General features: G+C 63.8%; 51 protein-coding genes (2 of these 51 running past the window's edge). 20 read left to right on the forward strand and 31 right to left on the reverse strand.

Going from position 1 to position 55,946, the window contains the following annotated elements; all coding sequences use genetic code 11:
* On the reverse strand, nt 1–829 hold the 5' portion of the coding sequence (locus tag F0P96_RS16775; protein ID WP_151080078.1) for a PcfJ domain-containing protein. Its footprint begins 470 nt before the window's first position; the window shows 829 of its 1,299 coding nt (coding positions 1–829); it begins with the start codon at nt 827–829; its stop codon lies off the left edge, out of view.
* Nucleotides 830–1,349: 520 nt separating this feature from the next.
* Nucleotides 1,350–1,511, reverse strand: coding sequence for a hypothetical protein (locus F0P96_RS21060; protein ID WP_160619891.1), 162 nt, complete (start codon nt 1,509–1,511; stop codon nt 1,350–1,352).
* A gap of 211 nt (nt 1,512–1,722) precedes the next feature.
* Between F0P96_RS21060 and F0P96_RS16780 the strand changes: the two genes are divergently transcribed.
* Complete coding sequence (locus F0P96_RS16780; protein ID WP_338074401.1) at nt 1,723–2,718, forward strand: histone deacetylase family protein; 996 nt, start codon at nt 1,723–1,725, stop codon at nt 2,716–2,718.
* Entirely contained in the window at nt 2,699–3,712 is a 1,014-nt protein-coding gene (locus tag F0P96_RS16785; RefSeq protein WP_151080079.1) for a J domain-containing protein, read from the forward strand. The genes F0P96_RS16780 and F0P96_RS16785 overlap by 20 nt, the downstream gene beginning before the upstream one ends.
* A 41-nt stretch (nt 3,713–3,753) precedes the next feature.
* On the opposite strand, the gene F0P96_RS16790 is transcribed toward F0P96_RS16785, so the two are convergent.
* Nucleotides 3,754–4,689, reverse strand: a complete 936-nt coding sequence (locus F0P96_RS16790) for an alpha/beta fold hydrolase (protein WP_151080080.1) — start codon at nt 4,687–4,689, stop codon at nt 3,754–3,756.
* A 69-nt stretch (nt 4,690–4,758) separates the two neighbouring features.
* Nucleotides 4,759–5,352: a TetR/AcrR family transcriptional regulator gene (locus tag F0P96_RS16795; protein WP_151080081.1), complete on the reverse strand. Its 594-nt coding sequence runs from the start codon at nt 5,350–5,352 to the stop codon at nt 4,759–4,761.
* Between the two features lie 104 nt (nt 5,353–5,456).
* Here F0P96_RS16795 and F0P96_RS16800 point away from each other — a divergent pair, with 104 nt between their 5' ends.
* Nucleotides 5,457–5,876: a DUF3592 domain-containing protein gene (locus F0P96_RS16800; protein ID WP_151080082.1), complete on the forward strand. Its 420-nt coding sequence runs from the start codon at nt 5,457–5,459 to the stop codon at nt 5,874–5,876.
* Nucleotides 5,877–6,105: 229 nt separating this feature from the next.
* Here the strand turns inward: F0P96_RS16800 and F0P96_RS16805 are convergent, their stop codons facing one another.
* Nucleotides 6,106–6,573 (reverse strand): MaoC family dehydratase, encoded by a 468-nt coding sequence (locus F0P96_RS16805; RefSeq protein ID WP_151080083.1) that lies wholly within the window; start codon nt 6,571–6,573, stop codon nt 6,106–6,108.
* Between the two features lie 316 nt (nt 6,574–6,889).
* Here F0P96_RS16805 and F0P96_RS16810 point away from each other — a divergent pair, with 316 nt between their 5' ends.
* Both F0P96_RS16810 and F0P96_RS16815 read left to right on the forward strand, forming a co-directional pair.
* A complete protein-coding gene (locus tag F0P96_RS16810; RefSeq protein ID WP_160619889.1) occupies nt 6,890–8,302 on the forward strand; it encodes an MATE family efflux transporter in 1,413 nt (470 codons plus the stop codon).
* 216 nt (nt 8,303–8,518) lie between these two features.
* Nucleotides 8,519–10,291, forward strand: a complete 1,773-nt coding sequence (locus F0P96_RS16815; RefSeq protein ID WP_151080085.1) for an FG-GAP-like repeat-containing protein — start codon at nt 8,519–8,521, stop codon at nt 10,289–10,291.
* Between the two features lie 130 nt (nt 10,292–10,421).
* Here the strand turns inward: F0P96_RS16815 and F0P96_RS16820 are convergent, their stop codons facing one another.
* The 3 genes from F0P96_RS16820 to phbB all read right to left on the reverse strand — a co-directional run bounded on the left by F0P96_RS16820 (nt 10,422) and on the right by phbB (nt 14,606).
* Nucleotides 10,422–11,453, reverse strand: a complete 1,032-nt coding sequence (locus F0P96_RS16820; RefSeq protein ID WP_151080086.1) for an SDR family oxidoreductase — start codon at nt 11,451–11,453, stop codon at nt 10,422–10,424.
* Nucleotides 11,454–11,756: 303 nt separating this feature from the next.
* Nucleotides 11,757–13,403 (reverse strand): flavin monoamine oxidase family protein, encoded by a 1,647-nt coding sequence (locus tag F0P96_RS16825; RefSeq protein WP_235917504.1) that lies wholly within the window; start codon nt 13,401–13,403, stop codon nt 11,757–11,759.
* A 456-nt stretch (nt 13,404–13,859) separates the two neighbouring features.
* The gene (phbB, locus tag F0P96_RS16830) at nt 13,860–14,606 is read right to left on the reverse strand and encodes an acetoacetyl-CoA reductase (RefSeq protein ID WP_151080088.1); all 747 of its coding nucleotides are present in this window, start codon (nt 14,604–14,606) and stop codon (nt 13,860–13,862) included.
* A 427-nt stretch (nt 14,607–15,033) separates the two neighbouring features.
* Here phbB and F0P96_RS16835 point away from each other — a divergent pair, with 427 nt between their 5' ends.
* Nucleotides 15,034–15,426: a SpoIIAA family protein gene (locus F0P96_RS16835; protein ID WP_151080089.1), complete on the forward strand. Its 393-nt coding sequence runs from the start codon at nt 15,034–15,036 to the stop codon at nt 15,424–15,426.
* 43 nt (nt 15,427–15,469) lie between these two features.
* Here the strand turns inward: F0P96_RS16835 and F0P96_RS16840 are convergent, their stop codons facing one another.
* From F0P96_RS16840 to F0P96_RS16865, 6 genes are all read right to left on the reverse strand, one after another.
* On the reverse strand, nt 15,470–16,060 hold the full coding sequence (locus F0P96_RS16840) for a class I SAM-dependent methyltransferase (RefSeq protein WP_151080090.1): 591 nt from the start codon (nt 16,058–16,060) through the stop codon (nt 15,470–15,472).
* A 104-nt stretch (nt 16,061–16,164) separates the two neighbouring features.
* Nucleotides 16,165–17,349 carry a PAS domain-containing sensor histidine kinase gene (locus tag F0P96_RS16845; RefSeq protein WP_151080091.1) on the reverse strand — a complete coding sequence of 395 codons (1,185 nt, stop codon included), beginning with the start codon at nt 17,347–17,349 and terminating at the stop codon, nt 16,165–16,167.
* Entirely contained in the window at nt 17,346–18,167 is an 822-nt protein-coding gene (locus F0P96_RS16850) for an alpha/beta fold hydrolase (protein WP_151080092.1), read from the reverse strand. Before F0P96_RS16850 ends, F0P96_RS16845 begins: the two co-directional genes overlap by 4 nt.
* A 262-nt stretch (nt 18,168–18,429) precedes the next feature.
* On the reverse strand, nt 18,430–18,705 hold the full coding sequence (locus F0P96_RS16855; protein ID WP_151080093.1) for a hypothetical protein: 276 nt from the start codon (nt 18,703–18,705) through the stop codon (nt 18,430–18,432).
* Between the two features lie 36 nt (nt 18,706–18,741).
* Complete coding sequence (locus F0P96_RS16860) at nt 18,742–19,083, reverse strand: hypothetical protein (protein WP_151080094.1); 342 nt, start codon at nt 19,081–19,083, stop codon at nt 18,742–18,744.
* Nucleotides 19,080–19,373, reverse strand: a complete 294-nt coding sequence (locus F0P96_RS16865; protein ID WP_151080095.1) for a hypothetical protein — start codon at nt 19,371–19,373, stop codon at nt 19,080–19,082. The genes F0P96_RS16860 and F0P96_RS16865 overlap by 4 nt, the downstream gene beginning before the upstream one ends.
* Before the next feature lie 355 nt (nt 19,374–19,728).
* Here F0P96_RS16865 and F0P96_RS16870 point away from each other — a divergent pair, with 355 nt between their 5' ends.
* The 3 genes from F0P96_RS16870 to F0P96_RS16880 all read left to right on the forward strand — a co-directional run bounded on the left by F0P96_RS16870 (nt 19,729) and on the right by F0P96_RS16880 (nt 21,650).
* Nucleotides 19,729–20,583 (forward strand): universal stress protein, encoded by an 855-nt coding sequence (locus F0P96_RS16870; RefSeq protein WP_151080096.1) that lies wholly within the window; start codon nt 19,729–19,731, stop codon nt 20,581–20,583.
* 428 nt (nt 20,584–21,011) lie between these two features.
* Nucleotides 21,012–21,323, forward strand: coding sequence for a hypothetical protein (locus F0P96_RS16875; RefSeq protein WP_151080097.1), 312 nt, complete (start codon nt 21,012–21,014; stop codon nt 21,321–21,323).
* Nucleotides 21,324–21,356: 33 nt separating this feature from the next.
* A complete protein-coding gene (locus F0P96_RS16880) occupies nt 21,357–21,650 on the forward strand; it encodes a hypothetical protein (protein WP_151080098.1) in 294 nt (97 codons plus the stop codon).
* A 356-nt stretch (nt 21,651–22,006) separates the two neighbouring features.
* On the opposite strand, the gene uvrA is transcribed toward F0P96_RS16880, so the two are convergent.
* The 3 genes from uvrA to F0P96_RS16895 all read right to left on the reverse strand — a co-directional run bounded on the left by uvrA (nt 22,007) and on the right by F0P96_RS16895 (nt 26,529).
* Nucleotides 22,007–24,544: an excinuclease ABC subunit UvrA gene (gene uvrA, locus F0P96_RS16885; protein ID WP_151080099.1), complete on the reverse strand. Its 2,538-nt coding sequence runs from the start codon at nt 24,542–24,544 to the stop codon at nt 22,007–22,009.
* 97 nt (nt 24,545–24,641) lie between these two features.
* Nucleotides 24,642–25,169, reverse strand: a complete 528-nt coding sequence (locus F0P96_RS16890) for a GNAT family N-acetyltransferase (protein ID WP_151080100.1) — start codon at nt 25,167–25,169, stop codon at nt 24,642–24,644.
* A 25-nt stretch (nt 25,170–25,194) separates the two neighbouring features.
* Complete coding sequence (locus tag F0P96_RS16895; protein ID WP_151080101.1) at nt 25,195–26,529, reverse strand: leucine-rich repeat-containing protein kinase family protein; 1,335 nt, start codon at nt 26,527–26,529, stop codon at nt 25,195–25,197.
* Between the two features lie 163 nt (nt 26,530–26,692).
* Between F0P96_RS16895 and F0P96_RS16900 the strand changes: the two genes are divergently transcribed.
* On the forward strand, nt 26,693–28,921 hold the full coding sequence (locus F0P96_RS16900) for a M3 family metallopeptidase (protein WP_151080102.1): 2,229 nt from the start codon (nt 26,693–26,695) through the stop codon (nt 28,919–28,921).
* Between the two features lie 95 nt (nt 28,922–29,016).
* Here the strand turns inward: F0P96_RS16900 and F0P96_RS16905 are convergent, their stop codons facing one another.
* The 3 genes from F0P96_RS16905 to F0P96_RS16915 all read right to left on the reverse strand — a co-directional run bounded on the left by F0P96_RS16905 (nt 29,017) and on the right by F0P96_RS16915 (nt 32,717).
* Nucleotides 29,017–30,516: an NCS1 family nucleobase:cation symporter-1 gene (locus tag F0P96_RS16905; protein ID WP_151080103.1), complete on the reverse strand. Its 1,500-nt coding sequence runs from the start codon at nt 30,514–30,516 to the stop codon at nt 29,017–29,019.
* A gap of 111 nt (nt 30,517–30,627) precedes the next feature.
* Entirely contained in the window at nt 30,628–30,894 is a 267-nt protein-coding gene (locus tag F0P96_RS16910) for a Sec-independent protein translocase subunit TatA/TatB (RefSeq protein ID WP_151080104.1), read from the reverse strand.
* 227 nt (nt 30,895–31,121) lie between these two features.
* Nucleotides 31,122–32,717 carry a protein adenylyltransferase SelO gene (locus F0P96_RS16915; RefSeq protein WP_151080105.1) on the reverse strand — a complete coding sequence of 532 codons (1,596 nt, stop codon included), beginning with the start codon at nt 32,715–32,717 and terminating at the stop codon, nt 31,122–31,124.
* 379 nt (nt 32,718–33,096) lie between these two features.
* On the opposite strand from F0P96_RS16915, the gene F0P96_RS16920 reads away from it, so the two are divergent.
* The 4 genes from F0P96_RS16920 (at nt 33,097) to F0P96_RS16935 (ending at nt 38,760) form a co-directional block, all read left to right on the forward strand.
* Complete coding sequence (locus F0P96_RS16920) at nt 33,097–33,339, forward strand: T9SS type A sorting domain-containing protein (RefSeq protein WP_151080106.1); 243 nt, start codon at nt 33,097–33,099, stop codon at nt 33,337–33,339.
* Between the two features lie 10 nt (nt 33,340–33,349).
* Nucleotides 33,350–34,783 (forward strand): hypothetical protein, encoded by a 1,434-nt coding sequence (locus tag F0P96_RS16925; RefSeq protein ID WP_151080107.1) that lies wholly within the window; start codon nt 33,350–33,352, stop codon nt 34,781–34,783.
* Between the two features lie 215 nt (nt 34,784–34,998).
* On the forward strand, nt 34,999–35,886 hold the full coding sequence (locus tag F0P96_RS16930) for a hypothetical protein (protein ID WP_151080108.1): 888 nt from the start codon (nt 34,999–35,001) through the stop codon (nt 35,884–35,886).
* Between the two features lie 216 nt (nt 35,887–36,102).
* The gene (locus tag F0P96_RS16935) at nt 36,103–38,760 is read left to right on the forward strand and encodes a PAS domain-containing sensor histidine kinase (protein ID WP_151080109.1); all 2,658 of its coding nucleotides are present in this window, start codon (nt 36,103–36,105) and stop codon (nt 38,758–38,760) included.
* A gap of 16 nt (nt 38,761–38,776) precedes the next feature.
* Here the strand turns inward: F0P96_RS16935 and F0P96_RS16940 are convergent, their stop codons facing one another.
* The 3 genes from F0P96_RS16940 to F0P96_RS16950 form a co-directional block, all read right to left on the reverse strand.
* Nucleotides 38,777–39,325, reverse strand: coding sequence for a DinB family protein (locus F0P96_RS16940; RefSeq protein ID WP_151080110.1), 549 nt, complete (start codon nt 39,323–39,325; stop codon nt 38,777–38,779).
* A 53-nt stretch (nt 39,326–39,378) separates the two neighbouring features.
* Complete coding sequence (dinB, locus tag F0P96_RS16945; protein ID WP_151080111.1) at nt 39,379–40,458, reverse strand: DNA polymerase IV; 1,080 nt, start codon at nt 40,456–40,458, stop codon at nt 39,379–39,381.
* A gap of 130 nt (nt 40,459–40,588) precedes the next feature.
* On the reverse strand, nt 40,589–40,996 hold the full coding sequence (locus F0P96_RS16950; RefSeq protein WP_151080112.1) for a cupin domain-containing protein: 408 nt from the start codon (nt 40,994–40,996) through the stop codon (nt 40,589–40,591).
* Between the two features lie 103 nt (nt 40,997–41,099).
* Here F0P96_RS16950 and F0P96_RS16955 point away from each other — a divergent pair, with 103 nt between their 5' ends.
* The gene (locus F0P96_RS16955; RefSeq protein ID WP_262714372.1) at nt 41,100–42,476 is read left to right on the forward strand and encodes a flavin monoamine oxidase family protein; all 1,377 of its coding nucleotides are present in this window, start codon (nt 41,100–41,102) and stop codon (nt 42,474–42,476) included.
* A gap of 161 nt (nt 42,477–42,637) precedes the next feature.
* Nucleotides 42,638–43,663: a zinc dependent phospholipase C family protein gene (locus F0P96_RS16960; RefSeq protein WP_151080114.1), complete on the forward strand. Its 1,026-nt coding sequence runs from the start codon at nt 42,638–42,640 to the stop codon at nt 43,661–43,663.
* 74 nt (nt 43,664–43,737) lie between these two features.
* Here F0P96_RS16960 and F0P96_RS16965 read toward each other — a convergent pair whose 3' ends face one another.
* The gene (locus F0P96_RS16965) at nt 43,738–44,385 is read right to left on the reverse strand and encodes a HEAT repeat domain-containing protein (protein WP_151080115.1); all 648 of its coding nucleotides are present in this window, start codon (nt 44,383–44,385) and stop codon (nt 43,738–43,740) included.
* Between the two features lie 97 nt (nt 44,386–44,482).
* Complete coding sequence (gene asnA / locus F0P96_RS16970; RefSeq protein ID WP_151080116.1) at nt 44,483–45,520, reverse strand: aspartate--ammonia ligase; 1,038 nt, start codon at nt 45,518–45,520, stop codon at nt 44,483–44,485.
* Between the two features lie 6 nt (nt 45,521–45,526).
* Here asnA and F0P96_RS16975 point away from each other — a divergent pair, with 6 nt between their 5' ends.
* Nucleotides 45,527–45,889, forward strand: a complete 363-nt coding sequence (locus F0P96_RS16975; RefSeq protein ID WP_151080117.1) for a hypothetical protein — start codon at nt 45,527–45,529, stop codon at nt 45,887–45,889.
* Between the two features lie 40 nt (nt 45,890–45,929).
* On the opposite strand, the gene F0P96_RS16980 is transcribed toward F0P96_RS16975, so the two are convergent.
* Nucleotides 45,930–46,670, reverse strand: coding sequence for a PD-(D/E)XK nuclease-like domain-containing protein (locus F0P96_RS16980; protein WP_160619885.1), 741 nt, complete (start codon nt 46,668–46,670; stop codon nt 45,930–45,932).
* Between the two features lie 112 nt (nt 46,671–46,782).
* Here F0P96_RS16980 and F0P96_RS16985 point away from each other — a divergent pair, with 112 nt between their 5' ends.
* Complete coding sequence (locus F0P96_RS16985; RefSeq protein ID WP_151080119.1) at nt 46,783–47,337, forward strand: nucleoside/nucleotide kinase family protein; 555 nt, start codon at nt 46,783–46,785, stop codon at nt 47,335–47,337.
* Between the two features lie 119 nt (nt 47,338–47,456).
* Here the strand turns inward: F0P96_RS16985 and F0P96_RS16990 are convergent, their stop codons facing one another.
* Together F0P96_RS16990 and F0P96_RS16995 are read right to left on the reverse strand one after the other, a co-directional pair.
* On the reverse strand, nt 47,457–50,318 hold the full coding sequence (locus F0P96_RS16990) for an outer membrane beta-barrel protein (RefSeq protein WP_151080120.1): 2,862 nt from the start codon (nt 50,316–50,318) through the stop codon (nt 47,457–47,459).
* Nucleotides 50,319–50,450: 132 nt separating this feature from the next.
* Complete coding sequence (locus F0P96_RS16995; protein WP_151080121.1) at nt 50,451–51,248, reverse strand: GLPGLI family protein; 798 nt, start codon at nt 51,246–51,248, stop codon at nt 50,451–50,453.
* 150 nt (nt 51,249–51,398) lie between these two features.
* Between F0P96_RS16995 and F0P96_RS17000 the strand changes: the two genes are divergently transcribed.
* Both F0P96_RS17000 and F0P96_RS17005 read left to right on the forward strand, forming a co-directional pair.
* The gene (locus F0P96_RS17000) at nt 51,399–52,841 is read left to right on the forward strand and encodes a sensor histidine kinase (RefSeq protein ID WP_151080122.1); all 1,443 of its coding nucleotides are present in this window, start codon (nt 51,399–51,401) and stop codon (nt 52,839–52,841) included.
* Between the two features lie 123 nt (nt 52,842–52,964).
* Complete coding sequence (locus F0P96_RS17005) at nt 52,965–53,645, forward strand: response regulator transcription factor (RefSeq protein WP_151080123.1); 681 nt, start codon at nt 52,965–52,967, stop codon at nt 53,643–53,645.
* Between the two features lie 75 nt (nt 53,646–53,720).
* Here the strand turns inward: F0P96_RS17005 and F0P96_RS17010 are convergent, their stop codons facing one another.
* From F0P96_RS17010 to F0P96_RS17020, 3 genes are all read right to left on the reverse strand, one after another.
* On the reverse strand, nt 53,721–54,554 hold the full coding sequence (locus F0P96_RS17010) for a PA2169 family four-helix-bundle protein (protein WP_151080124.1): 834 nt from the start codon (nt 54,552–54,554) through the stop codon (nt 53,721–53,723).
* Nucleotides 54,555–54,668: 114 nt separating this feature from the next.
* Nucleotides 54,669–55,046, reverse strand: coding sequence for a cupredoxin domain-containing protein (locus F0P96_RS17015; RefSeq protein ID WP_151080125.1), 378 nt, complete (start codon nt 55,044–55,046; stop codon nt 54,669–54,671).
* Nucleotides 55,047–55,058: 12 nt separating this feature from the next.
* Nucleotides 55,059–55,946 carry the final stretch of a heavy metal translocating P-type ATPase gene (locus tag F0P96_RS17020; RefSeq protein WP_151080126.1) on the reverse strand. It continues 1,380 nt past the right edge of the window, so only the last 888 of its 2,268 coding nucleotides appear in the window; its start codon lies off the right edge, out of view — the gene reads right to left on this strand; its stop codon occupies nt 55,059–55,061.

Here is a 55,946-nt window from a genome sequence, read left to right on the forward strand (position 1 = left end):
CGATTCCCACGCTGCGCTTCTGGTGAATCCAGTCGCACACCGGGCCAAAGTGCCGGGCATCGACCATGGCCGTAGCGGCAAAAAAGTCCACCACCGTCAGCCAGAAGGCATCGTCGCGGTCGATGCCGCGCCCCAGGCGCGAGTCGAGCACCGGCCGCAGCCAGTCGAGCTGGTTGCGGCTGGCCAACTGGGCGTAGCGCAGGGCTTCGAGGAAGGTGCAGGCCGCCGGCGCCAGGCGCAGGTGGTGCTCCAGTTTCTTGGTGAGCGGGACCGGGAGCTTGGGACAAGTGCGCAGGGCCTGCCCACGCCCCAGGTGCAGAGTCAGCTCGGCAATGTTGAGGCCGTCCTGCAGCTGGTTGGCCGTCCAGGAGTTGAGCACCCAGCCCGGCACGTCGCCGTACTGGTCGAACAGGTGCCGCACCAGGCTTTCCAGCTGCCGAAACGGGTTGCGGCTGCGGGGCTTCCAGTCGGCTAGCTCGCGCAGCCGGCGGTGGTAATGCTCGGCTACGGCCGCCACTGCCGCACTCAGCTCCGGGCGCCAGAGCAGCTCGGGGCACTTGGCTGCCAACGCCAGCATGGCTTTCCGGCGGCGTGGGCGGCTATCGGCCGGCAGGTTGTGCACGCAGTCCTGGTAGAGCTTGGTCAGGGGCGAGCCGGCGCCGAGGTGGGCGTCGACCACGTGCGGACCGCCAGCCAGGCTGAACAGGTACTCGACCTGCTCGGTGGGCGACCAGCGGCGCCAGTCCATGCGCCGGGCCGCCGCCAGTACTATGACGGCTTGCTCGGCTTGCCAGGCGGCGTGGGATAGGGGTTTGTTGCGGTTTGCCATCGGTCAGGATTCCCTTCGCAGGGGTGGTTACCGATTAAAGAATCATTCATTGGAAGGGCCACTGGGGCCGGCGTATGGAGCAGAAGTCTGAAGCTTTCGTACATGGCAGCGCTTGAAAAAAGGGTGTAACCATCCGTTCGGCAATTCCAATGGAATTAATTGCCGTTATGCAAAAATTAATTACTTGAAAAATTCAGGTAATACTCTTCCCAGCGGCTAATTATTAGCCGCCGCTACAGAAAATATATTCCATGAATTACACCCAGCTGTTACGTTGCTGGGCGCTGACAATTCGCGGCATTACCGACTGCGTTTTCGGGCGCGGTGTCGGTGGCGAATTATCGACCCGATGCCGCGCCAATCCAGCGACGCGGGCGTGCCAAAGCAGGGGGCAGAGCGAAACGGGCGGGTATTGGAGAGCATCATGGCAGTAAACGAATGAACAGGTCGAAGAAAAACAAAACGCCCGAATCTGGCTGGATTCGGGCGTTTCGCACTGGGAGCTTCTATCAAAGAAACCTCACGTCGTGGGTTGCGCGCCGAATCCCGGCTGGGTCTTATCCTCCAGCGAGCTTGGCATTCCTACATATTGATTGAAGTGGCAGCGCATGACGAGTGAAGTCGTTTGTTCGTTTAGGTTTTGGGCTTTGAACGGGTCAAAGGTAGAAAGGTTATTTTTCATAATGCAATAGTTTGAAGAAAAATTTTCAAAAATATTTTTCAATTAATCATTTGACAATCCTCCACTCAGTAATCCACATTAGGAAAAAGCCCTACAGGAAATAATTACGTCATCCACCGCCAATTTTCAGCGCTTAATTACTCATCCTGCAGAACAGAGCCCAAGCACACTTTTGGGTTACCTGGACAGGCAGAGCTACCTGCTCTGCCGTATGGGAACTGCTACTTGTTTATTGCCCCTGATGCCCTGCCTCGCCACCTCCGACCGCTACACGCTTGATCTGCCGCCCGGCCACCGCTTCCCCATTGCCAAGTACGACCTGATTCGGGAGCAACTGCTGTGGCAGGGCATTGCACCGCCCGAAGATTTCTACGACCCCGGCCTGTGCGCCGAAGAAGACGTGCTGCGCGTGCACACCGCCGACTACTGGCACCGCGTGCGCGACCTGCGCCTCTCCCCCGCTGAGGTGCGCCGCCTGGGCCTCCCGCAAACCCCGCGGCTGGTGCAACGCTCCCTCTGCAGCTCGGCCGGCACGCTGCAATCGGCCCGGCACGCGCTGCGCGACGGCGTGGGGCTGAACCTGGCCGGCGGCACCCACCACGCCTTTGCCGACCGCGGCGAAGGATTCTGCGTGCTCAACGACATTGCCATAGCCGCCGCCTACCTGCTGCACCACGGCCTAGCCCGGCAGGTGCTGGTCGTCGACCTCGACGTGCACCAGGGCGACGGCACGGCCAGCATTTTCCGCCACGAGCCGCGCGTGTTCACGTTTTCGATGCACGCCGGCGCCAACTACCCGCTACGCAAGGAGCAGTCGGACCTCGATGTGGCGCTGCCGCTGGGCCTGACCGATACAGCTTACCTCGCGCTGCTGCACGATACGCTGCCGCCACTGCTGGCGCGCGTGCAGCCCGATTTCGTGTTCTACCAAGCCGGCGTGGATGTGCTGGCCACCGACAAGCTCGGCAAGCTGGCCCTCACGCCCGCCGGCTGCCGCCGGCGCGACGAGTTCGTGCTCGGCCTCTGCCACCAGCGCCAGCTGCCGGTGGCTGTGAGCATGGGCGGCGGCTATTCCGAGCGCCTCGCCGACATCGTAGATGCGCACTGCGCCACCTTTGCCGTGGCCTACGCCTTGTGGGGCCACGCGCCCTGCCGACCTTTGCCCGCTCCTGCTGACACAAGCTCCTATGCCGCTACCCGCCTTTGAAGAGTTCAACTCGCGCCGCACCCCCGTCACCCAGCGCGGCCTCGCTCGGCCCGGCCACGCTCCCGATGCCGGCACGCCCGCGCAACAGGCGTTTCGCGAGGCCATCGAGAAAGTAGAAAGCCTGCGCACCCAGGTGCGGGAACTGGAACAAGCGCAGCGCGAGGCCAAAAACAAGTACTGGCGGCAGGTTGGGCCGCTGGCCGATACGGTAGTGGCCTTGCGCCGGAGCTTGTTTGAGCCGCTGGAAACGGCCCTGACCACCGGTTTTTTCACCCGCCTGGAAGAGCAACGCATCGAGGAGCTGCTGCTGCGCAATGCCCGCGCCCTGCAGTACCGCTTCGGCGAAGATGTGGACGACCTGTTGCTGCGCTACACGCCCACGCGGCCGGTGCCCGAACCCGACGAGGATGAGCAAACCGACCGTAAACAGGACGACGCCCACGCCGAGCACCACGCGCACCAGCGCGGCAAGCGCAAAACCAAGGCCGAGCGCGACCAGGAAGCCGCTGCCCGCGCCCTGCAGGCCGACCAGCAACGGCTGCAAGCCGGCGCCAAAGCCGTGTACCGCCAGCTGGCCCGCGCCAACCACCCCGACCTGGAGCGCGACCCGGACCTGGCCCGTCAGAAAACAGCTCGTATGCAGCGCATCACCCGCGCTTACGAAGCCAATGACCTATATGCCCTGCTTCAGCTGTTGGCCGAGCACAGCGCCCTCGAAACCGACACGGCGTCCGACGAGTTGCTGGCCCGCTACACCCGCGCCCTACAGCAGCAGCAAACCGAGTTGAAACTGCGCCTGCAGCAGCTCAAGTACGGCGACCAAAACGCTTTCCAGGGCACCGGCAAAAAACAGGAAGCCGAGCTGCGGCAAATCAAGCGCGGCTTGCGCGCCGAAGCCGAATACCTGGAATTGGTGCAGAAGTCGATACGGGAGCCGGAAACCCTGCGGCAACTGCTGCGCGAGCTGGACGCAGCCGGCCAAGAAGAGCTATAAGTCGATTTTCTTTTGTTCGTGCGAAGCAGCAGACCTTTGGATTAGCGCAGGAACTCGGCCACCTGCCGAATTACGCCTTGGTCGCGCATGATTTTGTTGTGCCCCAGGCCGGTAGTGGGGTGAAACTCCAGGCCGGGCCAGCTGCGAACCACTGCCTGCGCGTCGGCAAAGGGCACCGACTCGTCCTGGCAGTCGTGCAGGAGCAGCACGCGGTCGGCACGCACTTTCCCGGCGGCTTGCGTCAGGCTGAAGCTTTCGGCGTCGCGGCCGCTTTGTTCGCGCACGTGGCGCAGCATCCGCGCCACCACGGCGTCGGGCAAACGCAGCAAATCGGCGAAGCGACGGGCCACGTCGGGCGTGCTGCTGGGCGCGCTCATCAGCACCAAGCGCGCCAGGCCCTGGCCCTGGTTGAACAGCACCGGCAGGCCGGCTGTGGTGGCCGCGCCGAAAGAGTGAGCCACCACGGCGTACACTGCGGCGCCGGTAGTAGCCACGTGGTCGGCTACGGCCTGGGTGGCGCGGCCAAACTCCGGCAGCGTCGTCAGGCGGCCCGATGAGTCGCCGTGGGCGGGGGCATCGAACGCCACCACGCGGTAGCCGGCCCGCACCAAGCCATCGGCAAACACGCCCCAAAAGCTGGCGCGGTGCTCCCAGCCGTGCACCAGCAGCACCGTGCGCTGTCCTTGGGGGTTCCACTCGTAGGCCGCCAGGGTGCCGCCTTCAAACGGCACTCGGAATGCCTGCGCGGTAGCCAAAGCCGCATCTTCCCATTTCTTGCGCGGCAACCGGCGCGGCGTGCAGAACAGCCGCCACGCCTCCCGAAACGCCCACTCCGTCGACACCGCGGCCAGCAGCCGAAACTTCAGGCGCACCAGCCCGATGCCGGGCGGCGCGGCGTAGCGGAACGGCATGGGCGCGGCGGGTAGCGGCTCGTGGCGGGCCATCCATTGGTAAGCGGGCGAAAAGGTGTTCTGCATAACCGGATAAACGCGAAGGTGAAACAACGAAGCAGCCCACGCTGCCCCAGCCAGTACTTGCGGAAAGGGTTAAGACGGCTCCAGGAGCTCGGCGCGCACCTGCGCCACAATGCGCTGGTACTGCTGCTCGTCGTGCACGCGGGCTACCTGCAGGGCGCCGGCCAGGGTGGTCAGCACTTGCGCGGCCTTGCTCACGGGGTGGCCGCGGAAGTGCAGCGTCTGGTTGGCGCGGCCGGCGGCCAGCACGCCCGCCAGCCACTCGGTCAGCTCCACGTTCAGCGTGCGCAGCTCCTGCTGCATGGCGGCGGGCAGCGTCTGAAACTCGGCGGCCAAGGCGCCGAAAAAGCACACCTGCTGGCCGGTAGCGGCGCGGGTGTGGTACACGTCTACCAAGGCCTCGAACTGCTGCGCGGGCGTCAGCTCGGTTACGCGGGGCAGGCCGCGCCACTTGCGCAAGCGCAGCAACTGCCGCCGAATGATGGCCACGCCCAAGTCTTCCTTACCGGGGTAGTGGTAATGGATGGCGGCAGACTTCACGGCCAGCTCTTTGGCAATGTGTTGGTAGCTGAAGGCATTGAAGCCGCGGGCCAGCAACAGCTCCTCGGCTAGGTTGAGGATGCGCGTACGGGTATCGAAAGCGGTGGCGGAAGCAGGCGGTAGCATGACGCCTCAAACATACTTACTTATTAGTAAGTAAGCAAAATATTTACGCCATAATATCGGTTTGCTGGCTGGTTTGGCTTAGAATCGTCTTTTCCTGCCTCGCTATGAGCCTAACCTTTCACGCTGAAGCCGTCATCTTCTTGTTGATGGGTCTCTTGTTTACGGGTGCCGCGCTGTTTGCCCGGCGCAACCAGCAGGCCCGGCAGCTGCGCGGCCGGCCCGCTACGGCCACCGTCATCGAGCTTATCCCGTCGCGGCAGCTGTTCAGGCCCAAGGTGCGCTTCGTGACGGCCGACCAGCGCACGGTGGAGGCCGAAACCGAAGCGGCGGCCGACGCGGGACAATATGAGATTGGGCAGCAGGTTGAAGTGACCTACGACCCCGAGAACCCCGAAAACATGGATTTTGCTGGCGCTGCCCCTGCCGGTTTCCGCCTTATGTTGCTGCTGGGGCTGTTGTTTGCCGGGCTCGGCGTGTTGCAGATTCTGGGCTATGTGCTGGTGTTTGAGCAGTACGCGCACTAGGGCTACCCAACCACAAAAGAGGCCGTCCTGCTGAACTAGCCGAAGCATCTTTACCGCTTCGTTAGTCGGGCGAGATGCTTCGCTAGCTCAGCAGGACGTGCTACAAGGCTTTACTCACCAGGCGACAACCAGCGCTATTCGAAGGCCCAAAGGCGGGCGCAGCTTGTAGAGTTTTGCAAAATATTACCCCTTTCAATACTGAGGAGCTACATGCGCACCATGCAAACGCTTACTCCACGAAGTGGTACAAGAACGTCACTACGCCGTTGTAGGCCGGCTTTTTCTGGTCTTTGATTTCCAGCGTTACCTCGATCTGCGCCTTGGCAATGCCGCGCAGGTTCTTCACCGACGCTACCCGTGCCCGCAGCCGCACTTCGCTGTTCACCGTTACGGCCTGGTTGAAGCGCAGGCTCTCGATTTCGTAGTTCACCTGCATCTTCAGGTTCTCCATCGTCACAATCTGGCCCCACAGGTAAGGCAGCAACGACAGCGTGAGGTAGCCGTGGGCAATGGTGCCCCCGAACGGCGACTCGGTGCGGGCCCGCTCAGCGTCGGTATGAATCCACTGATGGTCGAGCGTGGCGGCGGCAAACTGGTTGATCTGCTCTTGGGTAATGGCGAAGTAGGGTGACACGCCCAGTTCCTGGCCGTTGTATTGTTCGAGTTCGGCCAGGCTGCGAATCGTCAGGGTGCTCATGCGGGAAGGGTTGGTGGCCCGCGGAGCGGGCAGAGTGAATGTACCGGGCGAAAGTACGCCGGTTCCGATTTCCAGTTGCTTCACCCCCATGCCACGCCGCTGCAGCATCCCGCGTTTCGGCAGCCGGTGCACCTACCGCCCGGGAAACACGGCAGTTGGTCACGCCATCGGCCCTGTTGCCACTGCCCCATTCGCAACGCGCCGCCGTGCTGCCCCGGCTCCTACGCACCCGCGGCTCCCCTCCCGCTTGCGGAAACGGCCATTAGGCAGCAACGCAGCCAACGCGTGGGCCTCGCTCCTCGTTAGCCGGCACACCATGCCTGCTCCCACCCACGCCACCGCTGCTCCCCTCACCCAAGGCCCCATCCTGCGCGCCTTGCTCACGCTGGCCGTGCCCATCGTGCTGGCCAACTTGCTCCAAACCGGCTACCAGCTCGTCGATGCCTACTGGGTGGGGCAGCTAGGGGCCAATGCCGTAGCGGCTGTGGCCGTGAGCTTCCCCATCAACTTCCTGCTCGTGGCCCTGGGCTCGGGCTTTTCGGTGGCCGGCTCGGTGCTGGTGGCCCGCCACTTCGGTGCCCGCAACCTGCCCGCCGTCAACCACGTGGTCGCCCAGTCCCTGGTGCTTACCCTGTCGCTGTCGGTGCTGCTGGCCGTGGGGGCCTACTTCGCCTCGCCGCTGCTGCTGCGCCTCATCGGCGTGGGGCCCGACATCTTTGCCGAGGCCGACGCCTTTCAGCGGGTGTTGTTCCTGGGGCTGCCGCTCAACTTCGGCTTCCTCATGTTTCAGGCCCTGATGCGCGGCGTGGGGCAGGTGCGCCTCCCGCTCTACATCAACATGCTGGCCCTGGCCCTCAACTTCCTGCTCGACCCGCTCTTCATCTACGGCTACGGCCCCCTACGCGGGCTGGGCGTGGCCGGCGCCGCCCTGGCCACCGTCAGTACCCAGGCCCTGTCCGTTGTGCTGGGCTTTGTGGTGTTGCTGCGCGGCACCAGCGGCCTCAAGCTCAGTTTCCGCGGCTTCCGCCCCGATACCGAGCTGATGCTGCGCGCCTTCCGGCTCGGCGCCCCTTCGTCCGTCGACCTCTCGGCCCGGGCCCTGGGCCTGTCCATGATGACTATTCTGGCTACCGGCTTCGGCACTACCGTGCTGGCGGCCTACGGCATCGGCTCGCGGCTGCTGGCGCTGGGCATCATTCCGGCGCTGGGTATTTCGCTGGCCTGCTCCACGCTGGTGGCCCAAAACCTGGGCGCCCTGCGCCCCGACCGGGCCCGCCAAACCGCCCGCTACGCCATCGGCACCAGTTTCCTGGGGCTGCTGCTGGTGGGCGCGGCCGTGTACGCCGCCGCCGAGCCACTGGTGCGCTTCTTCCTCACCGGCGACGAAACCGTGGTCGTCGAGGCGGTGCAGTTTGTGCGCATTGCTGCCTTTAGCCTGGGCTTTACCGGCGTGCAGCAGTCGGTATCGGGCTTTTTGCGCGGCACCGGCAATACCCTCGGGGCCATGCTGCTTACCATCATCAGCACCTGGGTGCTGCAATTTCCCATTGCCTGGTACCTGGCCATCCACACCGCGCTGGGCTTCCGTGGCCTCTGGTGGAGCTTTGTGGTGAGCAACGCGCTGGCCGCCACGCTGGCGCTGCTCTGGTTTTTGCGCGGCAGCTGGCAGCAAGCCGACCCGCTCCAGCCCCAGGCGGATGTAGAGGCACTGGCCGAGGAGGCAGGATAGCTTAAACGCCAAGGCCAGCATCTGCCGTTCTGTTTCAAACAGTCATTCTTTGCCCCTGGGCCAAAGCGAAGCACCGGGCGGATAATGCTAAAACATCCACTCCTCTAGGAAACCCTCTAGCAACGGGCTATATTCCATTGAAAACGCTAGAATTCATTCTCCTCAGGCAATACATTCGCCACCGTTCCTGCCCCACTTCTTTCGCGAACTTGTTCTATGAAATTGATTCTACGTCCGCACATCCTTGCCACTCTCTACATCATTGCCGGGTCGGCGGCTCCGGCACTGGCCCAACCCTCCCTGACCAACGTTTCGCCCACTGCCAACCAGTCCAATGCCCCCCGTAACGCCCCGGTCACCCTTTCCTTCAGCCAGGCCCTGAGTGCCGGAAGCAACGCGGCCCTGCACGTATTCAGTGCGCAGCGCGGCGGCCTGCGCTCCGGCCACAGCGGCATCACCACCGTCAACGGCAACCAGCTTTCCTTTGCCCCCGCTTCGCCCTGGAAACCCGGCGAAACTGTGCGGGCTACCCTCACCACGGCCGTGCAAAATACCAGCAGCCAGGCGCTGGCCGCCGCCCGGGTCTTTAGCTTCACCGCGGCGGCCGGCGGCACCGGCCAGGGCTCTTTTACCAACGAATACACGTTCTCCGCCGGCGGATATCCCAACCAAATCAAGCTGACCGACGTGGACGGCGACGGGGACCTCGACATGCTTAGCTCCAACTCCACCTACTACGGCGGCAACCCCGTGAGCGTGCGCCTCAACAACGGCGCCGGGCAGTTCAGTGGCAGCACTGATGTACCCGTGGCCAGTGTGCAGCAAGGCGCCTACTGCCTCACGCTCGGCGACGTAGACGGCGACGGCGACATCGACTTTATCACCACCAATACCACCGATAAGGTGAGCTTGCGCCTCAACAACGGTACCGGCGGCTACGGCGCGGGCTACGACCTGACGCTGAACACCAGCTCACTCACCAGCCTCGATCTGGCCGATATCGACGGCGACGGCGACCTGGACTGCCTCGCCTACGGCTATCTGCTGCCCAGTCGCGAAAGCGTGCTGAGCGTACGCCTCAACAACGGCACCGGACTCTTTGCCGGCGGCTACACCGACACCTACTCCGTGCCCCAGGGCAACGAGGGCGGCACCATTCGCACCGCCGACCTCGACAACGACGGCGACTTAGACCTAGTACGCACCAGCCGCAACGGCTACCGCGTGTTCATCCAGCTCAACGACGGCACCGGTCGCTTTGGCGCCCCGGCCCAGCTACCCGCCTTGGCAGGAAATGATGTGTCCCTGGCCGACCTCGACGGCGACACCGACCTCGACCTAGTCGTGCTCGATGACAACGGCCTTGGCCGCCTCACCGTGTGCCTCAACAACGGCGCGGGCACCTTCACGCAGGGCTTTGCCACCTCTTTTCTAGGTAACCCGCCCGGCTTCTCGCTCGGCGACATCGACGCCGACGGCGACCTGGATTTGCTGGTGACCAGCGGCGCCAGCATCTCGGTGCATTTCAACAACGGCCAGGGCCGCTTTCCCACCTACTACCGCCTCACCGACACCCGCCTCGGCAACTTTGCCCTCGGCGACGTGGATGGCGACGACGACCTCGACTTGGTGGTTGAATATTGGCCGGCCATTCCGCCCACACCTCCTTGTCCCGTCTACACCTACCTCAATCAAGCCGTGGCGCCGGTGGTAGTTACTAATTCTCTGCAGGTCGACGCCTTGACCAAAAAGGTTGCGCTCTATCCCAATCCAGCGCAGCAGCGCTGCACAGTGGCTTTCACTAAGCCCTTGCAAAACGGGCAGCTACACCTCGTTAATGCTCTGGGCCAAACGGTGCTCCGGCAACAGTTGCCCGCCGCAGGTGCGCGCACCGCCGAACTGGACTTGGCTAATGTAGTGCCCGGCGTGTATACACTGCAGGTGAGCAGCAGTACGGGCCGTATAGTGACTCGTTTGGTAAAAGAATAGACGGTTCTGAAAACAACGCACTGGGCCAAACACCTACCTACAAAGAAGCCCCGGCAGTTGCCGGGGCTTTTTCATTTCAAATCGTCCGGTCCCCCTCTCTTTTGGAGAGGGGGCCGAGGGGCGAGGCCCCCTACGGCAAGCCTTTGCCGCCTGCGGCCCCGTACACCTGGCCCGTCGCGTAGCTCGCCTGTGGGTCGGCCAGCTGCACGTAAATCGAGGCCAGTTCTACGGGTTGCCCCGGCCGGCCCATGGGCGTGTCGCCGCCAAACTTCACCAGCTTTTCCTGCGTGGCCCCGCCGCTCACCTGCAGCGGCGTCCAGATTGGCCCCGGCGCCACCCCGTTCACCCGAATGCCCTTCGGGGCGAGCTGCTTCGCCAACGACCGCACGTAATTGGTGGTAGCCGCTTTGGTCTGGGCGTAGTCGTACAAGTCCTCCGAAGGGTCGGTGGCCTGCTCGGAGGTGGTGCCGATGATGGCCGAGCCCGGCTTGAGGTGCGGCAGCGCGGCCTTGATTATCCAGAACGGCGCGTAGATGTTCGTTTTCATCGTCGCGTCGAAGTCTTCGGTCGTCACGTCCAGTATCGACTTGCGCGTCTGCTGCCGGGCGGCGTTATTGACTACAATATCGAGTCCGCCAAGCTCGCGCACGGCTTGTTCCACCAGTTTCTTGCAAAACGCTTCCTCGCGCAGGTCGCCCGGAATGGCCACCGCCTTCTGCCCGGCCGCCTTAATAAGGGCAATAACCTCCTTGGCATCGGCTTCCTCGGCCGGCAGGTAGTTGATGGCCACGTCGGCCCCCTCGCGGGCGTAGGCAATGGCCGCGGCCCGGCCCATGCCCGAGTCGCCGCCCGTGATGAGCGCCTTGCGCCCCTTCAATCGGCCCGAGCCTTTGTAGCTTTTCTCGCCGTGGTCGGGCTTGGGCTCCATCTGCGAAGCCAGCCCCGGCCAGGGCTGCTGCTGGCTCTTAAACGGCGGCTTGGGGTATTTGCTGGTGGGGTCTTCCAGCGGCACCGCTGCTGTTTCTGCGCCTGCTTCTCCGGCCGCGTCGGCGCCGCGCCCCGTGCCTTCCGCCGCAAAAACTGGCCCTACCGCCGCCACGGCCAAGCTGGCCCCCAGCCCACTAATAACCTGTCGTCGGCTAAACTTCTGTTCTTCTTTCATAATGGTGCACAAGGTGTTTTGGTTGAATAGTCCCTTACGCACAGCCCCCCCCTCGCAGTTGTGCCGTTAGGCGGGTCACCTTGCTATTGCATCACGCTGCTCCTCCAGATTGCCCCACGCCTACCGCACCCTTGAGGCCTCTCGTATCCGCTTGCCGGTTTCAATTCGCGAAGCCGTCGAGCAAGCCTACTACTACCAAAGCCAACCACCCCAGCCGGGGGCCACGTGGGTCCCGGCTGGGGTGGTTATCAGTAGCTGGGCAGACACCATCCGGCGGGCCGCAGCGGCCCGCCGGTTGCTACGCTACGCCAGCGACACTTCCCGCTGCTGCAAGCGGCGGTGCAAGGCGGTTTTGTTGCCTACCAAGGACTTCTGAATGCCTTCGGCAGCCATGCGGCCGGTTTCGGCGGCCCCGTTCATGTAGCCCTGGTACCAGGCACTGCAATGCTCACCGGCGAAGTACAGGTTGCCCACCGGGCGGCCTTCGGCGCCGGCAATGCTGGCGTACTGCCCCGGCAGGTAGCAGGCATAACTGGCCAGCGTGAGGGAGTGGGTGGGCCAGTGCATGCGCTCCACGCGGCCGTTGTACTGTCCGCGGGCAGCCGGCCAGGCAGCTTCCAGTACCGGCAAGTATCGGTTCACCTGCGCCTGCGGCGTGCCGCTGCCCACTCGTTCGCCTTCCAGCCCACCCAGGTACACGGTATAGGCCGATTGCGTGGTGGGCTGCAGTTGGCCACTGTCCCAGCCGCTTTGCACGGGCTGGTCGGAAAAAATGTAGCCGGTGTAGCCGTTGGTGCGCCAGGGGCGGCTGTTGAAGCCCAGAAACAGCTTGGCGTTGGTGCCGTAGCCCAAGGTCTGAATGGCTTTGGTTTTCCAGGCCGGCAGCGTCACCTGCAGGTCTACCTGCCGCAGCACGGTAAAGGGCAGCGTCAGCACCACGTAGTCGGCCAGCACCGTTACGGCCCGGCCCGTGCTGGGCTGGAACGTCAGCACGTACTCGCCGGCGCTGTTTTGGGCCACCCGCACCAGCTTGTGCTGCAAGGTAATCTGGCCGGCCAGCTGGGCGGCTAGCGCGTCGGTGAGCAGCTGGTTGCCGCCCTGAATCTTGTACCGCTCGTCGCTGATGCCGAAGATGTCGAAGGTGCCCTTGTGGGTATCGGCCGAAAACAGCCACAGGAAGTTGATGGCCGTCTGCTCGGCGCATTCGCGGCCGTACTCGGTCACGTAGGCCACGTCGAGCAGCGTGCGAATCATACCCGTCAGGCCAATGGAGTCAAAGTATTGGCTGATGGAGAGCTGATCGAAACGGGCGGCGGCCGGCGTCAGGCTGTCGAAGGTAATGGTGTTGGGCAGCGAGCGGCAATCGGCATCAATCTGGCGCGCGTAGGGCTGAAATGCCTGAATCACCTGGGCCACGGAGTACTGCTGTCCGCCAAAAAAGTAAGCGTCCTTCCGCAGCACCGTTTCGCTGGCCGACTCCACATCGTACAACGGCAGGCCAAACTCGCGCACCAGGTTCAGCATATCGAGGTGGCCGCTGTCGATGAACTCGCCGCCCAGCTCGGTGGTGAGGCCTTGCGCCATGAGGTTGCGCGCCGTGAAAATGCGCCCGCCGGCCCGGTTGCTGGCTTCGTACACGCTGGCCTGCAAGCCAGCTTTCTTCAATTGGTAGGCGCAGTTTAGACCCGCCATGCCCGCACCCACTACCACAATGCGGGGTTGCGCGTCGCCTTTGGCATTGAAGCTGTTTCGGCCAATCAACGGGGCGGGCTCCACCACGTCGGCGTCGCAGGCGGCCAGCAGCCCACCGGCTCCCACCAGCAAGCCCATCTTGGCCGTGTTGGCCAGAAAATCGCGGCGGCTTTGGGTGGTGGCCATGTCGGCCAATACTTCAGCGGAGGGCGCGCCGGGCTCGTTAGCAGCCCGCGCCAGGCCAAAGGCTCGTTGCAAGGCTCGCAGCAAGGGGGTACGAGCAGTGAAAGAAGAAGGAGTAGAATTCAACATGCACTTGTTAAAATGAAAGATGGAGGCATTAAACATACCCTCCTGTTTTGAATAAAAAAAAGTTGAGAGTGATTTATTTTTAGAACAATCGGTCATCAAAGGCTTGGCGTAGGCTTTTCGATATAGATATGCCAGCGCTGCTCTTTCAAATCGTCGACAGTCGAATTTCGGAGCACAGCTGCTGCGGTAATTCTTGTTGTTTTCGGTGCTTGCCGGTAGCGCCAAAACGCTGCTAGCCCGGCCGTACCGTCTTGGTGCGACCGGGCTAGCGGCAGTTGAGCAGGCCAGCATGCTTGCCGGCTGCAGCAACAAAGATGGATGTGGCGCAAACCTCGCCCCTCTTACCGAACAGATTGTGACCGTGCTTATGAGGGCGAGGCTGCGGAAGTGCGCGTGAGTCTGCTACGACATGTGCTGCCCGCCGTTGATGGCTAGGTTCGAGCCGGTGATGAACCCGCTCTGGTCCGAAATCAGGAACGCCACGGCGTCGGCAATTTCGGTGGGGCCGCCCAGGCGCCCCACCGGAATCTGGGCAATAATCCGCTCCCGGATGTTCTCGGGCACGGCCATTACCATTTCCGTTTCGATGTAGCCCGGCGAAATGGTATTGACCGTAATACCGTACTTGGCCACCTCCAGCGCCAGCGACTTGGTGAAGCCGTGCATGCCCGCCTTGGCCGTGGAGTAGTTGGTTTGCCCGTACTGCCCCTTCTGCGCGTTGATGGACGAGATGTTGATGATGCGCCCGAAGCGCCGCTCCACCATACCCTGAATCACGTGGCGGGTGCAGTTGAACACACTGTTGAGGTTGGTGTTGAGCACCTCATCCCAGTCGGCCTTGCTCATCTTCACAAATGAGGTGTCGCGGGTAATACCGGCGTTGTTGATCAGGATGTCGATGGGGCCGATGTTCTGCTCCACCGTCTGCACCATGGCCCCCACCGAGTCGAAGTCGCCCACGTCGCCTTTGGCCAGCTCAATGTGCAGCCCTTCTTTGTCGAGTTCCTGCTGCAGCACGGCGGCTTTCTCGTCGTTGCGGAAATTGCCCACCACCCGGTAGCCCAATTCCCCCAGCTTGCGGCACAAAGCCGTGCCAATGCCGCCCGTACTGCCCGTAATCAACGCAACTCGCTTGTTCTCCTGGTTCATGTCGTGTAAAAGCCTACTCGGTTGGTGCGTTGCGGGAGGATGGCACGCCAAGCGGATACTTCAGCCTGTTTGCTGTCGGCTACCGATTCCCCTCGCGCCGCTTTTCGGGCTACAATGAACGAAGGGATGCCCAAACTACCAGCAACCTCGCCTAAAGTAGCGGCCTCAGCCCGCCTATGAGTGGCCCCGCACCAGCGCAGGCAGTCGGCCTTAAAACACGCCGAAGCTGTGTACCAAGCCCTTTTGCGAGGGGCTGCTCCTTTGGCAAAGCCAATACGTGCCAAGGCCCGTATATTTAAGTCAGTCAGCCTAAAAAACCTGCTGATCGGGGCCGCGCCGGCTGACTGGTGCCCCGCCGAACCCAACCGCCGCTTGCCGTATATCCTGCTCCCGTTCTCATCCGTCGTGCTCTAATCTGGGTTGCCGCATGGACGTACTCTACGACACCCCTCAGCTGTCCATTTCCTTCGACCCCAGCAACGACTGGCTCTACGTCGAATGGAAGGGCAACCATACGGCCGAATCGGCCCGCACGGGCGGCGAGTTGGTGCTACAGTACCTGCGCAGCCACCCCTGTCACAAAATGCTCAACGACAACAGCCAAGTGACCAGCGAATGGGAGAAAGGCGCGCGGTGGGTGGGCACCGAGTATTACCAGCGCCTTGCACAGCAGCAGGTGCGCCATGTGGCCTGGATTTGCCCGCCCAACTGGGGCGCCCGCAAATCCATGGAAACCGCCATGCTCTTCATCACCCAGCCCGTCGTCGTGCTCTTCGACGACTTGGCCTCGGCCTATTTCTGGCTGAAACGACTGCAGTGAGTCCCGAGCCGCCGTTACCAGGCGCACGGCTGCGGTGGTCGATTCAGGCCGCTGCAGTGGCAGGCTTGCTGGCCGACTCTGCCGCTTTGGGCGCATACACCAGCACGTGCGCGGGCGGCACGTTCAGCAGCACGTGGACGTGGTTTTCGGGCCGAAAAAACCGCTCGAACAGCCGCTTGTTGCGCAGCGAATACTGAAACAGCACCAGGCGGCCGTTGGGGTGCAGCAATTGGGCCGTGTGCTCCAGGATGCGCCATCCCATCCGCCGTGGCAGCGACGAAAACGGCAGCCCGCACACCACGTAATCGACGTGCGGAATGCCCAGCCGCCGCAGGTGCGCGCCTGTTTGGTCGGCCGAGCCGTGGATGATGTGCACGTTGGGCTGTTCGCGGTAGCGTTCCTGCAGCTGCCGGGCAAAGCGCCGGTTCACTTCCATCAGCACGACGGCCGTTTCGGCGCGGCGGCGCTGCAGCAGCACGTCGGTGAAAACGCCCGTGCCCGGACCGTACTCCACAATGCATTCGGCGCGGGCAAAGTCGATAGGCGATATTACTTGTTCGGTCAGCTCGTGCGAACTGGGTACCAACGAGCCCACAACCGATGGATTGCGGATGAATTCGACGAGAAACGACATGGGGCAGCAAAAGCAAATACAGCCCGAATACGCAGGAACGGCGCCGGCAGATACGGCCTGGCGCCACGCCCGGGGCAGTGGCACCGGCTAACCGGGTTGCGCCGCTAGCGCGGCAGCAGAATCTGGAACGTGGTGCCCTCTCCCACCGTGCTGGCTACCTCCACGCGCCCGCCCGCCTGGTGCACCAGCCGGTTGACGAGGTACAGCCCCATCCCCGAACCCGGCACTTCGGGATGAAAGCGTCGGAAGAGCTGAAACAAGTCCCGGCCGTGGCGTTCCAGGTCGATGCCCAAGCCGTTGTCCTGCACGCTGAGCAGCACGTGGTTGTGGTCGGCCGGGGCGGTGCGCACCTGCACGTGCGGGGGGCGGCCGGGGGCTGCGTACTTGAGGGCGTTGCTGAGCAGATTAAAGAGGATGCTGTGCAGGCCGGGTCGGGTCAGGCGCAGCGTGGGCACTGCGGAGAAGTCCAAGTCGAACGTGGCGCCGTCTTCCGGCAGCCGCTCCCGCAGGCTCCGCACAATTTCTTCGGTAAAGGAGAGCATCGGCACGGCCTCCACGGGCACTTGCTCCAGCATTCGTTGCAGCTGCACCACTTCCGTGAGGCCCGCAATGGTATCGAGAATCTGTTGCAGCGCGCCGTCGAACATGCCCACGAGTTGCTCGGCTTCGGGGTCGTGAAAGGTGGCCGTGCGCTTCAGCTCCCGAAACAGACCGACCATGTTGTGCAGGGGCTGCTTGAGGTCGTGCGAGGCCGTGTACACGAAGCTGTCGAGGTCGGCGTTGATGCGCGTGAGCTGCTCGTTCTGGCTCACCAGCTGCTCGTTGGCCCTGGCCAGCTGGACGCTTTGGTCCTCGGCCTGGGTTTTGGCCCGCAGCAGCTCCTGCTCGTATTTGCGGCGCTCGGTAATATCGAACAGGGTGACGCGCACCACCAGCGGTTTATCAGCATCGCGCAGGAGCGTGGCGTTCAGCAGCACTGGCAGGGTGGAGCCGTCTTTGCGGCGCAGCAGGTAGCTCATTTCGCGCACTTGCCCGTGCAGCAGCAGCAGCGGCGCGCAGTGCATTTCGTAGTGCATGCGCGCGCCCGTGGTCAGGAGCTGCTGCAGGCACCAGTTGGCTACCAGCTCTTCGCGGGTGTAGCCCAGCCAGTCGAGCAGGGTTTGGTTAAGCTTCACCAGGGTGCCATCGGGCAGACAGGAGCAGTAGCCGCAGGGCGCATGCTCGTAGAGGTCGTCCAGGTTTTCCTGGGTCAGACGCAGGTCCAGCTTGGGCAACGGCTCCTGGCTCATACTTCTGCGGTGCGTGCCGCCGCCAGAAACTGGTCGATGGCGTCGATGGTAGCTTGCGGGACGCTCAGATGGGGGCAGTGCCCGGTGGTATCGAGCACCACCAACTCGCTGGCGGGCAGTTGCCGATGCAGGTACTCCCCCACGGCGACCGGCGCAATGGCGTCGTGGGCGCACTGCACAATGAGTACCGGCAGGCGCCGCTTTGCCAGGGCCGCTACGTCGGCGCGGTTGTCGGAGAGAAACGTGACGCGGGCAAAATGCCGGGCAATGGCGGGGTCGGTGCGGCAGAAGCTGGCGTTGAGTTCGGCGGCTAGCTCGGGCCGCTCGGGGTGGCCCATGATGACGGGCGTGATGGCGCCCGACCACCCCAGGTAATTTTGGTCCATGGCTTCGAGCAGTTCCTCGATGTCGGCCTGCTCGAAGCCGCCGGTGTAGCCCGCGTCGTTGATGTAACGCGGCGAAGGCCCTACCAGCACCAGCCGGTCGATGCGCGTTGGTTCGCGCAGTGCTGCCAGCACCGCAATCATGGCACTTACCGAATGTCCCACCACCGCCACGTGGTGCAGGTCGAGTGCCGCCAATACCGCCAGTACGTCATCGGCGTGGCCGTCGAGGGTGCTGTAGCGGGCCGGGTCGTAGGCCGTCAGGTCCGACTGCCCGGCCCCCACCAAATCGAGCAGCACCACGCGGTACCGGTCCTCGAAGGCCGGCGCCACCAAGCGCCACATGCGCTGGTCGCAGCCAAAGCCGTGCACGAACACCAGCGCCTGGCTCCCCGTGCCCGACACCGACACGTTGTTGCGTTTGAGAACATCCATAAGAACAGTTAAGCAAACTGTTGCTGGGGGCAGCGCCGTCACGAGCGGCACCGCGCAGGCCGCTTACCCAGCCCTTAAAGGTAGCAGTTGCAGCCAATCACCGAATCGGTTTCAGCAGGTATTGCACGGATAAATGTCGCCCACGAAGCCCGGCCTTGCGGCCCACCAACAACGTACCGCCCTTTACCCGAAGCGGCGGGCAGAGCCACAAAAAAGCCCCGGTTTGTGCCGGGGCTTTTTCTGATTCGGGGAGTCGGCCGCGCTACCCCTGCAAGGTGGCATAGTGCGCGTCGATGGCTTGGCTCATGGCGTCCTGAAACGCCACCAGCAGCTTGCTGCGCTCGGCATCGGGCATGCTTTGCAGCGCCTGCTCGATGGTGGCGCGGTACACGTGGGCCATAAACGTGGCGCCGTAGGTCGTGTAAAACCCGTCGTGGATTTTGTTGAACGCCACTTTTTCGGCCGACGAGATGGTCAGCGACAGGGCCAGCCACTCCTTGGCGTTGTTGGCCAGGCTCAGTTGTAAATCTTGATTCACGGGAGAAAGGAAAAGTAAACGGGAAAACTATTGTGCCTACTGCTTCCGGCGAAACGGCCGGAACACAAACGGCACGAAGGGCGGCTCTGCTTCGCCTATGCCGCCGTGGGCCGCGTAAAATTGTCCGATGGCCGCTTCCAGGGCCGGCCGATCGTGCAGGGAGGTGGTGGCAAACACGTCGGTGGCGGCCAGCGGGGCCACCTCCGTGCTCAGGCGGCACTGGGCCACGCCCAGCGGATGCTCAATGAACAGCAGGGCGCCGTCTTTGGCCCGGTGGTCGTGCTGGTAAGACCAAGCGGTGTCGAATGCCGGGCGGGCGCCAAACTGTTCGCGTTGGGTGGGGGCAAAGCCGAGGCTTCGCAGGTAGGCGTCCGTCATGATAAAGGGGAAAAAGAAGGCTTGGGAGAGGTCAGGACTTCGGCGGGCCAGTTTACCTGCCGCAGCAGCACCCGCAACTCGGCCTCGGAGGCCACGCGCCCCTGGAAGCTGTAGAGCAACTGGCCTTCCACGGCTTCGAGCAGCGTCAGCTCGCCGTCGTCGTAGAGCACCATGGTTTCCTGCCCACACTCGCTGGGGCGGCTGTAGCGCGTTTGGCCAGCGGGCGAGGCGAAACGCGCGAAGCCAAACGCCCGCAGTAGCTCGGCGGAGGGCTGATAAAACGACGACATGAGGGGAACCGGGAAGAGGTGCCGCAACGGGCACCGGGTGGCATGCGCGATAGGCAGCGCGGGGCGCTGCCACAGTCAACAGTGTTGCTACCACTACGGCCGGTATGCTCTACAACCCGGCCCGGCCGCTTAAGTTCAAATAAAGTCGGGTTATATGCCGAACGCCCGATTTTTCGGCAGCCCCAAGCCGCCATCCGTCAGTCGCCGAGCCGGCCGCCAGCGGAGGTGTCCTGCCTTATGCGCCTTGGGCAGTAGTACCCGCAGGGCACAGGTGAGCAAAACAGTCATGAAAATTCTGTAAATTATTACACCCATCTATGTGTCACCGGCGTCAGCTTTTACCTCGTTTTCAGCCATGCAACATCTTCTCGTTCCCACTGATTTCTCGGCCGAAGCCCATCACGCTTTCGAAGTGGCGCTGCAACTCGCGCACCGCACCGACAGCCGCCTCACGCTGCTGCACGTGGTCGACTCGCCCGGCGCTACGGGCATGGTCTCGACGGGCGGCGCCTTGAGCAGCGCCAGCATCAACAGCGTTTTCATGGTGCAGCTGCTGCAGGCCACCCGGCACCGCATGCAGACCCTGCTGGCCGAGGCCTCCCGCCTCCAACCGGGCGTGCTGGTGCACGACATGGTGGAAACCGGCCCCGTGGAGGCGGCAATTCTGGACGTAGTAAAGCAGCAGCAAATTGACCTAGTGGTGGTGGGCGCGCACGAGCACCGGGCCGGCTTCCACCTCTTCACGCCCGACTCGGTGGCCGAACGGCTGGTACGGTTGGCACCTTGCCCGGTGCTTACCGTGAAACACCCCGCACCGCGCTTCGACGTGCATTCCATCGTCTTCGCTTCCGATTTTGCCCCCGAGGCCGATGCGGCGGCGCCCCAGCTGCGCCAGCTACGGGCGGCCTTTCCCGAAGCCACCCTACACCTGCTCGACGTGGTGGCTGCGCCCGAGGAGTTTTCGGCCGCCATTGAGCGCATTCACGCGTTTGCAGCCCGGCACCACTTCGAGGTTTATGAGCCCGACGTGTACAGCAGCGCCGAGGTACGTACCGGCATTCCGCGCTATGCCCAGCAGGCCCACGCCGACCTGGTGGTGATGCTCACGCACGGCCGCACCGGCTTGCGGCATCTGCTGCAAAGCAGCATTGCCGAAAGCGTGGCGGTAAAAGCCTCGGCGCCCGTTCTCACGTTTCACCCACACGCCTAACTCTCTTGACGCTGCCGCGCCAAATGCGGCCTATGCTACTACACAAAAGCGCCCCTAGCCGTCTGCCGGGGGCGCTTTTACACTAGGCGGGCCGTCGCGCATGGTACCACACCTGAAACCATGCGAGTTGCCGCATTTGACGACCAACCTCTTTGATTTAAACGACTAACAATGCCCGTAGCTGCGCCATAACTACGGTTCTTGCACTACGCGATGCACGGATTTTGGCCTACGTGTTTTGTCCCAACCGACCGAAACGCGCCTCAAAAGACAACAGGATTGCGACAACTACGCAGAAGGGCAGTCTGTTTTTTTACCTTTCGCCAGGAAAAATGAGGGTATTTACGGTCCGTTTCCGACTCTTCTTTGGGCAACTTAGAGCCTAATACCTTCTTTTTGCTCTTGTCCTCACTCGTTCCGCCCGAGCTATGGAATCAACGCTACTGCTGTCTGAAAGTCCCTGGTACATGTTGCGCGTGCATGTAGAGGCCAGCGGCCCGGTGGCCGCGCTGTTTCTGATTACCCATACCCGGCGCGGTACCGACGTGCACGAGTTTGAGCTGCCCTACATGCTCTGGGAGTCGCTGGGTACTCGTGCTGCCGCCGACCTGGTAGCACGCCACTACCGCCAGCACTACCCCGAAGCGGTGCGGCGTCTAGGGGCCCGCATCGTGCAGCGCCGCATTGCGGCCCGCTTGGCGCTGCACTACGGCGAGTTGCATCCCCGCCCCCACTCCTAAGCACGGCGCCCGGTTGACCCCCACTTTTTCAGCATGAGCGGTTCTGTTTCTTATACCATTCAGGCCAGCGCCGCCCCGGCCACCGCCATGGTGCGCGTACGCATCAAGTGCAGCGCTTCCGAAGGCTCCCACCGCTGGCGCCTCGACATGCCGCGTCTGCTCTGGTCGTCGATGGGCACCGAAGAGGCCGCCGCGTTTATCACCGAGCGGTATTTCGATGCTTATCCTGCCGTGCGGGAGCCGGTGGGGCCAAGCCACATATCCTGGGCCATTGCCACGTCGCTGCTCGATGCCGATCAGTTTTTCGGCCCGAACCCCGAAGGTTGAAGCAAAGCCAAAATCAGCAGTTGGCCGCAACGCTCACAGCTCCTACCCCAACCGGGTTGCCCTGTTGGCCGGCCCCCTCTGCGAATACACGGGCGCTCCTAACGATACGGCCGACGCGGTGCAGGCACCACGCTCCCATTCCTTTGCGCCGTTGCTTCTTCGGTTGACATCGGTCTACGCTGACCCTACCCACGTGCTCCAGAGCCAACGGGGTTTTGTACCGTGGCAGTCAGGTTGCGAGCCTTCGTTGCTAGTGGTGCTAAAAAATTCACTCCAAGGCACCTTCTTTGGCATTGAATATAGTACTGCAACCAGCCCGCATTCGGCAGCCTGCCGGTGCTGATTTTGCCCCGGTGTTACCCGGCCAGAAAGCGCGCCAGGTGCGGGGCCGTTTTGCTGTTTTTGGACCGTGCTACTTCAGTCGGCGCACCAGCCACCACTACTTTTCCGCCCTCGTCGCCGGCACCGGGCCCGATGTCCAGCACCCAGTCGCTGCTGGCTACCACGCGCATGTCGTGCTCCACTACCACCACCGTGTTGCCGGCCTCTACCAAGCCATCGAGTTGGGTGAGGAGTTTTTCTACGTCGGCGGGGTGCAGGCCGGTAGTGGGCTCGTCGAGGATGTAGAGCGAGTTGCCGCGCTGGGCTTTTTGCAGCTCGGTGGCCAGCTTGATGCGCTGGGCCTCGCCCCCGCTCAGCTCGGTAGCCGGCTGGCCGAGGCGCAGGTAGCCCAAGCCCACTTCGCGCAGCACCGTGAGGGCGCGCTGCACGGCCGGCTCTTCGTCGAAAAAGGCCCAGGCGTCGTCCACCGTCAGGGCCAGTACCTCGGCAATGTTTTTGTCACGGTAAGTTATTTCGAGGGTTTTGGCGTTGTAGCGGGCGCCGTGGCAGGTGGGGCACGGCGCGTACACGCTGGGCAGGAACAGCAGCTCCACCATCACGAAGCCTTCGCCCTGGCAATGCTCGCAGCGGCCCTTGGCCACGTTGAAAGAGAATCGGCCGGCGTCGTAGCGGCGCTTGCGGGCGGCGGGCGTGGCGGCAAACAGCTTTCGCACGTGGTCGAAGAGGCCGGTATAGGTGGCCATGTTGGAGCGCGGCGTGCGCCCGATGGGTTTCTGGTCGACGCGTACCAGCCGCTTGATGTGCTCCATGCCGCTCACGATGCGTCCGCCGGTTTCGGGGGCCGCCGTGCGCTCCAGTGGGTCAGTTTCCTCGTCTTCCGGTACCAGCTCGTGCCCCAGGTGTTCGGCCACCAGCTCCACCAGCACTTGGCTTACGAGGCTCGATTTGCCCGAGCCCGACACGCCGGTGACGGTGGTAAACACGCCCAGCGGGAAATCCACGTCGAGGGCCGCAAGGTTGTTGCGCGTTACGCCTTGCAGGCGCAGCCAGCCGCGCGGGGCGCGCGGCTGGCGTGGCGTGGCGTGGCCCGGCTCGGCAAACAGGTAATGCCGCGTCTGCGAGTTGTCGATGTTGGCCAATCCGGCGGGCGGGCCGCTGTAAAGTACTTCGCCGCCTTGCTCACCGGCGGCGGGCCCCACGTCCACCAGCCAGTCGGCCTGGCGCACCACGTCCAAGTTGTGCTCGACCACAAAGAGCGAGTTGCCGGCTTTTTTGAGCGACGCCAGGGCTTTCAGCAGGGCCTCGGTATCAGAGGGGTGCAAGCCGGCGGAGGGCTCGTCGAGCACATATACCACGCCGAACAGATTGGAATAGAGCTGCGTGGCCAGGCGCAGGCGCTGCAATTCGCCGGGCGACAGCGTGGGCGTGCTACGCTCCAGCGACAAATACCCCAGCCCCAGATCGAGCAGCACGGCGAGGCGGGCGCACAAGTCGGCGGCAATGCGCTGGGCTACCACGGCCTGCTCGGGGTGGGCGGCGTCGTGGTGCTTGCGGCCGGGCGCGGTGCCCTCGGCAAAGGGCCGCAGCAGCTGGGCCACGCGCTTGAGCGGCAGCCGCGACATGTCGGCAATATCGAGCCCGGCGAAAGTAACGGCCAACGACTCGGGCCGCAGGCGTTTGCCGTGGCAGAGCGGGCATTCGGTGCTCAGCATGTACTGCAGGGCGCGTTTTTTCATCAACGGACTCTGGGTGGTGCCAAACGTGTGCAGCACGTAGCGCTTCACGCCCGTGAAGGTGCCCATGTAGTTGGGCGGCTCCTTGCGCTTGAGGGCCCGCTGCGTTTCGGCGGGCGAATAGCCGGGGTACACCGGCACCACTGGCTGCTCGTCGGTGTACAAAATCCAGTCTCGGTCTTTCTGCGGCAACTCCTGCCAAGGCGTGTCCACGTCGAAGCCGAGCGTCACGAGAATGTCGCGCTGGTTTTGGCCGCCCCAGGCCGGGGGCCACGCCGCAATGGCCCGCTCCCGAATGGTGAGCGTGGGGTTGGGCACCATCGACTGCTCCGTCACGTCGTAGATGCGGCCCAGGCCGTGGCAGGTGGGGCAGGCGCCTTCGGGCGTGTTGGGCGAAAATCCTTCGGCGTACACAATGCCCTGCCCGGCGGGGTAGTGTCCGGCCCGCGAATAGAGCATGCGCAGCAGGTTCGAGAGCGTGGTGACCGAGCCCACCGACGAGCGGGTGGTGGGGGTGCCCCGCTGCTGCTGCAAAGCCACGGCCGGCGGCAGCCCGTCGATGCGGTCGACGGCGGGCACGCTCATCTGGTGAAACAGCCGCCGCGCGTAGGGCGACACCGATTCCAAATACCGCCGTTGGGCCTCGGCGTAGAGCGTGCCGAACGCCAACGACGATTTGCCCGAGCCCGACACGCCGGTAAACACCACCAGCGCGTCGCGCGGAATGTCCACGTCGATGTCTTTGAGGTTGTGCTCCCGGGCGCCGCGCACGTGCACGAAACCGGTGAAATTCTGGGAAGAAGGCGAAGATGTGGGCATAGCAAAACAGCGTCGGAACATCTTGCCATACGAGCCTTGCGCAGAAGTATCTAACCGCCGCCGCTGCGCTGCGGTGTTACCCCACTTTCTGAAACAGTTACAGGGGCTTTTTGAGGACGAGAAGCGTGAGCGGCTGCCGGGGCTGACCGTGGCTGGGGCCCGTAGGGAAAGGCTGCGTTTCGCCGGTGGGCTGGTACCCTCGGCGGGCGTACCAGCCGAGCAGGTCAGGGCGCTGGGCCAGCACCGTCATGCGCACGGCGGTGCAGCCGTGGCGGCGGGCATGGTCTTCGGCGGCACTCAGCAGCAAACGGCCAATGCCGCCCGCCTGCCGCGCCGGATCGACGGCCAACAGCCCCACATAGAGGTGCGGGCCCTGCACTTCCACGTACACGCTGCCGAGCAGGTGGTGGTTGGCGCTCCGGCAGGTAAGAATGGCCGCCCCGGGCGTAGCGAGTAGGGCCTGCAGGGCCGCCGGCTCGGTGCGCGGGCCCTTCAGCAGGTGGGCTTCGTGCGTCCAGCCGGGCTGCGTGCCCGTGCCGCGGTAGGCCTGGTTTACCACCGTTACCAATTCGGGAATATCGGCGGCCGTGGCAGTGCCGAGGGTCCGTGCAGCATCGTCGTTCATAAGGGTAAAACTACAGCTGGCGCAGCTAGGCGGGCATGGTCCGCAACTCGTGTAGCTGGCGCTCCACCTTAGCCAACAACGGGCGCGCCGCTACAGTCGGCTGCACGCAACTTGCCTGCAGTTTCCGGAGCGCCGCAACGGTGGGCTCCGCGGCCGCGGGGGCATCGAGGCGCGCCAGCAACTCTTCGAGCAAATGCCCGAACGCGCACACTTCCAGCCGCTGCACGTTTTCGGCGGTAGCCAGGTCGGCGGGGTCAAAAAAACCGGCGGCGCCAAAGTCGCTCAACCGGCAACGGCCGTCGGCGGTGGCTAGGATGTTGTGGGCGTATAAGTCGCCGTGCAAGATGCCTTGGGCGTGCAGGTGCCGGACGGCCGCCGCAATGCCGTGGGCCAGCCGCAGCATTACCGGCAGCGAAAAGCGGACCTCGGGCGCGTACACGTCGCGGGTGCAGGTGGCAAAGCTGGGCGGACCGGCCAACACGCGGTATTCCGGGCCCATCAGCTCCAGCACCAACCCTTCGGCCCCGGTGGGGTGGCCGGTAATCTTGCCGGCCACGGCTATCAGGTGCGGGTGGGCGCCGGCCGCAATGCAGGCCGTCATTTCGCTGTGCGGAAGTCCGTCGCTGGTTACGGCGCCCTTAAACAGCTTCACGGCTACCTCGGCGGGCGGCGCGCTTCGCTCCCATTGCGCCCGGTAAATGACACCCGATGCGCCTTCGCCCAACTGCTGCTGCACGGCCAATTCCTGCCATTCTATCCCACCAATGGGGTGGCGGGCCAGCACGTCGGCTTCCAGCCGGTCACAGAAGGGGTTGCCGGCGTAGGCCAGCCAGGCCAGGCGCGGCAGCGCGAGCAGCCACGCGGGCAGCACCTCGAAGCGGTTGGCGGCAATGCGCAGCAGCTCCAACTGCCCGCAGCCGGCCATGCTGGCCGGCAGCTCGGTAAGCCGATTGCCGGCCAGCATGAGCTTTTGCAGGTGCTGACAGCGGCCAATTTCGGGCGGCAGGGCGGTCAGCTGGTTGTCGGTGAGGATGAGCCAGCGCAGCTTGGGCGGCAGCGCGGCGGCGGGCAGCTTGCGAATCTCGTTGGCCTTAAAACCCACCATGCGCAGCTCGGGGCACTGGCCCACGGCTGCGGGCACGTGGGTGAAGCAGTTGTCGGAGCAGAACAAGATGCGCAACCGGTGCAGGCGGCCCAGGTCGGCGGGCAGGTCGGTGAGCTGGTTGCCGGAGAGGTTGAGGATTTCCAGGGTATCGGCCAGGTCGAAGATTTCGCGGGGAAACTCGGTGAGGCCGGCGGCCAGGTCGAGGCGCGTGGTGCCGTGGAGCGCGCCGGCGCGCAGCTGTTCGAGGGTGTGCATCGGGCAAAGGTCGGCAGTGGGGCCGACGCGCGGAAACCGGAGCCGCTTGGTGGCGCGGCGTGGCGCACCCGATTCTCGCCCAGCAACTGAGCCGTCGGAGGGCAGCGGTGCCAATTGTGCGCTATCTTCGGCAGCAACCCGTTCCCTTCTCAGCCCCGTACGCATGTCGCACCCGCGCTTTTTCTCCGGCAAATTTCTGCTGACCCATGCTTTTCTCACCCTCAATCTGGCTTACGTCGTGAGCCCCGCTCCCGGCCGCGCCCAATCGGCTCCGGCCGTGGCTTCTACCGCTACCAACCCGCTGCTGGCGCCCTGGTCCGGGCCCTACGGCGGCGTACCGGCGTTCGACAAGGTGAAAGTCGAGCAGTTTAAGCCGGCGCTGGAGGCCGCTATGGCCGAAAACCTGCGCGAAATCGACGCCATTGCCGGCAACCCGCAGCCCGCCACTTTCGCCAACACCATTGCCGCCCTGGAGCGGGCCGGCCAGCGGCTCGACGAGGTGCAAACGGTGTACGGCATCTGGTCGGGCACGCTCAGCACGCCCGAGGTGCAGGCCATCCAACGCTTAATGGCGCCGCGCCTGGCTGCGTTCAACGACCAGATCAACCAGAACGCGGCCTTGTTTAAGCGCATCGAAGCCGTCTACAATTCGCCCGACAAGAAGAAGCTCACGCCCGAGCAGCAGCGCCTCGCGTGGCTGTACTACAACAACTTCGTGCGGGCCGGCGCCAAGCTCGACGCCACGGCCAAAACCCGCCTCTCGGCTATCAACCAGCAGCTGGCGGGGCTGTTCACGCGCTTCAGCCAGAACGTGCTGGCCGACGAAACCGACTCGGTGCTGGTGCTGAAAACGCCAGCCGATCTGGCCGGGCTACCGGCTTCGCTGCAGGCCGACGCGGCCGGTGCCGCCACCGCCCGGAAAATCGCGGGCGTGGCGGGCGTCATCACCAACACCCGCTCCAGCATCGAGCCGTTTCTGACGTACTCCGACCAGCGCAAGCTGCGCGAAAAAGCGTGGCGCATGTTCTACAACCGCGGCGACAACGGCGGCGCCCACGACAACAACGCCATCATCAGCGAGATTCTGCAGCTGCGCGCCGAGCGGGCCAAACTGCTGGGCTACGCCACCCACGCCCACTGGCGCCTCGACAACACCATGGCTAAAACGCCCGAGGCCGCCATGGCCCTGATGGAGCAGGTGTGGAAGCCGGCCGTGGCCCGTGCCAAGCAGGAAGTGGCCGACATGCAGGCCCTGGCCCAAAAAGAAGGCGCCGCGTTCAAGATTGCTCCCTGGGACTACCGCTACTACGCCGAGAAAGTGCGCAAGCAGCGCTACGACCTCGACCAGAACGAGGTGCAGCAGTACCTGCAGCTGGATAAGATGCGCGAAGGCATGTTTTGGGTGGCCGGCGAGCTGTTCAACTTCACCTTCGCGTCCGTAACCAACGTGCCCGTGTACCACCCCGACGTGAAGGTGTGGGAGGTGAAAGACAAAACCACCGGCAAACACGTGGGCCTGTGGTATTTCGACCCGTATGCCCGGCCCGGCAAACGCTCGGGCGCCTGGATGAACGCCTACCGCAACCAGCAGCGCCTGGAGGGCAACGTGACGACCATCGTATCGAACAACTCGAACTTTGTGAAGGGCAAAGACGGCGCGCCGACGCTCATTTCCTGGACCGATGCTTCCACCCTGTTCCACGAGTTCGGGCACGCCCTGCACGGCTTGTCGTCGAGCGTGACGTACCCGTCCCTCTCGGGTACCAGCGTGGTGCGCGACTACGTAGAGTTTCCCTCGCAGGTGCTCGAAAACTGGCTACCCACCCCCCAGGTGCTGCAGCGCTTCGCCGTGCACTACCAAACCGGCAAGCCCATTCCGCAGGCCCTCGTCGACCGCATCGAAAAGGCCTCCACGTTCAACCAGGGCTTCGAAACCACCGAGTTTCTGGCCAGCGCCCTCGTGGATATGAAGCTGCATTTGGCCGGCGCCCAGAAAATCGACGCCGACAAGTTTGAGCGCGAAACCCTGGCCCAGCTGGGCATGCCCGCCGAAATTGTGATGCGCCACCGCACGCCGCAGTTCTCGCACGTTTTCGCCTCCGATTCGTATTCGGCCGGCTACTACAGCTACCTGTGGTCGGTGGTGCTGGCCGCCGATGCCTTCAGCGCCTTCACCGAAGCCGGCGGCCCCTACGACAAGGCCGTGGGCCAGCGGCTGGTTCAGAACATCTTCTCGGTGGGCAACACCGTGGACCCCGCCGACGCCTACCGCGCCTTCCGCGGCCGCGACCCGAAAATTGATGCGCTGATGCGCGAGCGGGGCTTCCCGGTACCTACGGCTCAGCCGGCCAAGCAACCCGCCGCCCAAAAGCCAGCCAGCAAAAAAAGCTAGCGGCTAAATCAAGTGACTTCGTACAAAAAAAGCCCTGGCAGCGTGCCAGGGCTTTTTTTGTTTCGCGCCGATAAGCAGTTTGCCGGAGCCGGTCGTTACGCTATTTCGGGGCGGGCCACCGCATGCGGAGCGGGTTGCGGGCGCATCAGGGCCACATAGAGGGCGCCGGAAAGCAGGAAGCCCACAAACCAGGCGTAGTTGTAAAGGTTCGTCAGCCAGGGCCATACGGTGCCGGGCTGCAGAACGCCCACGGCCTGCAAAAAGCCGGGAATATTGGGCAAAATGCCCACCACCAGCGCCAGCATGGCCTGCGGATTCACGCCGTTGCGGTAGCTGTAGCGGCCGGTGTAGCGGTAGAGGTCGGGCACGTCGAGCTGCTGGTGGCGCAGCAGGTAGTAGTCGGCAATCATGATGCCGCCGATGGGGCCCAGCAGCGCCGAATAGCCTACCAGCCAGGTGAAAATATAGCCCGAAGGGTCGGCAATGAGCTTCCAGGGGAAAATGAGCAGCCCGATGACGCCGGTGATGTAGCCGCCGGTTTTAAAGCTGATTTTGGCCGGGTTCAGGTTAGCGAAGTCGTTGGCCGGGCTCACGATGTTGGCGGCAATGTTGGTGGCCAGCGTCGAGAGGGCTACGGCCAGCATGGCCACGCTCACCAGCAGCTTGCTCTCGAACTTGCCCGCCAGCACTACCGGGTCCCAGATAGTCTGGCCGTAAATCACCAGCGTAGCCGACGTGACCACCACGCCCACAAACGAGAACAGCGTCATCGACGAAGGCAGCCCGAGGGCCTGACCCAGCACCTGCGCCCGTTGGCTGACGGCGTAGCGGGTGAAGTCGGGGATGTTGAGCGAGAGCGTGGCCCAGAAGCCTACCATGCCCGTGAGCGAGGGAAAGAAGAAGGCCCAGAACGCCGCCGAGGTGGTGAATTTGGACGGCTGCGCCAGTATCGGCCCCAGCCCGTTGCCCGCCGAAATGGCCCACCACAGCAGCGCTACGGCCGCCAGCGGCAGAAAAAACGCCTTGAACACCAGCAGCTTCTTGATGCTGTCGACGCCGAGGTAGACCACGTACATGTTCAGCGCCCAGAACAGCAGAAACAGTATAGCCGGCCCCGTAGCCAAGCCCCACGAAGGCGGAAACACGGCCGGCAGCGTGCCCAGCGCGGGCCACCATAGCACGGCCATTTGGTAGAGCGCGTAGCCGCCAATCCAGGTTTGAATGCCAAACCAGCCGCAGGCAATAACGGCCCGCAGCAGCGCCGGCACGTTGGCGCCGCGCACCCCAAACGAAGCCCGGGCAAATACCGGAAACGGAATGCCGTACTTGGCGCCGGCGTGGCCGTTGAGCAGCATGGGCACCAGCACCACGGTATTGCCCAGGAAAATGGTGAGCAGCGCCTGCCACCAGTTCATGCCGCCTTCGATGAGCGAGCTGGCCAGCATGTAGGTGGGAATGCACAAGCTCATGCTGATCCAGAGCGCGGCGTAATTGGCCGTGCTCCAGGTGCGCTCGGCGGGCGGAATAGGGGCCAGATCGGCACTGAGCAGGCCGGTGCTGGCGGGCTCAACTGCTGGTTCCTGCGTGGGATTCATGCGAGGGGGCGTTTGGTGGTTGCCCCGTAAATAAAGCAGTTTGCGCAAGCTTTTCGCGCTCAACGGCTTCGCTTTCTTGCCTGATCCGGCCGCCCGCCTTAGGCGCTAGCACTAATACAGCGTACCGGCGCTGCCGAAGGGCCCTTTGCCGGGGTAGGGCGTCGGGGCGGCCGCGCGCAGGGCCCCCGACGCATCTTGGCCCACGCCCGACGTTTCTGCGGCGGAATGGGTTGCATGCCCGGCCTCCCCTTTGCCCTGCACGTCGCGGCCCAGCCGGATAAGCCGTTTCGCGCCGAAGAAAATCAGCCCAACGACCAGAGCGAGCATCATTACCTCGGCGGCCAACTGACCAAGGGCAAGCAGAAACAACGTGTGCATGAGAGGAAACAGCTACCGAATTGCGCCCAACCCGCGGTGTGGGTACCGCTGAGCGTATGAGCCACGGTAAAGATGATGTGCCCAAGGCTTACCGTAGCTACTATTCGACCAGTGCGGTATACTGCTCGACAATAGCCGGTTTTTGCGCCATCAGTATTTTCCCGGCCACAACGCCCTGCGCAAGGCCTGCGCCCCCGCCGCTTCCAGAACCAAGAAACACGTACCAGTTACGAGCTGCACGAAAGCGTAGCGCTGCCTGGTTTTTCGCGGGCCCACTCCGGTCGTTTGGCGGCCAGCTCGTTGTGCTCGGGCTGTTCGGCAAACGGGGTTTTCAGCACTTCCATCAGCCGGTTCAGTGGGGCCAGGTCACCGGTTTCGGCGGCCTCAATGGCCTGCTGGGCGAGGTAGTTGCGCAGCACGTATTTGGGGTTGGCGGCCAGCATACTTGCCCGAATGGCCTCCGGGGCGGCCGATTCCTGCCGCAGGCGTTGGGCGTATTGCCGCAGCCAGGGCAGCAAGGCGGCGGAGTTACTTTCCGGGTAAGCGGCGGCGTTCAGCACTTCCTGGAATACTGTTTCCTCGTTGTGGTCAACGGCCAGCAGGGCCGGCGCGGCGTGCGCGAGGCGGCGGAAAAACACCGTCATGTCCACGGCGGCGGCGGCCAGGGCTTCCAGCAGCGTGGCGGCCAATGCCTGGTCGTCGGCAGTGGCTTGCTCGGTGAGGCCCAGTTTGCGCAACATCAGCTGGTGGCGCGTGGTGTTCAGGGTGGTCACGTACTCGTCGAGGCCTTGGCGGAGCGCCTGCACATCGGGCACCAGCGGGGTAAGGGCCTGGGCCAGCTGCATCAGGTTCCAGAGGGCCACGCGCGGCTGCTGCCCAAAGGCGTAGCGGTGGGTAGCGAAGTCGGTGGTGTTGGGCGTCCAGTCGGGCTCGTAGGGCTCCAGCCAGCCGTAGGGGCCGTAGTCGATGGTAAGGCCCAGAATCGACATGTTGTCGGTGTTCATCACGCCGTGCACAAAGCCCACCGACATCCACTGCGCCACCATGACGGCGGTGCGCCGGCCCACCTCGGCAAACCACCGCAGGTACACTTCCGCCGACGGTTCGCCGAGGTCAGGGAAATGGTGGCAAATCACGTAGTCGGCCAAGGCGCGCAGGTTGTCGGTTTCGCCGTGGGCCGCCAGTATCTGGAAGTTGCCGAAACGCACGAAGGTGGGCGCCACCCGCGCCACAATGGCGCCCGGCTCGGGCTGCGGGTTGCCGTTGTAGAACATGTCGCGCACCACCGTGTCGCCGGTGGCTACTAGGCTGAGCGCCCGCGTGGTGGGCACGCCCAAGTGGTGCATGGCCTCGGAGCACAGAAACTCCCGCACCGAGGAGCGCAGCACGGCGCGGCCGTCGGCTCGGCGCGAGTAGGGCGTGGGGCCGGCGCCTTTCAGCTGTATTTCCCAGGTGGTGCCGTCTTGGGCCGTCAGCTCGCCCAACGACATGGCGCGGCCGTCGCCGAGCTGCCCGGCCCAGTTGCCGAACTGGTGCCCGCCGTAGCGCGCCGCAAAGGGCCGCATGGAATCGACGATGAGGTTGCCGGCCAGGGCATCGACGGCGGGGCCGCGCTCGGGCGGCTGCTCCAGCCCCAGAAACGCGGCCAGCTCAGCCGACCACGCCAGCAGACGCGGATCGGCCACGGGCGTGGGTTGCACGGGCGAATAGTGGAAGCCGGGCACCTGGCGCGGCTGCAGGTTTATTTTAGTTTCTCCGCGCAATCCTTCGACGAAGGAATTGCGGAACGCGGCTTGGTGGAATTGCTGGGCTTTGCTGGGCATGGGCAACGGGCGTAGGGCAGCGCCCCCGAGCGGCGGGTAGCGGGCGGCGCAAGTTCGCTAACGCCGCCCACCCGTGGAAGATTCGGGGGCCGGCCCACCGGACCCGGCAGCCCGCCGAACCCGTTGCGCACCGCGCAGGCAATCTTTTTCCGGAGAAGCATTGCTTATTCTGGAAACCTGCGTTTCTTCGCTGCTCACGCCTCTATCCTTATCCGGCCCCGCACCGGCCGGCGTTGCCCTTACCGTACTGCTTAACCCGTTTCCGCTGCCCGGTTGGGCAGCGTGTGTTTCATCTTTTTCATCACTAGCATGAGCGTAAAGATTACCCTCCCAGCGCGTAGCACGAAAAACGAATCTCTGGTTTCTTTGGCTGCTGGCCGTGCTCTGGCTCGTTAGCGGAACCGGGCGCCCGGCCCCGGTCCTGACGGTGTACCCCAACCCGGCCAGCGAGGCGGCGGCCTGCACCTTCCGCCTAATTACCCCCTATGGCCGGGCCGTGCGCACCGGGCGCGGGGTGGCCGCACCCATCAGTCTGGTCGGCGTACCGGCCGGCACCTACCTGCTGGAGTTGACCGACGCGGCCGGCCACCGGCTCACGCGCCGCGTGCAAGTGAACCCGTAAGTACAGCACGATGAAACGCATCCTTTGCCTTTTCTGGCTGGTGGTCGTGCTGGGGCCGCCGGCCATCGCCCAGCTACTCTACCAGCGCGTGTACGGCTCGGCCGGCGACGAAAGCTGGGGCTACCTGACGCCCGTACGCAGCGGCGGCTATTTGGTCGTGGGCACCCAGCAACGGTTGCCCACGGGACCGGCAGACGAAAAACTCTACTTGGTGCGCACTAACGCGCAAGGCGACACACTCTGGACGCGCCGGCACAAGCTGCCGGGCTTTACCGGCATCAACGTGCACGGCATATGCGAAAACGCTGCCGGGCAAGTTCTCATCGCGGCCAGCGGCGGGGACCTCAACGTCGGATTTCTTGACCAAGCCATGCTAGTGCTGCTAAGCCCGCAGGGCGACACGCTCTGGACACGCAAGACTGGCGGCCCCACAAACGACTTCTATTCCAGTTTACTGCTGGGCCACGACGGCAACTTTGTGCTCACCGGCACGCTCAACACCTTTCCGCAGTGGCTCAAAGTGAATGCCGCCGGGCAGGTCGTGGCCCAAACCAACATCATCTATGACGCGGCTGAAACAGGCGGGGTCGGTAGTTTATTCAAGGACAACTCCGGTTTAGGTGGCTATTGGGTGGTCAATTACAAGGCTGTAACGGGAAGTGCCCGTAAATTTTTGCATTTGACCGAGGCTGGCGTGGTCGATCAAACCAAGCCATTGTATGGCAGCGGTTACGAATTAATTTATGCTGTAGCGCCACTTCCCAACAACGGCGGCTACCTGATGAGTGTAGAAGGAAAGCTGGCACGCTTCACATCGGCGCTGGATACAGTGTGGACCAAAGACCTACGCTACAGCAACGGTGTGGTCAGCGGTTTCGCCAGTGCGCAGCTGGTACAGCCCCTGTCCGATGGGAACTGCGTGCTGGCCGGCCAGTTCTACGACAGCGGCGGCTACCGCGTGTACCTGGCCAAAGTCAGCCCGGCCGGGCAGGTGCTGCGCGACACGGTGCTCTTCCGTGGCGGCGGCTCGGAAACCGTGCGCGGGCTGGCCGTCGAGCCCGCCACCGGCCGCTACGTGTTCAGCGGCGAAACCGCCCAGGGTCCGCGTGGCGGCAACGACCTGTTCCTGGGTATCCACGCCCCGTGGCGCGTGCTGCCCGCCCGCGCCCCGGCCCACTTGTATACGGCCCCGCTGGCGGCCTGGCCCATTCCCGTGGCCAGCGGCCACGATGCGCTGCACCTGCGCGCGGCCCAGCCGCTCGCTGGCCCGCTCACGCTCTGCGACGCGCTGGGCCGCCAGGTGCGCACCTGGCCCGCCGTCCGCGCCGCCACCGACGCCGCTGGCCAGGAGGTGTCGCTGGCCGGCGTGCCGGCGGGCCTGTACCTGCTCCACGCCACCGACGCGGCCGGCCGCCGCTACGTGGCCCGCGTGCTGCGCGAGTAAGCCCGGCAGCTTTACGTCCGTTGTCCGGTGCCAACGCCCGGCCGTGTGCTCTACGGCCGGGCGTTGCCGCTTCACCCCGGCCTGAATCAACCCGCGAAACCAGGCTGGTCTGCCAGCGAAGCCCGAGGTGCCCGGCACCCACAAGCTCGACTATAACATTTACTGAAAACGTCGGGTAAATACTGGCCTCTGTTCAACCAAAATCGTTTCCCGCCATGAGCACTTACAATCAGCACCGCGACGACGATGACCGCAACTACCGCGGCCGAAACCAGAACTCGGACTTCCAAAACCGCGACCGGAACCGCTGGAGCGACGACGACAGCGACTACCGTCGCAGCCAGAACCAGTACGGTAGCAACCGCTACGGCCAAGACGACGAAAGCACCCGCGGCGTGAGCGGCAACGACGGCTACAGCCGCGGCTCGTCGTCTTCGTCGGACCAGGGGCGCTACGGCCGCTCGTCCTACGGCTCGTCGTCGGGCATGGACAACTACGGCAGCTCCTCCAGCTACGGCTCTTCCTCGGGCATGGGCCGCGGCTACGACGAAAACCGCTACGGCAGCCAGAGCGGCATGGGCCGCACCAGCTACGGCAGCCAATACGACAACGACGACTACAACCGCCGGGGCATGGGCCGCTCGAACCAGGGCAGCATGAACCAATACGATTCTGACCGCAACCGCAGCGGCTCGTCTTACGGCAGCTCTTCCCACGGCGACTCCGACTACGGCAGCTCGCGCGGCCAGGGCGGCTACAGCAACTCCGGCTACGGCAGCTCCAACTACGGTTCCCAGAACATGAGCAGCAGAGGTTCCCAAGGCATGGACCGCGGCCGCTACAACGACCAGGACGATTACAGCCGCGGCTCGTCGATGAGCCAGAACCGGGGCATGAGCGGCTACGGCAGCAACAGCTACGGCAATTCGCGCTCCGACTACGGCCAGAACAGCTACATGGACAGCGACGAAAACAGCCGCTACCGCACCAACCGCGGCCGCGAAGACCGCGACCGTGACCAAGGCCACCGCGGCATCATGGACCGCATTGGCGACTGGTTCAGCGGCGACGATGACGACGACCGGAACCGCTACCGGCGCTAGGCGTCCGCCTTTTTCAACTACATCGAAGTGCAACGGCCCGGGGTTTCCCGGGCCGTTGTAGTTTCGGGCAGCAAAGCCGGGCCGTTGAGGGCTGCCGTGCCACGCTGACCGAGGCCAAAACCTTTCCATTGCCAGGCCTGTACGCTCCTTTACGTGTTCAACGCTCCACCCTGCCGCCGCGCCTGCTAGCCGGTGGCCGCCGTTGTTGCCGCTAGTATGCCCGCCACTCCCCTATCTGCTTTACGCGCTGTTTTCCCTCCCGACGACCTGCTGCACGGCCTGCTCGACGCGTCGTTGGTGGGCACTGGGTTGTACCAGCCGGTTTTTGCCGCCGACGGCAGCGTGGTCGATTTTACCATCCTGCTCTTCAATGCCGAAGCCCAGCGCATTCTGGGGCAGCCCGAGCGGCCCACGCAAACCTACCTGCAGCTGTTTCCGCACACGCAGGAAACGGGCGTTTTCGACTTCCACCGGCGCGCCTTCGAGAGCGGCATTCCGGCCCGGCTCGACGTGAATTACCAGGGCGACGGCCTCGACAACTTTTTCCGCCTCTCAGCCCGGCGTGTGGGTCAGGGACTGGTGGTGAGCTTCACCGACACCTCCGACCAAACCCGCACCGCCGTAGAGGACGCCCTGCGCGACAGTCAGCGGCGCGAGCAGGCAGCCCGCGCCGACGCCGAGCGGCAGCGCAACCTGCTGGAAGCGGTTATTCACCAAGCCCCGGTGGCCATTGGGTTCATTACCGGTTCCGAGCAAATCATTACCTCCGTCAACCCCTTGATGGCTACCATCTGGGGCCGCACGCCCGAGCAGGTGCTGGGCCTGCCGTTGCTGGAAGCGCTGCCCGAACTCCGCGGCCAGGGTTTCGATGCCCTTGTGGACCAGGTGTTGCGCACAGGAGTGCCACACGTGGGCAGCGAAATGCCGGCGCGGCTGCTGCGCCATGGCCAGCTCGAAACCAACTACTACAACTTTGTTTACCAGCCTTTCTACGACGAAGCCGGCGCGGTCATCGGCGTGATTGACGTGGCGGTGGAAGTAACCGACCAGGTGCGGGCGCGGCAGCTCGTGGAGGAAAGCCGGCAGGAGCTGCAGGTGCTTAATATCCAACTGGAGGCCGCCAACGAAGACTTGGCCGCCATCAACGAGGAAATGGAGGCCGCCAACGAAGAAATCCGGGCCAATCACAACGAGTTGCTCACGGCTCAGCAGGCCCTGCAAGTCCTCAACCACGACCTGGAAGCCCGCGTGGCCGCGGGCACCCGCCAGGCCCAGCAGGCCCAGAAAGAAGCCGAGCACCAGCGCGCCCGGCTCGAGCGGTTTTTCATGCAGGCCCCGGCCGCTATCTGCATCCTCGATGGCCCGGAGCTGGTGTTTGAATTAGTGAATCCGGGCTACCAGCAGCTGTTTCCGGAGCGGCAGCTGCTGGGCAAACGCATTCTGGATGCGCTGCCGGAAATTGCCGGCCACGCCGTGCATGAGACATTCCGGCACGTGTTTGAAACGGGCAAAACCCACGAAGAGCAAAGCCTGCTGATTCCCTTGGCGCGGCCCGACGACGGGGTGCTGGAAGACCGGTACTTCACCTTCATCCAGCAGGCCCGCTTCGACGACGAAGGGTGCATCGACGGGGTGCTGGTGTTTGCGTTTGAAGTAACGGAACAGGTACAGGCGCGGCACCGCGCCGAGCAGGCCGGGCAGGAGTTTCGCACGCTCACCGACGCCATTCCGCACCTGGTGTGGACGGCCACGCCCGGCGGCGAAGTCGATTACTGCAACGACCAATGGTTTGCGTACACCGGCAGCACACCGTCGGAAAGCTACGGCCAGGGCTGGGCTTCATTCTACCACTCCTACGACCTGCCGGGGCTGCAACAACATTGGATGCAGGCCGTGGCCAGCGGCACACCCTATCAAATACAGGCCCGCCTGCGCCGCCACGACGGCATCTACCACTGGTTTATGGTGCGCGTGGTGGCCCTGCGCAACGCGCGCGGCGCCGTCACGAAGTGGTTTGGCACGTGCACCGACATCCACGAGCAAAAAGGCTTGGCCGAAGCCCTGCAGCTGGCCAGCCGAAAACTGGCCACCACCAACCGCGACCTGCGCGCAGCCAACGAAAAAGCGCAGCACGCCAACCAGGAGCTGGGCATAACCAACGAGCAGCTCACGCGCATCAACCAAGACCTCGACAATTTCGTGTACACGGCCTCGCACGACCTCAAGCAGCCGCTGCACAACATGGCGGGGGTGTTTGAGGAACTCAAGCGCACGGCCACGTTCAACGACCCGGAAGCCGAAAAGCTGGTCAACATGTTCGAGGTGGCGTTGCAGCAAATTCACAGCACCATCCACGGCTTGTCGCAGGTGGTGCAGGTAGAGCGGCTGACGGAGCACTTGCCCGCGGAGCCCGTAGCCGTGCACGACCTCGCCCAAAACGTCATCCAGAGTATGCAGGCGCAGGCCAGCGCACAGAAAGCCCACTTCGAGCTCGATTTTTCGGCCGTTCCCACACTGCGTTTCGCCCGCACCAGCCTGCAGAGCATTCTGTACAACCTGCTCAGCAATGCCCTGAAGTATGCCGCGCCCGGGCGTGAGCCCCGGGTGCGGGTAACCACGGAGCTGGAACCCGACGGGGCGCCCACCCTCGTGGTGCAGGACAACGGCCTGGGCCTGGACCTGGAGCGCTACGGCACCGACCTGTTCCAGATGTTCCGGCGCTTTCACACCCACGTGGCCGGCTCGGGCATGGGCCTCTACCTCATCAACCGAATTGTGCAGCAGGCCGGCGGCCGCATCGACGTTGAGAGCAGCTTGGGCCAGGGCACCACGTTTCGAGTGCGGCTGCCCGCCAATGCGTTGCCCGCTGCTTGAGTCGTTGCGGCAAGCCTCAGCTGGTCTGGAGCAACGGCATTACCCGCTCGCGCCAAAGCTGCAAGTGGTGGGCTTCGTGGCCGGCCAGCATGTAGGCCAGGGCGCGCACGCTTACCGGCATGTCGCTGGCGGTGCCCAAGCGCGCAAACGCCTCCTCTGGCAACGACTCCAGCAAGGCCAGCGTGGCGGCGCGCACGGCATCGTACTCGCGCAGAATATCGGTCAGCGGCCGCGCATCGGCGCCGGAAAGCGCGGTAAACTGGTCCTGGTCGAAGCCGGGCAAGGCTTGCTGGTCGCCGCGGGCAATGCGCAGCAGGCGGTAGGCAAAAACGCGTTCGGTGTCGATGATGTGCCCCAGGGTTTCCTTGATGCTCCATTTGCCGGGCGCGTAGCGTAGCAGGGCCTGCTCGTCGGTGAGGTGGCCCAGCAGCGCGTGTACCGCGGCAGCTTGCTCGCGCAGCTGCTGTACCGGGTCGTGGCCCTCGGGAATCTGCTGAATGTAGCGCAGGTAGTAAGCGCCGTACTCGTGAGCGGCGGGGCGGGTGGTGCGGAAGTTCGTCGTCATGGGGCGAAACTACGCGTTTCCGACAAGGCCGCAGAGTACCGTTCCCACTGGCATCAGAACGGAAACATGAGCTGCTGGCCGGGTGTCGGTTCGCTGCTGTCAAGGTTGGAGAGCGAGGCGCCCAGCAGCCGCACGCCTTTCGGCAGCGGAAACAACGACGTGAGCAGTTCCACGCTCACCTGCTCCAGCCGGCCCCGGGACGGAATAGGCGCCAGGTAGGTGCGGCTGCGGGTGAGTTGCTGAAAGTCGGCGTACTTCACCTTCACCGTAATGGTACGGCCCAGCACCCCGGTGCGCTGGCAATGCGCCCACACGTCGTCGAGGCAGGGCTGCAGACCGTTGATGAGTTCCTCGGGCTCGGTCAGGTCCTGCTCGAAGGTGGTTTCCGAGCCCACCGATTTGCGTACGCGGTCGGCCTCTACGGGGCGGTGGTCGATGGCGCGGGCAATGGCGTAGTAGTAGCTGCCGGCCTTGCCGAAGTGCTGCCGCAGCACCTCTTCGGGCAGGGCGCGCAAATCGAGGCCGGTGAAAATGCCCAGCTGGTTCAGGCGCGTCGCCGTCACGGGCCCGATGCCGTGAAACTCGCCCACGGCCAGCGCCTCCACAAACGCCGGGCCTTCGTGCGGCCGAATCACGAACTGCCCGTTGGGCTTGCGGTAGTCGGAGGCCAGCTTCGCCAGAAACTTGTTGTACGACACGCCCGCCGAGGCCGTGAGCTGCGTTTGCTCGAAAATGCGCGCCCGAATTTCCTGCGCGATGCGCGTGGCCGAGGTCATGTGCTTGTGGTTCTCGGTCACGTCGAGGTAGGCCTCGTCGAGCGACAAGGGCTCGATGAGCGACGTGTATTCGGCAAAAATGGCCCGGATTTGCCGCGACACGTCTTTGTACACCTCGAAGCGCGGCTTCACAAACACCAGCTCGGGGCATTTGCGCTGGGCCACCACCGAGGGCATGGCCGAGCGCACCCCAAACTGCCGGGCCTCGTAGCTGGCCGCCGCCACCACACCGCGCTGCCGCGAGCCGCCCACCGCCACCGGCCGCCCGCGCAGCTCGGGGTGGTCACGCTGCTCCACCGACGCGTAAAACGCGTCCATGTCGAGGTGAATGATTTTGCGTTGCGCGGCCGACTCCACTGGGTGCTTCTGCTGGGCTCACGAAGGTACGATGGCCGGAGCGTGGCATCAAGCGCGGGCGAGCAGCCGCGGTGGCAAAACGCACCACGCCCGCGCCTGTTACCCGTTGGCAATACGGGCACGATGCGCGTTAGGAGGCGGCGGGCCGGGCCTGCTGGTGAATTTCGGGAATGCCCAGCCGCTGCACGGTGTCGCCCTCAAAGTCGAACTCGATGAGCACGGCCGGCTCGTCGCCCTCCACCCAGCCGTCGTGGCCCGGCTCGATGGCCACTACCTGCGGCGCCCGAAACACCTCAACGGCGCCGTCGGCGTACTGAATGTGGAAGCTGCCGCGGGCCAGAAAGCCTACGTGCGCGTGCATGCACAGCGGGGTGCCCACCACCGGCTGCATGTTCTTCGACCACCGAAAGCCCACGGGATACACCACGCGCTTCACCCGGGCTTCGCCGGTGCGCACCACGTCTACCTGCACCCCGCCAATTTCGCGGCGCTGGGCACCGGGCATCGGTGCCAATAATGAATCGTCGGTTGGGTTCATGCACCTCTGGTTTACGGGTGGATAAGAGGAATCGGGTTGCTTCGGGCAGCCCAACTGGGGTAAGATAGCAGTTCGGGGTTAATATTCAGCTCCGGTTTGGCAGGTGCTTTTCCGAACCGCGCGCCGCGCGAAATGCGTAGGTAGCAGGCTCTCTTTATCGGCAGACTTACTTGCAATGACTGAAACCGACATCCTGATTATCGGCGCGGGCGCGGCCGGCCTGATGGCTGCCCGTCACCTCAGCCAAGCCGGCCGCCGCGTGCGGGTGCTGGAGGCCCGCCACCGGCTCGGCGGCCGTATTCACACCTTCACCGATGCCGGATTTCGGCAGCCCACCGAAGCCGGGGCCGAGTTTCTGCACGGCGACGCGCCACTGACCGAGGCCCTGCTGCGCGAAACCGGCCAGCCCTGGCACGACACCGGCGGCACGAGCTACGAGCTGTTGGCCGGGCAGCTGCGCGAGGCAGAGGAGTTTATGGAAGACCTGCCGCTGCTGCTCGACAAGCTCCACGCCTTGTCCCACGACATGCCCCTGGCCGAATTTCTGGCAACGCACCTGCCCGAAGACCATTACGCGGCCCTGCGCGAACAGGTAACACGCTTCGCCGAAGGCTTCGACGCGGCCGATGCCCAATGCGCCAGCGCCTTCGCCCTACGCGACGAGTGGTCCGAAGGTGGCGCCGAAGACTCGCCGCGGCCTTTGGGCGGCTACGGCCCGGTGGTAGCGCACCTCGCCAAGCAGTGCGAGGCTGCCGGTGCCACCATTCGGCTGGCGACGGTGGTGGAGGCCGTGCGTTGGCAGCGCGGGCACGTAGAAATTGCGTGCACCGGCGGCGAAACGTTTCGGGCTGCGCAGGTCTTGGTTACGGTGCCGCTGGGCGTGTTGCAGGCGCCGGCCGGCAGCCCGGGCGCCGTCCGGTTCGAGCCCGAGCTACCGGAAATGCGCGCGGCCGTGGCCGCTATGGGGTTTGGTCCCGTCATCAAAGTGCTGCTCGAATTTCAGGCCGATTTCTGGACTGCTGCCGTGCCCGAGGTCAGCCGCCCTATGCCCAACTTGGGCTTCCTGTTTTCCGATGCCGCCGTGCCCACCTGGTGGACGCAACTGCCCGACGCCCGCCCCCTGCTCACCGGCTGGCTCGGCGGCCCCGCCGCCGACCGCCTGCGCCACACCCCCGACGCCGACGTATTGGCGCTGGCCCTCGCCTCGCTCAGCCAGCTGTTTGGCACCGGCGAAGCGTTTTTGCGGGCCCAGCTGCAAGCGCACCGCGTCGTCAATTGGGGCGCCGATGCGTTTGCGCGTGGGGCCTACGCCTACGCCACCGTGGAAACGCCCGCTGCCCGCCGGGTGCTGGCCCAGCCCATCGAGCACACCCTCTTCTTCGCCGGCGAAGCCGTGCACGACGGCCCCAACATGGGCACTGTGGAGGCAGCCTTGGCCAGTGGGCTGGCCGCGGCCGAACACATGCTAAGCAACCGTTGAGGACTCCGCACCACAAGCCGGTTCTGCATCGGAAACCGGCGGCAGCCCCGCGCCTGCGCCCAAGCACGACCAGAGCCGCCCGAAAAGTGCGCGGCGGGTTTTGTTGCCAACGCTAAAGGCCAGACATTTGCCGTCTTGTTTCCTCCCTTTTACCCCCCCTCATGCTGAATTATTGCCGCCGCGTCCGCCGCGGGATTCTGGCGACAGCGCTGCTGCTCGCTGCTCCGTCGTTGTTGTTTGCCTGGGGCAACTGGGGCCACCAGCGCATCAACCGTGCTGCCGTACTGGCCCTGCCCGCTGCCATGCGCACCTTCTTCTACAACCATGTCGATTTCATGGTGACCGAAGCCGTCATTCCCGACTCGCGCAAGTACGTCATCAACGACAAAGCCGAATTCCCGCGCCACTTCATCGACCTTGAAGACTACGGTACCGGCCCCATCAGCGAGCTGCCCAAAGGCTCCACCGAGGCCTACGCCAAGTACGACGCCGCCTTCCTCGACAAGAGCGGCCGCCTGCCGTGGTACGTGCAGGACTTGCTGGTGAAGCTGACCACGGCCATGAAAAATCAGCGCAAGGACGAAATCCTCTTCGTTGCGGCCGACCTCGGCCACTACCTCGGCGACGCCCACCAGCCTCTGCACACATCCTCCAATCACGACGGCCAGCTCACCGGCCAGAAAGGCGTGCACTCCTTCTACGAGTCGCAGCTGCCCGAGCTGTTTGGCAAGAACTACAACTTCAAGCTGGCCGAGCCCAAACTGATTGCCGACCCGGCCGCCGAAATTTGGCGCATTGTGGCCCAGAGCCATGCCGCCGCCGATACGCTCTTGGCCATCGAGAAGAAACTAGCCGGCGAAACGCCCGCTGGTCAGCTCTACGAAATGGCCGGCGAGAAGCCCCGCAAAAACGTGTTCAACAGCTCGTACCACACCCAGGCGTACTCCTCGGCCTACCACAAGGCCCTCAACAACATGATTGAGCGTCAGATTCGTGGAGCAGCGCAGGACGCGGCTAACTTCTGGTACACCGCTTGGGTAAACGCCGGCAAGCCCGACCTCACCAAGCTCGACACCGAGTACACAACCAAGAGCAACGAGAAAAACCTGAAAGAGGAACTGAAGCTGCTGGAAAAAGGCAAGCTGGTCGATTTCTCCTCGTTCCCGGAGTTTCCGCAGGCGCAGTAACCCGCATACTTTTCCGCTTGTTGACGAGCCCGCTCTTGGTTAAGAGCGGGCTCGTTTTTTCTACGCAGGAAACATCATCGGTTCAGAATTAACTCCTTGTACCGAATGCCCCATTCCCGCAAATTAGCATCCTCATGGCGGCTAAACTTCTCAATCAGCGGCAGCAGTCGAAAGTAAATCGGCTCAAAATCTACTTCTTTCAATGTGCCTTGCGGCGTAAGTCGTAAGGGCGTCAGACCCATTATAGCATGCATTGCGCTGGACTGAACTTGCTCTTCAGGGTCATCTAGGAGTTGGAATAATGCCGACAAACCCTGCTGAGGCGCTTTATGCATCTGATGGTTCTGGCCAAGCGCGGCAGCTAGAAGCCGTGTCCGCGCGTCCGGCGAAGATGTGGCGGCAATTAGCTGTGGAAAGACCGTTTCGCCAACAATGTTGAGTGCCCAGGTCGCCCGGTCAATAACGGGGCTGTAGTCGTCCACCAGCCGCGCCATCAGTACCGGCGCCAGCTGTTCGGCATGAGCCAACAGCTGGGCTTGGTATTTCCATACACAGGCCGACAGCGCCCAGAACCGCACCCGGTCATCGGCATCAGGGATGTGCGACATGAGAAGGTGAAAAAGCTCCGGCCGGGCGTCGTGCTCGGCCAGAAACCGGGCAGCTTGAATTCGCTTGTCTACATCTGTGCTTTCTAGTTGTTGTTCGATTTCCTTGTTGGTCATGCAGTACTTTTTTGCAACGCTAAGTACTGCATGAAATAACAAGCAACGGGCGGCCATCGAGCTGATGGCCGCCCGTTGCGGTTGCGTTTGTAGCGCCCTACAGCAATTCCACGCCGGCCGCAGCCAGTTCCGTGCGCACGGCTTCGGGCCAAATGCTCACCTGCACTTCCCCAATGTGCGCTTTGCGCAGCATAAACATGCACACCCGCGACTGACCAATGCCGCCGCCAATGCTTTTGGTGAGCTGGCCGGTGAGCAGCAGTTGGTGGAAAGCCAGGGTTTTACGGTCGAGGCAGCCGCGCACTTCCAGCTGGCGCAGCAGGGCCGCTTTGTCCACCCGAATACCCATCGACGACACTTCAAAGGCCGATTGCAGGACCGGATGCCACAGCACGATGTCGCCGTTCAGGCCGAAGAAACCGTCCTCGGTGCGGGTGCTCCAGTCGTCGTAGTCGGGGGCGCGGCCGTCGTGTATTTCGCCGTGGCTCAGGGGCCCGCCAATGCCGACGATGAACACCGCGCCGTACTGCTTGGCGGCTTCGGTTTCGCGCTCCTTCGCCGTGAGCGTGGGGTAGCGCTGCAGCAGCTCTTCGGCGTGAATGAACGTGATTTGCTCGGGTAGCACGGGCATAATATCGGGGTACTCTTCGGCCACGCGCAGTTCGGTCGTGCGCAGGGCGTCGTAGATTTTGCCCACGGTTTCCTTCAGGAACGGAATGGTGCGCTGCTCGGGCAGAATGTGTTTTTCCCAGTCCCACTGGTCCACGTAAATCGAGTGGATTGGCGAATAATCCTCGTCGGGGCGCAGGGCGCGCATGTCGGTCAGGATGCCGCGGCCGGCCGGAATGCCCAGCTCCATGAGGCGCAGGCGCTTCCATTTGGCCAAGGAATGCACCACCACGGCTTGCTGCTCACCCAGAGCCTTAATGGGAAACGCCACGGGCCGCTCCACCCCGTTCAGGTCGTCGTTGATGCCGGTGCCGTCGAGCACGGCAATGGGCGACGACACTTTGGTGAGTTGCAGCTGCCGCGCCAGTTCGCGGGCAAAGGTGTCTTTCACGAAGCCAATGGCTTCTTCGGTGTGAAGCAGCGCGGCGGCGCTGGAGGTGTGCACGGAGGCAGTGGCCGTTTCCATAATACAATGGGTATTGATGTGAAAAAGAGACGTGTGGAATTTGGGTTTCCAAAACCCATTGGCAAGGCTCCGCACGACCGAAAAAACAAGACGTTTTTTCGGTTTTTGAAATCCGGGAAAAGGCCGCGTATGGGCAAAAAAAAACCTTCCGAAAAACGGAAGGCTTTCAAATCAATTATTGATTTTGGGTCTGTCTATGAGACCAATAGCCTTCCATCGTCGGAACAAATTATTGTTCCGAATCTGGTTATTGAGGCTGTTGGCGAAAAGGTTCATGGCTGCGCTGTTGGGCGTTTGCACCGCAACATAATGAGGAATTACGGAAGCGAAAATAAAATGGCGAAAAATATTTTCAACTACGGTCTTTGAGGTGCTTTAATGAAAATTTATTGTGCGAACTATTGGCGGGCTAGCTCGCCGCTTCGGTGTCGTCTTCCTGCTCGGGCGGGGTGTGGCCCAGCTCCAGCACCACGTCGCGCACCGAGGGGTCCAGGTACTCGGGCACCTTTTTGGGGTCGAGCAATTTGAGCAGGCGCAGGTACTTGGCGCGGCCTTCTTCCAGCATGGCCGGGGGCACCTCAAACACGAAGAGGTGAAACGGCTCGACTTTCTGCACGCCCACCAGAAGAAACCGCTCGGCGCGCAGGGCATCGGTGTAGAATGCCGCTTGCCGGTCATAGTCGTAGCCCGAGCACTGAGCCACAAAGTGGTGGTAGTCGCGCGCGACGGTGGTTTTGAAGTCGATGACGGTGTATGGCTCGCCCGGCACGTCTACCACGAGGTCGGCGCGCAGCTTGCACATGGTGCCGGTAGTGGGCTCCGTAAACACGCAGCTGGGCTCGGCCACGCCCTGCTCCAGCATGGCGCGCAAATCGTCGCGGATGCGCACGCCTTCCACCAGCCACCACACCAGCGTGTCGTTGACGGCGGGGTAGCTGGGCACGTACTGCTCGGGCTCGAGCAGGGCCGTATGAAAAGCGGTGCCGAAACTCAAGGCCGAAGAGCCACCGGTTTCGCGGCGGGGCCGCCCGTTGAGCGCGTCGCGCAGCTTCGAGAGGTCAGAATTGGCAATGGCGGGCAGGGCGCGGTAGTCGTCGTAGGACAGGCGCAACAGGTCGGGGCGACGAAACGGGGCGGGGGAATCGGACATAGGGCTCTGCAATGTACTACTGCCAGCGCCGTCGGGTTGTTTCACTTTACGTATGCCGACTGCCGGTTGCGCGCAATTCCGCATTTTTGTGCCCGTTTTCTCGTCTTCCGATATGCTTTACCTGATTGGCCTAGCCGGCAAGCGCGGCAGCGGCAAGGATACCGTCGCCCACCTCGTGCAGCAGCTGGAACCCGCCCGCGACTGGCAAATCCGCTCCTTTGGCGACGCCATCAAGGGCGTGTGCGCGGTGCTGACCGGCGAAACCACGGCCCCCTACTATACCCAGCCGGGTAAGGCCGAGCTGGCGCCCACCTACGGCCTCACGCGCGGCGAAATGCTGCAGCAAGTGGGCGCGGCGCTGCGGGCCTGGCGCGGCCCGGTGTGGATTGAAGCCCTGCTGGCCAACCTGCCCGCCGACCATCCCGTGGTGGTGGCCGACATCCGCTTTCCCGACGAAGCCGACGCGCTGCGGGCCCGTGGCGGCGTCATCTGGCGCGTGGAGGGCGACCCGCTGCAGCAGCGCGGTGACGGCACCCGCGACGACAATCACCCCAGCGAAACCGCCATGGATGAGTATGCCGCCTACGCCGCCGTGCTGCGCAACGCAGGTTCGTTGGACGAGTTGCAGAAGCGAGTTGCCGAACTGCTTACTGCTGGGAAATCATGAAACGTCATGCTGAGCCGTTCGAAGCATCTTTACCGCTTCGTCAGATAGTAAACTTCTATCCGGTGGAGCAATAGAGATGCTTGGATTGCGCTCAGCATGACGTTTATTGATAGCCTTTGTTACTTCCCAAACTGCCGCAAATTGTAGGTGAAGCTGAGCAGGAAATACTGCGTGAGCACGCGGCTGCGCACGTCTTCGAGGTAGGTATCGGTGATGTTGCGCACCACGCTGCGGTTTTGGCGCAGGATATCGTAGGCTTGCAGCTTCAGCTCACCCTGCTTGTTGGCGAAGAACTGGCGGGCAATGCTGGCGTTCCAGAGCAGCACGCGCTGGTTGTAGCCGGCCGCGCGGCCGCTGTAGTTGGTCATCCACACATCGGAGGTGAATACCCAGCGGCCGGGCAGTTGGTAATACACATCGGCCGTGAGGGTTTGGGTGAGAAACGAGCTATTTTGCTGCGGCAGCAGGGAATACGTGGCCCGCTGGTAGGTGACATTGCCGCGTAGGCCAAATTCGAGTTGGTCGTTGAAAGCGGAGTTGAGGCTTAGCCCCTGGCCGACGCTCCACGAGCGAGACTGGTTGGTAAGCTCGTTTACAAAGCTGTTGTTACGCGTTAAATTTCCGTTAGTAGTCAAGTTTACATTCAGCTTATGCCAGGACAGTCGCTGGCCCAGCGACACAAAACCGTTGAGCGTGGCGTAGCCATCGGCATTCACGGGGCGGGTGGTTTGCACGCCGCGGGCGCTGAAACTGGTGGCCGACACGATGCGGTTCTGGACTTGGTTGCCGCCCAGCAGCAGAAACACGCTGCGGTTGTTCACGGCGTTGAACTGGCTGTAGGTGGCCGTGAGCGAGTGCACGTATTCGGGGCGCAGGTGGGGGTTGCCCAGGCGCACGTTGAGCGGGTTGGTGTTGTCGGCCACGGGCTGTAGCTGGGTGGCGGTGGGTGCCTGCAGGCGGGTGCGGTAGTTGAAGCGCAGGTTACGGCTGCGGCTGCCGGTCCAGCTGAACATGGCGTTGGGCAGCAGGTTCTGGTAATGCCGCGTGAGGGCCGTGTCTGCCGACTGGTTGTCGACCCGCAAATCGGCCTGCTGCGCGTCGAGGCCCAGCCCATAGGTGAAGCGCAGGCGGCTGGTTTGCACCGTCAGGCCCGCGCGGTTGGTCAGAAAGTCGCTGCTGAATCGGTTGCTAAGGGCGTAGTTCGGGAGCGTGTACTGCTGGGTGGCTTCGTCTAAGTCACTCACGCGGCGGTCGGCGCGGCTGTGGCTGCGGGCCAGGTTGTAGTGCAACTCCAGCTTGCGGCGCAGGCTCAGCGGCTCGGTGTACGAGAGGTTCAGGGCCTGCGTACGGGCGGGGTTGTCCTGCGCAATGCGCTGGTCGAGTCGAGTCGTGTTGGGCGCGCCGTCGGGGGCGAAGAAAGTATTGGTGGCCTGGTTGAGGGCGTCGCCGTCCTGGTTGTTGAGCACCGTGTTCAGGTTGGCCGAAAACGTGCGGCCCTGCTTGGCAAACTTGCGCATCAGCAGCGCGTTGCCGCCGCCCCAAAGCGTGTTGGCCAGTGCATCGTAGCGGCCTTGGCTTTCGTTGAGTTGCAGCGCCCCCCGACTGGTTTGCTGCTGACTCAGGTTCAGCCCGTCGGAGATGCGCCACCACAGGTTCGGCGTGAAGCGCAGCGAGGTCAGCGAATCCACCTGGTAATCGAGGCGGAAGTTGAAGCGCTGCGTGAGCACCCGGCTGCGCGAGTCGGCTAGCTGCTGGGTGAGCAAGGGCGTACCGGCCTCGCCGGCGGTACCGGTGGCCACGTTTTCGCGCCGAATCTGCTGCTGGTTGGTGAGCGTGGTGCGGCTGGCGAAGTAGCTGGTGGCCACTTCGGCGCGCTTGCCCCAGGCGTCGCGGTAGTTCAGCCCGCCCGCCACCGATTCGAGGATGCCGATGGGCTGAGTGGTGCCGCCTGCGCCGCTGTTGCGGTTTCGTTGGCCGCCACCCAGCACCACCGTCGGCCCGCCGCCACTGCCACCGCCGAATCCGCCGGGCAGGTCGCTGCCCATTGTGCCGGCGCCGGGGCCCGCGCTGGCGTCGCCGGCCGCGGGGCCGCCGTTGTCGCCGAAACCCAGCTGGTTGATGTTGTTGGCCTGCCCGATGGCCGACAGCTGGCGGCCGTTGTTGAAGCGGTTCAGGCCGAGGCGGGCCTGGTAGCGGCCATCGGTGCCCACGCCCACGCCGTTTTGGCCGAAGTAGCCCTTGCGCTTGTCGCGCTTGGTCACCAGGTTCAGGGTTTTCTGCTGGTTGCCGTCGTCGATGCCCGAAAAGGCGGCCTGGTCGCTGCGGGCGTTGTAGAGTTGCACCTGGTCGATGATGTCGGCCGGCAGGTTGCGGGTGGCCATTTTGGGGTCGTCGCCGAAGAAAGGCTTGCCGTCGACGAGCACGCGCTGCACGTCCTGCCCGTGCGCCTTGATGTTGCCGTCGCGGTCGACTTCTACGCCCGGCAGCTTCTTCAGCAACGACTCCACGGCCGCGTTCGGCTGGGTTTTGAAGGCCTTGGCGCTGAAGGCCAGCGTGTCGCCGCTCACGCTCACCGGGGCCCGCTCCTGCTGAATCACGACCTCGCCCAGGGTTTGCGACATGGCTTTCAGCCGCAGCGTGCCCGCGTTCAGCGCCGCGGGGCCTCCGGCGGGCAGGGTTACCGGCGTCAGCTGGCTTTTGTAGCCCAGAAACGTGGTCAGCAGAAAGTAGCGGCCGGGCGCCACGTTGCGCAGCGCGAAACGCCCGTCGCCGTCGGTGATGGTGAAGCTCAGGTACGACGAGTCGCGCCCGGCCAGCAGCGACACCGACGCCTCCCGCAGCGGCTTGCCGGTAAGCGAATCGGCCACCAGGCCCTGAATCTGGCCTTTGCCGGTGCTGGCCGCGGCTGACGCAGCCGATTTCTGCGCCAGCGCCGGAGCCCAATAGCTCAGCCAGCAAACGAGGAGTAAGAAATAGCGCATGGCGGGTTCGAATTCGGAGTGCGGAATGATGAATGCTGACTGCTGGGGTCGGGTGCGCGGCGCTGGACGGGCAGAATGCCGAATGCAGCGGGCCGATTGCCCGATTCCGCATTCAGTATTCCCCATTCAGAATTAGTTGCCGATGGCGCGGTCCATCATTCGTTGGCGGAAATCGGCGCGGGCTTTGTCGCGCAGGTCGCGCAGTTGCTCGGTGCTTACCAGCTGGGCGCCGGCGTTGGGCCGCACGTCGGCTTCGGCCACGGGCTTGGTATCGACTTTGGTGGCCCGGAATTGCTCACGTGAGCCTTCCAGGGCCAGCACCACGCCTTTTTCGGGCATCAGCTCCTTCACCGGCGAGTAGGTGAAGGGCAGTTCGGTGGTGTACCACACGGTGTAGGTTTCCTTCTGGTAGGGCACCGTGGCTTTGCGGCAGGTAAAGCCGGCAATTTTCTTGGTCTGGGTGGTTTCCTGCCAGCCGGTGGGCTTCACGAAGGGGGCGTCGGTGCGGTAAGTGGTGGTCGTACCGTCGGTTTTCAGGGCTACCACGGTGGCCACGGCGCGCGCCTGCTGGTCGATGTACACGGCTTCGTCGTAGGGCCGGCCGAGGCTGGTGGTTTGGGGCGCCGAGTTGGGGCCATCGGACTGCACGACGCGCATGGCGTTGTTTTCGCGCTCTTCCTTGGCGTAGTTGCCGGCGAAGCTGAGCGTCATACCGAAAGTGCGGGTGTCGGGTATGTCGGTGGGAAAATCGGGGCTGCCGGGCTTCACCACCTGCCCGTTGATGACGACCCGGGCCTGCGAGAGGTCAACTTTCTGGGCTACTTCGTACTGAATGCGGCCGGAGGTAGGCGCCGTTTGGGCGTGGGCGGCAATGCTCAGGCCGGTGGCCAGCGTCAGGAGCACGAACAGGAACACGAGGAGGGTTTTCATGGCAAGCGTCGGTTGGGGTTGGTTGACGCTTGCAAAGCACCGCAAGGCAAGTGTAAAGCACTGTTATCTTGTGTTAAAGAGTGTTAACGGTGCACTTTCGGCGCGCTGGAGGTCGTAAATTCGGCTCGTCAACTTCCCACTCCCCTGCCCATGAAACGCCGCATCCGCTCTATTTTCTGGCTGATGGCGTTGTGCATTCTGGGCATCAACGGCTTTCAGGCCTACTGGCTCTACAACACCTACCAGCTCAGCACCACGCAGTTTCAGCGCACCGCCCGCGAGGCCCTGCAAAGCGTGGTGCAGCAGTACCAGCTGGCCGCGGCCCGGCAGTTTATTCGCGGCAGCGGCCCCGAGAAGGTGGTTATTTTCCAGAGTTTTTCGCAGGACGGCGACGCGCTCGACCGCGTTATTGTGCAGAACCACAACGGCGCCAAACCCGACTCTACCAGGCAGCTGCGGCGTGTGGCCCTGCAACGCGAGCTGCTCACGCGCCTGCCCCAGCGTCGCCCGGCCGACACGCTGGCCCGGCACCTCTCGCGCCTGCTCATCGGCGACTGGAAAAGCAGCCAGCAGGTGAATTTGCCGCGCCTGCAGCAGGCCTACCGCGCCGAGCTGGATTTGCGCGGCATTCCCACCGCCTTCGTGCTCGATACGCTGCGCATTCCCATTGCCGAGCGCAGCCGCGCGGCCCTGCTCGAACCGCAGTCGGCCCGGCTGGCGGCCGTGGATTTTCGTACCGCGCCGGTGGCGCTGAACCCCATCAACTACCTGTATGTGCAGGCCGGGTTTGCCACACCCGCGTTCTACATTCTGCGCCAGATGGGCGGTTTGCTGGGCGGTTCGGTGCTGCTGCTGGCCCTCACCACGGGCTGCTTTGTGCTGATGCTGTCCACGATTCTGAAGCAGAAAAAGCTCTCGGAAGTCAAAAACGACTTCATCAACAACATGACCCACGAGCTGAAAACGCCGTTGGCTACGGTGTCGGCCGCGGTGGAAGCCATGCAGCATTTTGGCGTGCTGCAGGACGCGCAAAAGACCCAGACCTACCTCAGCATTTCGCGCCACGAGCTGCAGCGCCTCTCCGACTTGGTGGAGCGCGTGCTCAACATTGCCGTGGAGGAGCGCCAGACCCTCACGCTCAATCCCGAGCTGGTGCGCCCCGCCGAGCTGGTAGACGAACTGGTGGCCCGGCACCAGCTGAAAGCCGCCAAGCCGGTGCAGTTCACCGTCGATATTTCGCCTGCCGACGCCGTGCGCCTCGACCGCACCCACGTCTCGGGCGTCATCAACAACCTCATCGACAACGCCATCAAGTACTCGCGCGAGCAGGTCAGCATTGCCATTCGCGGCCGCCGCGAGGCCAGCGGCTGGCGCCTCACCGTGCAGGACGACGGCATCGGCATTCCCAGCAGTTACCAGGAAGCTATTTTCGACCGGTTTTTCCGCGTGCCCACTGGCAACCTACACCCCGTCAAAGGCTTTGGCCTGGGCCTCTACTACGTGCGCCAAGTGGTGGAGCGCCACGGCGGCACCATCGACGTGCGCAGTTCGCCCAACCAAGGCAGCGAGTTTTCGATGTGGCTGCCGGGCTAAATGATTGTCATGCAAAGCCTCCGCCGAACCGAAGGTCGCCTGCGGCTCTGCATGACGGTCAGGAATAAGCCACCTACCCCGAACTCCCAGCCCCTACCTTCCAATTCTTAGCCTTTCTTCCCCATGCCTACCGTACTCCTCATCGAAGACGAAGCCGCTTTGGGCATGATTGTGAAGGACAGCCTGGAGGTGCGCGGCTTCACGGTGCAGTACGCCGCCGACGGCGAGGAAGGCCTGCGGCTGTTTCGCCAGCACTGCCCCGACATTGTGGTGGCCGACGTGATGATGCCTAAGCTCGACGGCTTTTCGCTGGCCGAGCAGATCCGGCGCGAAAACCCGGTCCTGCCCATTCTGTTCCTCACGGCCCGCTCGCAGCCCGCCGACGTGGTGCGCGGCTTCGAGCTGGGCGGCAACGACTACCTGAAAAAACCCTTCAGCATGGACGAGCTGATTGTGCGCATCAAAGCCCAGCTCAACCGCTTCACGCCGCCCGCCGCGCCGGCGCCCAGCGGCCCGCTCCGCATCGGCCGCTACCAGTTCGACCACCCCAAGCAAAAGCTTCTCTTTGAGGGCCAGGCCGAGGAACTGACGCACCGCGAGGCCGAGCTGCTCAAGCACCTCTACGACCAGCGCAACCAAGTGCTGGCCCGCGGCGCCGTGCTGCAGGCCTTGTGGGGCGACGACAACTTTTTCAACGGCCGCAGCCTCGACGTGTTCATCACGCGCCTGCGCCGCTACCTCCGCCACGACCCACAGGTGCAGATCATGAACGTGCGCGGCATTGGCTACAAGCTCATTGCTTGATATAGACGCAACAAAAAGCCCCCGCACCGGGCGTAGACGCCAGTTGCGGGGGCTTGTGCTGACTCAGGCTAGCCGTTACTGCTTGTTCTGCAGCTGCTTGAGCTTGTGGTAGGTTTGCTTCGACTGGGCGTACTGCCGCTGCACTTCGTTGCGGAGCGCCCCGGTCAGGCTTTGGTCGGCCAGGGCCTCTTCGTAGGCCTTGATGGCCCACTCCTCCCCGTACACGTTGGAGCCGAGCACGGCCTTTTCGTCGTAGCCGGTCACGGCCGCTTTGGCTTCCATCCAGCCGCGGTAGACCTTGCCCTTGAGGGTAGTGCCGGTTTCGCGGCTGCCGTCTTTGTCGCGCAGGTAGGTATTGAGCTTGTTGGCAAACTGCTGGCTTTGGCTAACCAGCTGCTTGTAGTAGCCGCGCAGTTCTGCATCCTGGCTTTCACCGGCAGCGCGCTGGTACCCTTCCACCCGGTCGTTTACGAAGAGCAGCAGCTCGTGCAGCGTAGCCGCTTCGCCGCTTTTGTTGCGCCGGGCGCTAGCGCCCGACGATTTGCCGCTGCGGCTGAGCAAGTACCAGCTGCCGGCAGCCAGTACGGCGCCCCCTACCACTTTCTGGGTGGTGGAAAGCTGGCGCCACCGGTCCGATGCCTGCCCGGCCAGTCGCTTCACCGGCTCCGGCACTTGGGTGAGGGTATCGGTCAGGCCGCTGTCTTGCAGCCAACGCTGGGCCTGCGACAGCAGCGGCGCGGCCGCGCCGCCGAACGATTGGGAAGAAGCACCGGCCGATGCTTGGTCGGCTGAGTCGGTGGGCTGGCTGCCCGCAACGGCGCTAGCCGTTTGCGTTGGGTTGTCGGCATCGGAGAGGGCGTGGGCGGCCGGCGAGTTGGTGCTAACGCGGGGTTTGCTGGGATGGCTCATAGTGAAGATCGAAAAAAGTGGACCACAGCCGAGTGTTTGGCTGGTGGTAACTCTTTCGAGGAACCGGCCCGGAAGGTTACACCCCAGCTTGCCGGCCCCGTCGCAGGGCACCCGCTACTTCACCACAAGGCTACCGCGCAGCATGCCCATTCCGCAGGTGAAATCGAACCGGCCGGGTTGTTGGGGCAGCAGCTCGATTTGGGTTGTTTGGAACGCGGGCAAATCGCGCCGGACGCCGAAATCAGGCATCAGCAGCTCCTCCGAGCAGCTATTTTCCTCGGCGCGGTAGAAATTGAGCTGCACCGGCTTGCCGCGCTCCACCTCAATTACGTCGGGCGAATAGCCACCCTTTACGGTAATGGCCACCTCCTGCACGCCGCTCGGGGAAGCGGCTGCCGCAACCGTCTGCCGAGTCGAAAAAAAGAAGTACCACAGCACCAACCCGGCCAACGCCAGACCGCCCACCGTCACCAGAATTTCAGCAGCATCCATCAGCAAAAGCCGTTAGTGGTTATCGAAAGCCCGCAAGCGCAGGGAATTGGTGAGCACCGACACCGAGCTGAGGGCCATGGCGCCCGCTGCCAGCATGGGCGACAGCAACCAGCCCAGCACGGGGTACAGCAGCCCGGCCGCAATGGGAATGCCCAAGATGTTGTACACGAAGGCAAAAAACAGGTTCTGCTTGATGGTGCGGATGGTTTGGCGCGACAACTCAATGGCCGTGACCACGCCGTGGAGGTCGGAGCGCATGAGCGTGATGCCGGCGGCCTGCATAGCTACATCGGTGCCCGAGCCGATGGCCAGGCCCACGTCGGCTTGCGCCAGCGCGGGCGCATCGTTGATGCCGTCGCCGACCATGGCTACGGTGCGGCCTTCGGCCTGCAGCGCTTTCACCGTAGCGGCTTTGTCGGCGGGCAGCACCTCGGCAAAGTAGCGCCCGATGCCCACCTGCGCCGCTACCTGCGCCGCCGTTTGGGAGTTGTCACCGGTCATCATCACCACTTCTATGCCCAGGGCCTGCAGCTTTTTGATGGCGGCGGCAGAGGTGTCGCGCACCGTGTCGGCCACGCCTAGCAGGGCCGCGGCGCGGCCCGCTACGGCCACGTAGAGCACCGTTTTGGCTTGGGCCAGCAGTTGGTCGGCCAGCGCGGCCAATTCCGCGCTTAGCAGAACGCCTTCGTCGGAGAGCAGGCGGCGGTTGCCGATGAGCACCGCCTGGCCCTCGACGGTAGCGGCGGCACCTTTGCCTTCTACCGCCCGAAAACCCGTGACAGACATGCTTCCGCCCGCTGATTGCGCTTCGGCGTGGCGCACCACGGCCGCGGCCAAGGGGTGCTCCGAGTGCCGCTCCACGGCCGCCGCCAGTTGCAGCACGTGAGCGGCGTTCTGGCC

The organism is Hymenobacter busanensis, assembly GCF_008727865.1.
GTDB lineage: Bacteria > Bacteroidota > Bacteroidia > Cytophagales > Hymenobacteraceae > Solirubrum > Solirubrum busanense.

Coding starts and splice junctions, on each gene's coding strand:
- F0P96_RS16840 (WP_151080090.1), bottom strand. CDS start 16,060: ATGTCGTTTCTCGTCGAATTCATCCGCAATCCATCGGTTGTGGGCTCG.
- F0P96_RS16890 (WP_151080100.1), bottom strand. CDS start 25,169: ATGAACGACGATGCTGCACGGACCCTCGGCACTGCCACGGCCGCCGAT.
- F0P96_RS16795 (WP_151080081.1), bottom strand. CDS start 5,352: ATGCTACCGCCTGCTTCCGCCACCGCTTTCGATACCCGTACGCGCATC.
- F0P96_RS16950 (WP_151080112.1), bottom strand. CDS start 40,996: ATGAACCCAACCGACGATTCATTATTGGCACCGATGCCCGGTGCCCAG.
- F0P96_RS16850 (WP_151080092.1), bottom strand. CDS start 18,167: ATGGATGTTCTCAAACGCAACAACGTGTCGGTGTCGGGCACGGGGAGC.
- F0P96_RS16875 (WP_151080097.1), top strand. CDS start 21,012: ATGGAATCAACGCTACTGCTGTCTGAAAGTCCCTGGTACATGTTGCGC.
- F0P96_RS21060 (WP_160619891.1), bottom strand. CDS start 1,511: ATGAAAAATAACCTTTCTACCTTTGACCCGTTCAAAGCCCAAAACCTA.
- F0P96_RS16810 (WP_160619889.1), top strand. CDS start 6,890: ATGCCTGCTCCCACCCACGCCACCGCTGCTCCCCTCACCCAAGGCCCC.
- F0P96_RS16905 (WP_151080103.1), bottom strand. CDS start 30,516: ATGAATCCCACGCAGGAACCAGCAGTTGAGCCCGCCAGCACCGGCCTG.
- F0P96_RS17005 (WP_151080123.1), top strand. CDS start 52,965: ATGCCTACCGTACTCCTCATCGAAGACGAAGCCGCTTTGGGCATGATT.
- F0P96_RS16800 (WP_151080082.1), top strand. CDS start 5,457: ATGAGCCTAACCTTTCACGCTGAAGCCGTCATCTTCTTGTTGATGGGT.
- F0P96_RS16995 (WP_151080121.1), bottom strand. CDS start 51,248: ATGAAAACCCTCCTCGTGTTCCTGTTCGTGCTCCTGACGCTGGCCACC.
- F0P96_RS16935 (WP_151080109.1), top strand. CDS start 36,103: ATGCCCGCCACTCCCCTATCTGCTTTACGCGCTGTTTTCCCTCCCGAC.
- F0P96_RS16965 (WP_151080115.1), bottom strand. CDS start 44,385: ATGACCAACAAGGAAATCGAACAACAACTAGAAAGCACAGATGTAGAC.
- F0P96_RS16870 (WP_151080096.1), top strand. CDS start 19,729: ATGCAACATCTTCTCGTTCCCACTGATTTCTCGGCCGAAGCCCATCAC.
- F0P96_RS16865 (WP_151080095.1), bottom strand. CDS start 19,373: ATGTCGTCGTTTTATCAGCCCTCCGCCGAGCTACTGCGGGCGTTTGGC.
- phbB (WP_151080088.1), bottom strand. CDS start 14,606: ATGAACCAGGAGAACAAGCGAGTTGCGTTGATTACGGGCAGTACGGGC.
- F0P96_RS16860 (WP_151080094.1), bottom strand. CDS start 19,083: ATGACGGACGCCTACCTGCGAAGCCTCGGCTTTGCCCCCACCCAACGC.
- F0P96_RS16815 (WP_151080085.1), top strand. CDS start 8,519: ATGAAATTGATTCTACGTCCGCACATCCTTGCCACTCTCTACATCATT.
- F0P96_RS16820 (WP_151080086.1), bottom strand. CDS start 11,453: ATGAAAGAAGAACAGAAGTTTAGCCGACGACAGGTTATTAGTGGGCTG.
- F0P96_RS16980 (WP_160619885.1), bottom strand. CDS start 46,670: ATGTCCGATTCCCCCGCCCCGTTTCGTCGCCCCGACCTGTTGCGCCTG.
- F0P96_RS16785 (WP_151080079.1), top strand. CDS start 2,699: ATGCCGCTACCCGCCTTTGAAGAGTTCAACTCGCGCCGCACCCCCGTC.
- F0P96_RS16990 (WP_151080120.1), bottom strand. CDS start 50,318: ATGCGCTATTTCTTACTCCTCGTTTGCTGGCTGAGCTATTGGGCTCCG.
- F0P96_RS16930 (WP_151080108.1), top strand. CDS start 34,999: ATGAGCACTTACAATCAGCACCGCGACGACGATGACCGCAACTACCGC.
- uvrA (WP_151080099.1), bottom strand. CDS start 24,544: ATGCCCACATCTTCGCCTTCTTCCCAGAATTTCACCGGTTTCGTGCAC.
- F0P96_RS16780 (WP_338074401.1), top strand. CDS start 1,723: ATGGGAACTGCTACTTGTTTATTGCCCCTGATGCCCTGCCTCGCCACC.
- F0P96_RS16985 (WP_151080119.1), top strand. CDS start 46,783: ATGCTTTACCTGATTGGCCTAGCCGGCAAGCGCGGCAGCGGCAAGGAT.
- asnA (WP_151080116.1), bottom strand. CDS start 45,520: ATGGAAACGGCCACTGCCTCCGTGCACACCTCCAGCGCCGCCGCGCTG.
- F0P96_RS16975 (WP_151080117.1), top strand. CDS start 45,527: ATGGGTATTGATGTGAAAAAGAGACGTGTGGAATTTGGGTTTCCAAAA.
- F0P96_RS16845 (WP_151080091.1), bottom strand. CDS start 17,349: ATGAGCCAGGAGCCGTTGCCCAAGCTGGACCTGCGTCTGACCCAGGAA.
- F0P96_RS16895 (WP_151080101.1), bottom strand. CDS start 26,529: ATGCACACCCTCGAACAGCTGCGCGCCGGCGCGCTCCACGGCACCACG.
- F0P96_RS16960 (WP_151080114.1), top strand. CDS start 42,638: ATGCTGAATTATTGCCGCCGCGTCCGCCGCGGGATTCTGGCGACAGCG.
- F0P96_RS16790 (WP_151080080.1), bottom strand. CDS start 4,689: ATGCAGAACACCTTTTCGCCCGCTTACCAATGGATGGCCCGCCACGAG.
- F0P96_RS16925 (WP_151080107.1), top strand. CDS start 33,350: ATGAAACGCATCCTTTGCCTTTTCTGGCTGGTGGTCGTGCTGGGGCCG.
- F0P96_RS16910 (WP_151080104.1), bottom strand. CDS start 30,894: ATGCACACGTTGTTTCTGCTTGCCCTTGGTCAGTTGGCCGCCGAGGTA.
- F0P96_RS16880 (WP_151080098.1), top strand. CDS start 21,357: ATGAGCGGTTCTGTTTCTTATACCATTCAGGCCAGCGCCGCCCCGGCC.
- F0P96_RS17015 (WP_151080125.1), bottom strand. CDS start 55,046: ATGGATGCTGCTGAAATTCTGGTGACGGTGGGCGGTCTGGCGTTGGCC.
- F0P96_RS16900 (WP_151080102.1), top strand. CDS start 26,693: ATGTCGCACCCGCGCTTTTTCTCCGGCAAATTTCTGCTGACCCATGCT.
- F0P96_RS17010 (WP_151080124.1), bottom strand. CDS start 54,554: ATGAGCCATCCCAGCAAACCCCGCGTTAGCACCAACTCGCCGGCCGCC.
- F0P96_RS16915 (WP_151080105.1), bottom strand. CDS start 32,717: ATGCCCAGCAAAGCCCAGCAATTCCACCAAGCCGCGTTCCGCAATTCC.
- F0P96_RS16805 (WP_151080083.1), bottom strand. CDS start 6,573: ATGAGCACCCTGACGATTCGCAGCCTGGCCGAACTCGAACAATACAAC.
- F0P96_RS16835 (WP_151080089.1), top strand. CDS start 15,034: ATGGACGTACTCTACGACACCCCTCAGCTGTCCATTTCCTTCGACCCC.
- F0P96_RS16940 (WP_151080110.1), bottom strand. CDS start 39,325: ATGACGACGAACTTCCGCACCACCCGCCCCGCCGCTCACGAGTACGGC.
- F0P96_RS17000 (WP_151080122.1), top strand. CDS start 51,399: ATGAAACGCCGCATCCGCTCTATTTTCTGGCTGATGGCGTTGTGCATT.